This is a genomic window from Candidatus Pelagibacter sp. (assembly GCF_052049575.1).
GTDB lineage: Bacteria > Pseudomonadota > Alphaproteobacteria > Pelagibacterales > Pelagibacteraceae > Pelagibacter.
Genome location: NZ_JBNGZQ010000002.1, coordinates 284,788 through 341,320 on the forward strand (window position 1 = coordinate 284,788; position 56,533 = coordinate 341,320).

64 protein-coding genes and 3 tRNA genes (1 of these 67 cut by a window edge) are annotated in these 56,533 nt (G+C 30.6%); 23 read left to right on the plus strand and 44 right to left on the minus strand.

Annotated elements, in window-relative coordinates; genetic code table 11:
• The 7 genes from ACTT9C_RS05055 to ACTT9C_RS05085 form a co-directional block, all read right to left on the minus strand.
• Positions 1–1,038, minus strand: partial view of an NADH-quinone oxidoreductase subunit D gene (locus ACTT9C_RS05055; RefSeq protein ID WP_440923412.1) — the 5' portion only. 138 nt of this gene lie to the left of the window's left edge; only the first 1,038 of its 1,176 coding nucleotides appear in the window; its start codon is at positions 1,036–1,038; the stop codon falls past the left edge of the window.
• Positions 1,022–1,627 (minus strand): NADH-quinone oxidoreductase subunit C, encoded by a 606-nt coding sequence (locus ACTT9C_RS05060; protein WP_440923413.1) that lies wholly within the window; start codon positions 1,625–1,627, stop codon positions 1,022–1,024. The genes ACTT9C_RS05055 and ACTT9C_RS05060 overlap by 17 nt, the downstream gene beginning before the upstream one ends.
• 1 nt (position 1,628) lies before the next feature.
• A complete protein-coding gene (locus ACTT9C_RS05065) occupies positions 1,629–2,144 on the minus strand; it encodes a NuoB/complex I 20 kDa subunit family protein (protein ID WP_440923414.1) in 516 nt (171 codons plus the stop codon).
• Positions 2,145–2,155: 11 nt separating this feature from the next.
• Entirely contained in the window at positions 2,156–2,524 is a 369-nt protein-coding gene (locus tag ACTT9C_RS05070) for an NADH-quinone oxidoreductase subunit A (RefSeq protein ID WP_440918988.1), read from the minus strand.
• A gap of 105 nt (positions 2,525–2,629) precedes the next feature.
• Positions 2,630–2,706 (minus strand) — tRNA-Asp (locus ACTT9C_RS05075).
• A 14-nt stretch (positions 2,707–2,720) separates the two neighbouring features.
• Positions 2,721–2,796 (minus strand) — tRNA-Val (locus tag ACTT9C_RS05080).
• 106 nt (positions 2,797–2,902) lie between these two features.
• The gene (locus ACTT9C_RS05085) at positions 2,903–4,075 is read right to left on the minus strand and encodes a pyridoxal-phosphate-dependent aminotransferase family protein (RefSeq protein WP_440923415.1); all 1,173 of its coding nucleotides are present in this window, start codon (positions 4,073–4,075) and stop codon (positions 2,903–2,905) included.
• Between the two features lie 45 nt (positions 4,076–4,120).
• On the opposite strand from ACTT9C_RS05085, the gene ACTT9C_RS05090 reads away from it, so the two are divergent.
• The gene (locus ACTT9C_RS05090; RefSeq protein ID WP_440923416.1) at positions 4,121–5,275 is read left to right on the plus strand and encodes a mandelate racemase/muconate lactonizing enzyme family protein; all 1,155 of its coding nucleotides are present in this window, start codon (positions 4,121–4,123) and stop codon (positions 5,273–5,275) included.
• Between the two features lie 17 nt (positions 5,276–5,292).
• Entirely contained in the window at positions 5,293–8,196 is a 2,904-nt protein-coding gene (locus ACTT9C_RS05095) for an FAD-binding and (Fe-S)-binding domain-containing protein (RefSeq protein ID WP_440923417.1), read from the plus strand.
• On the opposite strand, the gene ACTT9C_RS05100 is transcribed toward ACTT9C_RS05095, so the two are convergent.
• The 10 genes from ACTT9C_RS05100 to ACTT9C_RS05145 all read right to left on the minus strand — a co-directional run bounded on the left by ACTT9C_RS05100 (position 8,193) and on the right by ACTT9C_RS05145 (position 19,061).
• Positions 8,193–9,383, minus strand: a complete 1,191-nt coding sequence (locus ACTT9C_RS05100; protein ID WP_440923418.1) for a CaiB/BaiF CoA transferase family protein — start codon at positions 9,381–9,383, stop codon at positions 8,193–8,195. The two genes, ACTT9C_RS05095 and ACTT9C_RS05100, sit on opposite strands and share 4 nt — an antisense overlap.
• A gap of 6 nt (positions 9,384–9,389) precedes the next feature.
• Positions 9,390–10,172, minus strand: a complete 783-nt coding sequence (locus ACTT9C_RS05105; RefSeq protein WP_440923419.1) for an enoyl-CoA hydratase/isomerase family protein — start codon at positions 10,170–10,172, stop codon at positions 9,390–9,392.
• Entirely contained in the window at positions 10,173–11,456 is a 1,284-nt protein-coding gene (locus ACTT9C_RS05110) for a TRAP transporter large permease (protein ID WP_440923420.1), read from the minus strand. It lies immediately after the preceding gene.
• A complete protein-coding gene (locus ACTT9C_RS05115) occupies positions 11,456–11,965 on the minus strand; it encodes a TRAP transporter small permease (RefSeq protein ID WP_440923421.1) in 510 nt (169 codons plus the stop codon). The genes ACTT9C_RS05110 and ACTT9C_RS05115 overlap by 1 nt, the downstream gene beginning before the upstream one ends.
• A gap of 51 nt (positions 11,966–12,016) precedes the next feature.
• Entirely contained in the window at positions 12,017–12,991 is a 975-nt protein-coding gene (locus tag ACTT9C_RS05120; protein ID WP_440923422.1) for a TRAP transporter substrate-binding protein, read from the minus strand.
• Positions 12,992–13,113: 122 nt separating this feature from the next.
• Entirely contained in the window at positions 13,114–15,492 is a 2,379-nt protein-coding gene (gene lon / locus ACTT9C_RS05125) for an endopeptidase La (protein ID WP_440923423.1), read from the minus strand.
• 60 nt (positions 15,493–15,552) lie between these two features.
• Positions 15,553–16,821 (minus strand): ATP-dependent Clp protease ATP-binding subunit ClpX, encoded by a 1,269-nt coding sequence (clpX, locus tag ACTT9C_RS05130; protein WP_440923424.1) that lies wholly within the window; start codon positions 16,819–16,821, stop codon positions 15,553–15,555.
• 87 nt (positions 16,822–16,908) lie between these two features.
• Positions 16,909–17,520 carry an ATP-dependent Clp endopeptidase proteolytic subunit ClpP gene (gene clpP, locus ACTT9C_RS05135; protein ID WP_440923425.1) on the minus strand — a complete coding sequence of 204 codons (612 nt, stop codon included), beginning with the start codon at positions 17,518–17,520 and terminating at the stop codon, positions 16,909–16,911.
• A 33-nt stretch (positions 17,521–17,553) separates the two neighbouring features.
• Positions 17,554–18,966, minus strand: a complete 1,413-nt coding sequence (gene tig / locus ACTT9C_RS05140) for a trigger factor (protein WP_440923426.1) — start codon at positions 18,964–18,966, stop codon at positions 17,554–17,556.
• Between the two features lie 10 nt (positions 18,967–18,976).
• Positions 18,977–19,061: transfer RNA gene (locus tag ACTT9C_RS05145), tRNA-Leu, on the minus strand.
• A gap of 89 nt (positions 19,062–19,150) precedes the next feature.
• Between ACTT9C_RS05145 and ACTT9C_RS05150 the strand changes: the two genes are divergently transcribed.
• From ACTT9C_RS05150 to ACTT9C_RS05160, 3 genes are all read left to right on the plus strand, one after another.
• Positions 19,151–19,402, plus strand: coding sequence for a DUF1289 domain-containing protein (locus tag ACTT9C_RS05150; RefSeq protein WP_440923427.1), 252 nt, complete (start codon positions 19,151–19,153; stop codon positions 19,400–19,402).
• On the plus strand, positions 19,395–19,568 hold the full coding sequence (locus ACTT9C_RS05155) for a hypothetical protein (protein ID WP_440923428.1): 174 nt from the start codon (positions 19,395–19,397) through the stop codon (positions 19,566–19,568). The genes ACTT9C_RS05150 and ACTT9C_RS05155 overlap by 8 nt, the downstream gene beginning before the upstream one ends.
• A 64-nt stretch (positions 19,569–19,632) precedes the next feature.
• Positions 19,633–19,977 carry a hypothetical protein gene (locus tag ACTT9C_RS05160; protein ID WP_440923429.1) on the plus strand — a complete coding sequence of 115 codons (345 nt, stop codon included), beginning with the start codon at positions 19,633–19,635 and terminating at the stop codon, positions 19,975–19,977.
• Here the strand turns inward: ACTT9C_RS05160 and ACTT9C_RS05165 are convergent.
• Together ACTT9C_RS05165 and ACTT9C_RS05170 are read right to left on the minus strand one after the other, a co-directional pair.
• A complete protein-coding gene (locus tag ACTT9C_RS05165) occupies positions 19,974–20,099 on the minus strand; it encodes a hypothetical protein (RefSeq protein WP_440923430.1) in 126 nt (41 codons plus the stop codon). The two genes, ACTT9C_RS05160 and ACTT9C_RS05165, sit on opposite strands and share 4 nt — an antisense overlap.
• Positions 20,100–20,106: 7 nt before the next feature.
• The gene (locus ACTT9C_RS05170; RefSeq protein WP_440923431.1) at positions 20,107–20,664 is read right to left on the minus strand and encodes a histidine phosphatase family protein; all 558 of its coding nucleotides are present in this window, start codon (positions 20,662–20,664) and stop codon (positions 20,107–20,109) included.
• Positions 20,665–20,667: 3 nt separating this feature from the next.
• Between ACTT9C_RS05170 and ACTT9C_RS05175 the strand changes: the two genes are divergently transcribed.
• Positions 20,668–21,348, plus strand: a complete 681-nt coding sequence (locus ACTT9C_RS05175; protein ID WP_440923432.1) for a uracil-DNA glycosylase — start codon at positions 20,668–20,670, stop codon at positions 21,346–21,348.
• Here the strand turns inward: ACTT9C_RS05175 and ACTT9C_RS05180 are convergent.
• Positions 21,338–21,760 (minus strand): YbgC/FadM family acyl-CoA thioesterase, encoded by a 423-nt coding sequence (locus ACTT9C_RS05180; protein WP_440923433.1) that lies wholly within the window; start codon positions 21,758–21,760, stop codon positions 21,338–21,340. The two genes, ACTT9C_RS05175 and ACTT9C_RS05180, sit on opposite strands and share 11 nt — an antisense overlap.
• Positions 21,761–21,817: 57 nt before the next feature.
• Between ACTT9C_RS05180 and ACTT9C_RS05185 the strand changes: the two genes are divergently transcribed.
• Positions 21,818–21,958, plus strand: a complete 141-nt coding sequence (locus ACTT9C_RS05185; RefSeq protein WP_440923434.1) for a hypothetical protein — start codon at positions 21,818–21,820, stop codon at positions 21,956–21,958.
• Here the strand turns inward: ACTT9C_RS05185 and ACTT9C_RS05190 are convergent, their stop codons facing one another.
• A complete protein-coding gene (locus ACTT9C_RS05190; protein WP_440923435.1) occupies positions 21,959–22,609 on the minus strand; it encodes a DUF3047 domain-containing protein in 651 nt (216 codons plus the stop codon). It abuts the gene before it with no gap.
• 83 nt (positions 22,610–22,692) lie between these two features.
• Here ACTT9C_RS05190 and ACTT9C_RS05195 point away from each other — a divergent pair, with 83 nt between their 5' ends.
• Positions 22,693–22,830, plus strand: a complete 138-nt coding sequence (locus ACTT9C_RS05195; protein ID WP_440923436.1) for a hypothetical protein — start codon at positions 22,693–22,695, stop codon at positions 22,828–22,830.
• On the opposite strand, the gene ACTT9C_RS05200 is transcribed toward ACTT9C_RS05195, so the two are convergent.
• From ACTT9C_RS05200 to ACTT9C_RS05220, 5 genes are all read right to left on the minus strand, one after another.
• A complete protein-coding gene (locus ACTT9C_RS05200; protein ID WP_440923437.1) occupies positions 22,827–23,579 on the minus strand; it encodes an SDR family NAD(P)-dependent oxidoreductase in 753 nt (250 codons plus the stop codon). The two genes, ACTT9C_RS05195 and ACTT9C_RS05200, sit on opposite strands and share 4 nt — an antisense overlap.
• Before the next feature lie 4 nt (positions 23,580–23,583).
• Positions 23,584–25,041, minus strand: coding sequence for a cytosine permease (locus ACTT9C_RS05205; RefSeq protein ID WP_440923438.1), 1,458 nt, complete (start codon positions 25,039–25,041; stop codon positions 23,584–23,586).
• A gap of 25 nt (positions 25,042–25,066) precedes the next feature.
• Positions 25,067–26,401 carry a TRAP transporter large permease gene (locus tag ACTT9C_RS05210; protein ID WP_440923439.1) on the minus strand — a complete coding sequence of 445 codons (1,335 nt, stop codon included), beginning with the start codon at positions 26,399–26,401 and terminating at the stop codon, positions 25,067–25,069.
• The gene (locus tag ACTT9C_RS05215; RefSeq protein WP_440923440.1) at positions 26,401–27,018 is read right to left on the minus strand and encodes a TRAP transporter small permease subunit; all 618 of its coding nucleotides are present in this window, start codon (positions 27,016–27,018) and stop codon (positions 26,401–26,403) included. The genes ACTT9C_RS05210 and ACTT9C_RS05215 overlap by 1 nt, the downstream gene beginning before the upstream one ends.
• A gap of 69 nt (positions 27,019–27,087) precedes the next feature.
• Positions 27,088–28,182 (minus strand): TRAP transporter substrate-binding protein, encoded by a 1,095-nt coding sequence (locus ACTT9C_RS05220; RefSeq protein WP_440923441.1) that lies wholly within the window; start codon positions 28,180–28,182, stop codon positions 27,088–27,090.
• A 133-nt stretch (positions 28,183–28,315) separates the two neighbouring features.
• On the opposite strand from ACTT9C_RS05220, the gene ACTT9C_RS05225 reads away from it, so the two are divergent.
• Genes ACTT9C_RS05225 through ACTT9C_RS05250 form a run of 6 tightly spaced genes read left to right on the plus strand, consistent with a single transcriptional unit; the run spans position 28,316 to position 33,034 of the window.
• Positions 28,316–29,911, plus strand: a complete 1,596-nt coding sequence (locus tag ACTT9C_RS05225; protein WP_440923442.1) for a GMC family oxidoreductase — start codon at positions 28,316–28,318, stop codon at positions 29,909–29,911.
• Positions 29,911–30,504, plus strand: coding sequence for a TerC family protein (locus tag ACTT9C_RS05230; RefSeq protein WP_440923443.1), 594 nt, complete (start codon positions 29,911–29,913; stop codon positions 30,502–30,504). The genes ACTT9C_RS05225 and ACTT9C_RS05230 overlap by 1 nt, the downstream gene beginning before the upstream one ends.
• Complete coding sequence (locus tag ACTT9C_RS05235; RefSeq protein ID WP_440923670.1) at positions 30,504–31,271, plus strand: SDR family NAD(P)-dependent oxidoreductase; 768 nt, start codon at positions 30,504–30,506, stop codon at positions 31,269–31,271. The genes ACTT9C_RS05230 and ACTT9C_RS05235 overlap by 1 nt, the downstream gene beginning before the upstream one ends.
• Positions 31,256–32,059, plus strand: coding sequence for a M23 family metallopeptidase (locus ACTT9C_RS05240; protein WP_440923444.1), 804 nt, complete (start codon positions 31,256–31,258; stop codon positions 32,057–32,059). Before ACTT9C_RS05235 ends, ACTT9C_RS05240 begins: the two co-directional genes overlap by 16 nt.
• Before the next feature lie 14 nt (positions 32,060–32,073).
• Positions 32,074–32,223 (plus strand): hypothetical protein, encoded by a 150-nt coding sequence (locus ACTT9C_RS05245; RefSeq protein ID WP_440923445.1) that lies wholly within the window; start codon positions 32,074–32,076, stop codon positions 32,221–32,223.
• A 40-nt stretch (positions 32,224–32,263) separates the two neighbouring features.
• On the plus strand, positions 32,264–33,034 hold the full coding sequence (locus ACTT9C_RS05250; RefSeq protein ID WP_440923446.1) for a fumarylacetoacetate hydrolase: 771 nt from the start codon (positions 32,264–32,266) through the stop codon (positions 33,032–33,034).
• A 132-nt stretch (positions 33,035–33,166) separates the two neighbouring features.
• Here ACTT9C_RS05250 and ACTT9C_RS05255 read toward each other — a convergent pair whose 3' ends face one another.
• Together ACTT9C_RS05255 and xsc are read right to left on the minus strand one after the other, a co-directional pair.
• Entirely contained in the window at positions 33,167–34,345 is a 1,179-nt protein-coding gene (locus ACTT9C_RS05255; RefSeq protein ID WP_440923447.1) for a hypothetical protein, read from the minus strand.
• Between the two features lie 3 nt (positions 34,346–34,348).
• Positions 34,349–36,127 (minus strand): sulfoacetaldehyde acetyltransferase, encoded by a 1,779-nt coding sequence (gene xsc / locus ACTT9C_RS05260; RefSeq protein WP_440923448.1) that lies wholly within the window; start codon positions 36,125–36,127, stop codon positions 34,349–34,351.
• A 118-nt stretch (positions 36,128–36,245) separates the two neighbouring features.
• Between xsc and ACTT9C_RS05265 the strand changes: the two genes are divergently transcribed.
• The 3 genes from ACTT9C_RS05265 to ACTT9C_RS05275 are packed head-to-tail and all read left to right on the plus strand — an operon-like array spanning position 36,246 to position 38,783.
• On the plus strand, positions 36,246–36,530 hold the full coding sequence (locus tag ACTT9C_RS05265) for a UxaA family hydrolase (protein ID WP_440923449.1): 285 nt from the start codon (positions 36,246–36,248) through the stop codon (positions 36,528–36,530).
• A 4-nt stretch (positions 36,531–36,534) separates the two neighbouring features.
• Positions 36,535–37,701 (plus strand): UxaA family hydrolase, encoded by a 1,167-nt coding sequence (locus ACTT9C_RS05270; protein WP_440923450.1) that lies wholly within the window; start codon positions 36,535–36,537, stop codon positions 37,699–37,701.
• Positions 37,702–37,736: 35 nt separating this feature from the next.
• Positions 37,737–38,783 carry a YeiH family protein gene (locus tag ACTT9C_RS05275; protein ID WP_440923451.1) on the plus strand — a complete coding sequence of 349 codons (1,047 nt, stop codon included), beginning with the start codon at positions 37,737–37,739 and terminating at the stop codon, positions 38,781–38,783.
• On the opposite strand, the gene ACTT9C_RS05280 is transcribed toward ACTT9C_RS05275, so the two are convergent.
• The 12 genes from ACTT9C_RS05280 to ACTT9C_RS05335 all read right to left on the minus strand — a co-directional run bounded on the left by ACTT9C_RS05280 (position 38,776) and on the right by ACTT9C_RS05335 (position 48,937).
• Positions 38,776–39,870 carry a TSUP family transporter gene (locus ACTT9C_RS05280; protein WP_440923452.1) on the minus strand — a complete coding sequence of 365 codons (1,095 nt, stop codon included), beginning with the start codon at positions 39,868–39,870 and terminating at the stop codon, positions 38,776–38,778. The genes ACTT9C_RS05275 and ACTT9C_RS05280 overlap by 8 nt on opposite strands.
• Positions 39,871–39,895: 25 nt before the next feature.
• Complete coding sequence (locus ACTT9C_RS05285) at positions 39,896–40,030, minus strand: hypothetical protein (RefSeq protein ID WP_440923453.1); 135 nt, start codon at positions 40,028–40,030, stop codon at positions 39,896–39,898.
• A gap of 44 nt (positions 40,031–40,074) precedes the next feature.
• Complete coding sequence (locus ACTT9C_RS05290) at positions 40,075–40,425, minus strand: hypothetical protein (protein ID WP_440923454.1); 351 nt, start codon at positions 40,423–40,425, stop codon at positions 40,075–40,077.
• A gap of 18 nt (positions 40,426–40,443) precedes the next feature.
• A complete protein-coding gene (gene aprA / locus ACTT9C_RS05295; protein ID WP_440923455.1) occupies positions 40,444–42,303 on the minus strand; it encodes an adenylyl-sulfate reductase subunit alpha in 1,860 nt (619 codons plus the stop codon).
• Entirely contained in the window at positions 42,303–42,773 is a 471-nt protein-coding gene (aprB, locus tag ACTT9C_RS05300) for an adenylyl-sulfate reductase subunit beta (RefSeq protein WP_075522233.1), read from the minus strand. Before aprB ends, aprA begins: the two co-directional genes overlap by 1 nt.
• 31 nt (positions 42,774–42,804) lie before the next feature.
• Positions 42,805–43,599 carry an adenylyl-sulfate reductase gene (locus ACTT9C_RS05305; protein WP_440923456.1) on the minus strand — a complete coding sequence of 265 codons (795 nt, stop codon included), beginning with the start codon at positions 43,597–43,599 and terminating at the stop codon, positions 42,805–42,807.
• Positions 43,600–43,699: 100 nt separating this feature from the next.
• Entirely contained in the window at positions 43,700–44,098 is a 399-nt protein-coding gene (locus tag ACTT9C_RS05310) for an HIT family protein (RefSeq protein WP_440923457.1), read from the minus strand.
• Between the two features lie 3 nt (positions 44,099–44,101).
• Positions 44,102–44,875, minus strand: coding sequence for an aminotransferase class IV (locus ACTT9C_RS05315; RefSeq protein ID WP_440923458.1), 774 nt, complete (start codon positions 44,873–44,875; stop codon positions 44,102–44,104).
• The gene (locus ACTT9C_RS05320) at positions 44,838–45,395 is read right to left on the minus strand and encodes an aminodeoxychorismate/anthranilate synthase component II (protein WP_440923459.1); all 558 of its coding nucleotides are present in this window, start codon (positions 45,393–45,395) and stop codon (positions 44,838–44,840) included. Before ACTT9C_RS05320 ends, ACTT9C_RS05315 begins: the two co-directional genes overlap by 38 nt.
• Positions 45,392–46,543 (minus strand): chorismate-binding protein, encoded by a 1,152-nt coding sequence (locus ACTT9C_RS05325; RefSeq protein WP_440923460.1) that lies wholly within the window; start codon positions 46,541–46,543, stop codon positions 45,392–45,394. The genes ACTT9C_RS05320 and ACTT9C_RS05325 overlap by 4 nt, the downstream gene beginning before the upstream one ends.
• 1 nt (position 46,544) lies before the next feature.
• On the minus strand, positions 46,545–47,765 hold the full coding sequence (locus ACTT9C_RS05330; RefSeq protein WP_440923461.1) for an MFS transporter: 1,221 nt from the start codon (positions 47,763–47,765) through the stop codon (positions 46,545–46,547).
• The gene (locus ACTT9C_RS05335) at positions 47,762–48,937 is read right to left on the minus strand and encodes a trans-sulfuration enzyme family protein (protein ID WP_440923462.1); all 1,176 of its coding nucleotides are present in this window, start codon (positions 48,935–48,937) and stop codon (positions 47,762–47,764) included. Before ACTT9C_RS05335 ends, ACTT9C_RS05330 begins: the two co-directional genes overlap by 4 nt.
• 165 nt (positions 48,938–49,102) lie before the next feature.
• Here ACTT9C_RS05335 and ACTT9C_RS05340 point away from each other — a divergent pair, with 165 nt between their 5' ends.
• Positions 49,103–49,819: a hypothetical protein gene (locus ACTT9C_RS05340; RefSeq protein ID WP_440923463.1), complete on the plus strand. Its 717-nt coding sequence runs from the start codon at positions 49,103–49,105 to the stop codon at positions 49,817–49,819.
• On the opposite strand, the gene mnmA is transcribed toward ACTT9C_RS05340, so the two are convergent.
• Positions 49,809–50,927 (minus strand): tRNA 2-thiouridine(34) synthase MnmA, encoded by a 1,119-nt coding sequence (gene mnmA, locus ACTT9C_RS05345; RefSeq protein ID WP_440923464.1) that lies wholly within the window; start codon positions 50,925–50,927, stop codon positions 49,809–49,811. The genes ACTT9C_RS05340 and mnmA overlap by 11 nt on opposite strands.
• Before the next feature lie 41 nt (positions 50,928–50,968).
• Between mnmA and ACTT9C_RS05350 the strand changes: the two genes are divergently transcribed.
• Together ACTT9C_RS05350 and ACTT9C_RS05355 are read left to right on the plus strand one after the other, a co-directional pair.
• Complete coding sequence (locus ACTT9C_RS05350; RefSeq protein WP_440923465.1) at positions 50,969–51,145, plus strand: DUF3553 domain-containing protein; 177 nt, start codon at positions 50,969–50,971, stop codon at positions 51,143–51,145.
• Positions 51,132–51,905, plus strand: a complete 774-nt coding sequence (locus tag ACTT9C_RS05355) for a 3'(2'),5'-bisphosphate nucleotidase CysQ family protein (protein WP_440923466.1) — start codon at positions 51,132–51,134, stop codon at positions 51,903–51,905. Before ACTT9C_RS05350 ends, ACTT9C_RS05355 begins: the two co-directional genes overlap by 14 nt.
• 134 nt (positions 51,906–52,039) lie before the next feature.
• Here the strand turns inward: ACTT9C_RS05355 and ACTT9C_RS05360 are convergent, their stop codons facing one another.
• Positions 52,040–52,603, minus strand: a complete 564-nt coding sequence (locus ACTT9C_RS05360; protein WP_440923467.1) for a regulatory protein RecX — start codon at positions 52,601–52,603, stop codon at positions 52,040–52,042.
• A 28-nt stretch (positions 52,604–52,631) separates the two neighbouring features.
• Here ACTT9C_RS05360 and ACTT9C_RS05365 point away from each other — a divergent pair, with 28 nt between their 5' ends.
• Together ACTT9C_RS05365 and ACTT9C_RS05370 are read left to right on the plus strand one after the other, a co-directional pair.
• On the plus strand, positions 52,632–53,105 hold the full coding sequence (locus tag ACTT9C_RS05365; protein WP_440923468.1) for an ABA4-like family protein: 474 nt from the start codon (positions 52,632–52,634) through the stop codon (positions 53,103–53,105).
• A complete protein-coding gene (locus ACTT9C_RS05370; RefSeq protein WP_440923469.1) occupies positions 53,098–53,676 on the plus strand; it encodes a 2-hydroxychromene-2-carboxylate isomerase in 579 nt (192 codons plus the stop codon). Before ACTT9C_RS05365 ends, ACTT9C_RS05370 begins: the two co-directional genes overlap by 8 nt.
• Here the strand turns inward: ACTT9C_RS05370 and ACTT9C_RS05375 are convergent.
• Positions 53,673–54,056 (minus strand): rhodanese-like domain-containing protein, encoded by a 384-nt coding sequence (locus ACTT9C_RS05375; protein WP_440923470.1) that lies wholly within the window; start codon positions 54,054–54,056, stop codon positions 53,673–53,675. The two genes, ACTT9C_RS05370 and ACTT9C_RS05375, sit on opposite strands and share 4 nt — an antisense overlap.
• A 35-nt stretch (positions 54,057–54,091) precedes the next feature.
• Here ACTT9C_RS05375 and ACTT9C_RS05380 point away from each other — a divergent pair, with 35 nt between their 5' ends.
• A complete protein-coding gene (locus ACTT9C_RS05380; RefSeq protein ID WP_440923471.1) occupies positions 54,092–55,060 on the plus strand; it encodes a glycosyltransferase family 2 protein in 969 nt (322 codons plus the stop codon).
• Positions 55,061–55,173: 113 nt separating this feature from the next.
• On the opposite strand, the gene ACTT9C_RS05385 is transcribed toward ACTT9C_RS05380, so the two are convergent.
• Positions 55,174–56,475, minus strand: coding sequence for an ammonium transporter (locus ACTT9C_RS05385; RefSeq protein WP_440923472.1), 1,302 nt, complete (start codon positions 56,473–56,475; stop codon positions 55,174–55,176).
• Positions 56,476–56,533 lie beyond the last annotated feature (58 nt).

Here is a 56,533-nt window from a genome sequence, read left to right on the forward strand (position 1 = left end):
TTTGCTTGATCCATCTGATATTAAATAAACTCCAAATTCTCCTTTAGGAGCTTCAACTGCTGTATAAATTTCATCTTTAGGTACACGATATCCTTCAGTAAATAATTTAAAGTGATGTATCAAAGCTTCCATTGATTGTTTAATATCTTTTTTTGATGGAGGTGTTATTTTCCCGTCAAAAGTTTTGATTGGCCCTTTTTGCATTTTTGATAAACATTGTTTGATTATTTTGACACTTTCTTTCATTTCTTCAATTCTGCATAAATATCTGTCGTAACAATCTCCATTTTTTCCTACAGGAATTTTAAATTCTAGTTGATTATAACAATCGTAAGGTTGTGATTTCCTTAAATCCCATGGAACACCAGAACCCCTAATCATAACACCACTAAAAGAATAATCGAGGGCGTCTTCTTTTGTAACAACACCAATATCAACATTTCTTTGCTTGAATATTCTATTGTCAGTCAATAAGTTTTCTAAATCATTAATTATTTTTGGAAAAGTTTCGCAGAATTTTCCAATATCTGTTTCTAAACCTGCTGGTAAATCTTGATGCACACCACCTGCTCTAAAATAATTTGCATGTAATCTTGATCCAGATGCTCTTTCATAAAAAGTCATTAAAGTTTCTCTTTCTTCAAAACCCCATAAAGATGGTGTTAAAGCTCCAACATCTAATGCTTGTGTTGTAACATTCAAAATATGACTTAAAATTCTTCCAATTTCACAAAACATCACTCTTATAAATTGGGCTCTAATTGGAACATCAATGTCTAAAATTTTTTCAACAGCCAAAGCAAAAGCATGTTCCTGATTCATCGGAGCTACATAATCTAGTCGATCAAAATATGGAACTGCTTGCATATATGTTTTGTTTTCTATTAATTTTTCAGTACCACGGTGTAGTAAGCCAATATGTGGATCTGCTTTTTCAACAACTTCACCATCTAATTCTAATATAAGTCTAAGAACTCCATGAGCTGCTGGATGTTGAGGTCCAAAATTTAAGTTTAGATTTTTAATTTTTTTTGTCATTACTATTAGTTAATTCTTTAATATATTTTGTGCCCTCCCACGGACTTTCATAATCAAAGTTTCTATAATTCTGTTCCAGTTTTACAGGTTCATTTACTACTTTTTTTTGATCCTCACTATATCTAACTTCGGTGTGACCAGTTAAAGGAAAATCTTTTCTTAATGGATGACCCTCAAAACCATAATCTGTTAAAATTCTTCTTAAGTCAGGATGATCTTTGAAACTCACTCCATACATGTCAAAAACTTCTCTTTCCATCCAGTTAGCAGATGGAAAAATTGGTGTTAATGATGCAATAACTTCATTTTCACTTATATTGTAACTTAAGATCATTCTCTGATTAAACTCATGACTTAAAAATAGATATACAATTTTAAATCTTTTGGACCTTTCAGGATAATCAACAACTGTAATGTCTATAAGTTGTCTAAATTTTGTATCTTTATTAGTTTTAACAAACAAAACTACATCAATTAAATCTTCACTATCTATCTCAAGATAAATTTGATTATGTTTGATTTCAGAAGTATTTATTTTGGTGCCGAGCTCTGAATTAATCTTTTTTTCTAAATCAATTAAGTTATTCATATTATCTACTAATGGATCCTTTATTTCTTATTTTTTTTTGTAATTGCATGATTCCATATAATAAAGCCTCTGCAGAAGGAGGACATCCAGGAACATAAATATCAACTGGAACAATACGATCACAACCTCTCACAACTGAATAAGAATAGTGATAATATCCACCACCATTAGCACAACTTCCCATTGATATAACATATCTTGGTTCAGGCATTTGATCGTAAACTTTTCTAAGAGCTGGTGCCATTTTGTTTGTTAAAGTGCCAGCAACTATCATTACATCAGATTGTCTCGGTGACCCACGGGGTGCAGCACCAAATCTTTCTAAATCATATCTCGGCATTGCAGTTTGCATCATTTCAACTGCACAACAAGCAAGGCCAAAAGTCATCCAGTGTAATGATCCTGACCTTGACCAGTTAATTAAATTATCTAATGATGTAGTAATAAAACCATTCTTACTAAAATCTTCAGCAAGTTGTTTAAATTCTTTCGGAACTTGATCTATCTTATTATTCATTTAAAAAAATTTTATTCCCAGTCTAAAGCGCCTTTTTTCCATTCATAAATAAATCCAATAGTAAGTATGAATAAAAAAATCATCATTGAGGTAAAACCTAAAATTCCAATATTTCCTAAAGAAATTGCCCACGGAAATAAAAATGCTATTTCAAGATCAAAAATTATAAAAAGTATAGCAACCAAATAAAAACGAACATCAAATTCCATTCTAGAGTCCTGAAATGGTTCAAATCCACATTCATAAGCTGATAACTTTTCTGGATCTGGATTTTTTGGAGATAGAATAAAATTAATTACTATAAATGCACAGCTCAATCCTAATGCAATAATTAGGAACAATATTATAGGTAAATAATCCTTTAAAAATTCCGCAGTCATGGAAAATATATATCATTTTTTATAGCTAGATGAAGTGGTGTTAGGTCACATTATTCAAAATATACAGCGTATTTGATAGTGATTATCAGTAGTAAACTTACAAAGTGGCGGGAGTGAAGGGACTCGAACCCTCGACCTATCGCGTGACAGGCGATCGCTCTAACCAACTGAGCTACACCCCCACTTTTGATTCTTTTGGTGGGCAGTAAAGGACTCGAACCTTTGACCCCCTCGGTGTAAACGAGATGCTCTACCAACTGAGCTAACCGCCCTAAACCAAAACAGAGTGATTTATATCTTTTGGGAAAATAACGTCAAGTTCTATTACTATTGAAAAACTGGCTTAAAAATTATTTTATTAATAAATTTTTTTTAAAGTTAACAAAGATAGTCAAGTGCTTTAAGTATTCCACCTTTTTTATAGGGAATTTTGGATTTCATTAATCCCATTTCAACACCAGCTAAAGTTCCAGCTAACATCAATTCGTTAAAATCTCCTAAATGTCCGATTCTAAAAATTTTACCTGCAACTTTTGCTAAACCTGTTCCTAAAGACATGTTGTAATGATCTAAAATTATTTTTCTTAATGAATCCGCATCATGTCCATCTGGGACCATCACGGCTGTTAAAGAATCAGAATATTCCTCTGGATTTTTACAAAGTATTTCTAAACCCCAAGCTTTTACGGCGACTCTAGTAGCTTCTGCAAATCTTTTATGTCTAGTAAATACATTTTCTAAACCTTCTTCAGTCAACATGTTAATTGCTTCATCTAATCCATACAATAAATTTGTTGCTGGTGTATATGGAAAATAACCTTTTTTATTATTTTCTAGCATTGGTTTCCAATCCCAATATGATTTTGGTAAATCAGAAACTTCATAAGCTTTTAACGCTTTTGAACTTATTGCATTAAAGGAAAGTCCCGGAGGTAATAATAATCCTTTTTGAGATCCACCAACTGTAACATCAACTTTCCATTCTTCGTGTCTATAATCTATAGATCCCAATGAGGAAATTGTGTCAACAAATAATAAAGCAGGATGTTCTGCATTGTCCATTGCTTTTCTTATTTTTCCAATTCTACTTGTAACTCCTGTAGATGTTTCGTTATGAACTGCACAGACTGCTTTAATTTTTTTCTCTTTATCTTCTTTCAATTTTTGTTCAACAATGTTTGGGTCAACACCTGTTCTCCAGTCACCTTTAACAAAGTCAATCTCTAATTTAAATTTTTCTGCAATATCATACCAAAGTGTAGAAAAGTGTCCTGTTTCAAACATTAAAATTTTATCACCTGCACTTAAAGTATTTACAATTGCAGCTTCCCAAGCACCTGTGCCTGAAGCAGGAAATATTATTACAGGCTCTGAAGTTTTAAAAATTAGTTTTATTCTATCTAAAACTCTTAGGCCAAGCTCTGCAAAATCTGGACCTCTATGGTCTATAGTTGGATAATCCATCGCTCTTAATACTCTATCAGGAACATTAGTTGGACCTGGAATTTGTAAGAAATGTCTACCTGGTCTTATATTGTTTGAAATTGCCATTCTGCTGTATATGCTAAAGAAATTATATAATCAAACTTATAATGTATGACAAATAGTAATAATTTAATCGAAACTTTAGAAGTTTATGTTTTAAACAACCCTGATGAAGTTAGTCCTCACTGGGTAAGCCATTTTATAGTTCCAACAGCAAATGAACTACTAATTAAGATTAAAACTAAAGATGGTAATTCTGGTTTTGGTCTTGCAACAAGTTACACAGATATCAAACCAATTATCAAACCTTTCTCGAATGGATTACAGGATTTAATAGTTGGGGAAGATCCTTTTAGTCCAGAAAAATTATATGAAAAAATTTTTAAGTTAACTGATACACGTCAAAGCAATGAAAAAGGTTGGGGCAGAGAAGCTTTGATTAGAATTTCTGCTGCTTTAGATATTGCATGCTGGGATTTAATAGGTAAAGCCTCAAAAATTCCACTATATAAGTTGTTTGGAGGTTACAGAAATAAAATTCCTGTCTATGTAACATGTGCTTATTATAGAGATGGTAAAAATGAAAAAGAACTTAGAGAGGAATTACAAAAATTAATCAAAATTGGCCATCAAAGCTTTAAAGTTAAAGTAGGTGGATTAACTATTAAAGAAGATGCAAAAAGATTAGAAATAATTAGACAAGAAATTGGTGACAATAAAGATCTAATGATTGATGTTAATAGAGCATGGGACTTAAAAACAGCTATTGAAGGAGTTAAAGAATTTGAGAGATTTAATCCAACTTGGATAGAAGAGCCTGTGAGATGGGAAGATGATAGAAGAAATTTAAAACTTTTATCACAACAAACAAAAATTCCTTTATCAGGTGGAGAAAGTGAAATTACGATTTATGGATGTAGATCCATGGTGGAAGAAAATGCAATTCAAATTCTACAATTTGATTGCACAATGTTTGGTGGTTTTACAAATGGTAAAAAACTGTCTGCATTATGTGAATTAAATCATTTGGATATAGCACCACATCATGATTGTTATATTCATGCTCCTTTAGTTGCGTCGTCGCCATCAGGAAGAATAGTCGAGTCATTTGATGATGAAAGAGATCCTCTACAAGCTGAATTATTTGAAAATCACCATAAAATGAGTAATGGATGGATACATCTAAATGAAAATCCAGGTTTAGGATTAGAAATTTCAGAAACCGCGTTAAAAAAGTTCGGTAAACTAGTTTACAAAAATAAATAAACCTTTAATTAAGTTTTATGCGGTTTAGTTCAAATCAAATACAAAAAATAGGAAAAGAAATTAGTAATAAAGTTGATGGAAAAACTTTATTTGATGAATTTTCTCGAGGTCGATACAGCACTGATGCATCAGTTTATCAAATTAAGCCTCTAGGTGTAGTTCTTCCAAAGGATACAAATGATGTTTTAAACTTAATGGAATACTCTCAAAAGAATTCTATTCCTCTACTAGCCAGAGGTGGTGGAAGTTCCCAGTGTGGTCAAACTGTAGGTGAAAGTGTAGTTCTTGATTACTCAAAACACCAAAATAAAATATTAGAGCTCAACGTAGAGGAAAAATATGTATGGGTTCAGCCTGGTGTTGTATTAGATCATTTAAATTCATTTTTAAAGCCACATGGTTTATGGTTTCCTGTAGATGTATCTACAAGCAGTAGAGCAACTATCGGGGGGATGTCGGCAAATAATTCATGTGGGTCAAGATCTTTGTATTATGGAAATATGGTTCATAACGTACTAGCTATTGAAGCAATTTTAGATGATGGTTCATTACATACTTTCGATCAAATAAATAAAAACTATTTAGCAACAACTAATAACCAAGATCGTTTTTATAAAATAATTGATAAATTTTTACATTTAAGACAAAAAGTTAGTAAAGATATCGATGAAAATTGGCCAACCACTCAAAGAAGAGTTGGTGGTTACAATATCGATTTGATTGATCCAAATGGATTTAATTCATCAAATTTATTAGTTGGCTCTGAGGGAACATTGTCACTTTTTAATAGAATAAAATTAAAATTATCTGAAATTCCTAAGAATAAAATTTTAGGTGTTTGTTACTTTGATAACTTTCATCAAGCCATGGAATTAACAAAAGAAATTGTAAAATTAAAACCAACTTGCGTTGAGTTAATGGATCAGAATTTGTTAAATCTAGCTAAAGAGATACCAATGTATGCGGGTGGTATAAAGAAATATATAAAAGGTAATCCAGAGGCTGTTTTAATGGTTGAATTTATAGATACAGAGCAAAATGTTTATGAAAAAAAGATAAAAGACCTTGAATATTTAGTTCTTAATCAAAATAAAAAAAATCAATTCTCCTTTTTTACAAACTTATCAGAGCAAAAAGAAGTTTTTGAAATTAGAAAAGCTGGATTAAATATTTTAATGTCAATGAAGGGAGATAAAAAACCAGTGGCATTTATTGAGGATTGCGCAGTTTCTTTAGATCACTTAGCAGAATACACATCAAGATTAAATGAAATATTTAAAAAATATGATACAAATGGAATGTTTTATGCTCATGCATCGGTTGGAACCCTTCACGTAAGACCAGTTTTAAATATGAAATCTGACCAAGATATTAAAAACATGAGATCTATATCTGAGGAAGCTTTTGAAATGGTTAAGAATTATAAAGGTTCTCATTCTGGTGAACACGGAGATGGAATAGTTAGGTCAGAATTCCACGAAATGATGTTTGGAAAAAATATCACAAATGCGTTCGAAGAAATTAAAGATACATTCGATAATAAAAATTTATTAAATCCAGGTAAAATTGTAAGACCTTTTAAATCAAATGATAGATCGTTGATGAGATATAAATCAGATTATCAAACAGAGAATATAAGTACTCATTATGATTGGTCTAATTGGGGTCAATTTCCGGATGCTATTGAAATGTGTAATAACAACGGCGCATGCAGAAAATTAGATTCAGGAGTAATGTGTCCTTCATACAGGGTAACAAAAGAAGAAAAAGATTTAGTTAGAGGAAGAGCAAATACATTAAGACTCGCACTTTCTAATCAATTACCAGAGGGGTCTTTTGCATCTAAAGAAATGTATGAAACAATGGAACTTTGTGTGAGCTGTAAAGCTTGTCAAAGAGAATGTCCAATGTCTGTGGATATGGCTAAGATGAAAAGTGAATTTCTCTCTCATTATTACAGAAAATTTAGTATGAGAATTAAAGATAAAATTATCTCTGATATGCCAAAGCTAATTTGGTTATATAAAATCATGAATCCAATAATTAATAAGATTAAAAATTTTCCAGTTATTTCAAACATTATTAAAAAATTTGGTTTTGCAACTGAAAGAAGCCTGCCTGAAGTTCAAAATCAAAAGGCTTTAAAAGAGATATATAACAATCAAGAAATTTCAGAAAATAAAGTAATTTTATTTGCAGATACATTTAATATCAATTTTGAGAATGAAAATTTGGTCTATACAATTAAAGTATTAAATAAATTTGGTTATCAAGCAGTAATCCCAAGTTTTGGTAGTGATAAACTTGATAGACCACTCTGTTGTGGAAGAACTTATATATCATATGGTCAACTAGATAAGGCCGCTGAGGAATTGAATAGATTTAATGATTATATTATAAAAAATAACTACTTTGAATTACCAATAGTAGGTATTGAACCTTCCTGTTTGCTTACTTTTAATGACGAATATCAATCCCTTAAAGGCATAAAAAATAGAGATAAAATAAAAAACAGATTTTATTTATTAGAGGAATTTATTTTAGAACAAATTAAAAAAGATAAGAATGTTAAATCAAATAGTTTTAGTCAAAATGTTTTAATTCATGGACATTGTCATCAAAAATCTCAAGATAGAATGAAAGGACTTAAAGATCTTTTATCTGAGCTAAATATAAATAATAAAATGATAGATTCTAGTTGTTGTGGGATGGCAGGTTCTTTTGGCTATGATAGTAAAACTTATGAAACTTCAAAAAAAATGGCCCATCTATCTTTAATACCTGCAATCAATAGTAGTGACGAAAATGATTTTATAGTAGCAAATGGTACAAGCTGTAGACACCAAATATCTGATTTATCAGAAAAAAAAGGGAAGCACGTCTCTGAATTACTATTTAAGATTTTCGAGACTGTAAATTAAAGAATTATTTTTTTGTTATAAAAATCATCTATCTCTTCATCTTTATAACCAAAATTTTGCATTATTTCTCTTGTATGCTCACCTAAATCTGGTGCACCTTTAGATTTTTCGGTTTTGCTTTTCGAAAATTTGATTGGCATTCCAACAGCTTTGCTTGGACCAGCTTTTTTATTATTTACCTCAATAATCATCTCTCTTTCAATAGTTTGAGGGTCTTTAAACATGTCGGTTATCGAATTTATAGGACCACATGGTAAACCATTTTCATCAAATATTTTTAACCATTCTTGAGAAGGTTTTTTGATAAATTCATTATTAAGTATTTCTACAAGTTCATTTAAATTTTCTTTTCTACTTGAATTAGTTGAAAATTTTTCATCCTCATTAAGATCTTGACGATTGATTGCCTTTAATAACATAAGCCATGTATTCTGATTTGATGCACCAATAGTAATCCATTTGTCTTTTGTTTTAAAAGCTTGATAAGGTGCAGTTAAAGGATGAGCTGATCCAAGAGGGCCAGGAGATACACCGGTTGCACCAGCGATTGCAGATTGCCAGTAGGTATGAACTATTCCTGCCTCATACAAAGATGTATCAACTTTTTGACCCTCACCAGTTTTATCTCTATGAATTAAAGCAGCTAAAATACCGCTTGCAGCAAGTAATCCTGCGGTGATATCTGTAAGAGGTGCTCCTACTTTCATTGGTGGTTTATTTTTATCTTCACCAGTTATACTCATTAAACCACTCATGCCTTGTGCTACTAAATCAAATCCTCCTTTATTTGCATAGGGACCTGTTCTACCATATCCTGAAATTTCACATAAAATAATTTTAGGGTTAATTTTTGACATCGTATCATAACCAATACCCAGTTTTTCTAATGTTCCTTTTCTAAAATTTTCTAAAACTACATCAGAATTTTTTATCATTGTCTTAAAAATTTCAACTCCCTTTTTGTCTTTCAAATTTAAAGCAATACCTTTTTTATTTCTATTCATCATTAAGTAAGCTGCTGATATTCCATTGACGTCAGGGGGAAGGAAATTTCTAGTATCATCACCTCCTGGAGTTTTTTCTATTTTAATAACTTCAGCCCCAAGATCTGCCAATAACAACCCGCACGTAGGACCAGCCATTATTTGAGCCATCTCTAAAACTCGAATACCTTTTAATGATGCCATTTATTATTATTTATTTTTAAATTTTGGCTTAGTTTTATTTAGGAAAGATTGATATCCAATTTTAAAATCCTCAGTATCATAACATTTGTAACCAAGATTATTTATTTTTTCTGTTACTTTACCTTTCTTTAAAATATTTCTTGCAAACTCTTTATGCCATCTAGCAACTTTAGGAGCACCTTCACATATAAGTTCAGCTGATTTATATGCTTCTTTCTTAACGTCTTCATCGTTGACTACTCTGTTAACCAATCTTTTTTCTAAAGCCTCCTGAGAGTCAAATACTCTTCCCTCAAACAAAATTTCCATCGCAGTTGAATATGTAGTTGCTTTTAAAAGAACCTCTAGTTCTTTTGCAGCCATTGTTAAACCAAGTCTTTTTATTGGTATACCAAACCTCGAACTTTTCCCACAAATTCTTATGTCACAACAAGCAGCTATTTCCAAACCACCACCCACACAAATTCCCTCAATCATAGCTATTGTAGGTACTGGACAATTAAATATTGCTCCTAAGGTTCCATGTAAAAACTTTCCATAAGATTTTGCTAATTTTGATGATGATCTTTCTTTTTTGAATTCCCCAATATCATTTCCAGGTGAAAAAGATTTTCCCCCTTCACCTCTTATGATGATACATCTAAGGTTTTTTTCTTTTGAAATTTTTTTAAAAATTTTACCAAGCTCAACCCACATTGGTTTAGTCATAGCGTTTAACTTCTCAGGTCTATTTAAGACTACTTCTGATAAATGATTGTTAATTTTATTTAGTTTAATTAAATTACTCATCTAACTCCTATAAAAGTATTCTACTAATGTCATAGGTATAGCAGGTACATATGTCACAAGTAGTAATAAAATTAAAAGCACACATATAAATGAAATATTAGATCTTGTAACATCCCAAATATCAGCTTTTGCAACAGAACAAGCTGTTACCAAAACACTTGCTACTGGTGGTGTTTGTTGACCAATAGCTAAATTTAAAGTTACAATTATTCCAAAATGAACAGGATCAATCCCTACAGCATTAACTAATGGCATCACTATTGGTACAGTTAAAATTATTGCTGCAACCGAGTGTAAAAAGAAACCTATAATTAATAAAAATATATTTAAAATTCCTAAAACTGCGTATTTATTATTAGTAAAGTCAATAATTGATTCTGCTACTTTTTGAGGAATTTGTTCAATTGTTAAAAACTCTCCTAATAAAACAGATGCTGCAACTAACAACATTACAGATGCAGTCTGTATCGCTCCCTCGCAAGCTGACTCATACAGCCTTTTAAAGTCTATTTCTTTATAGATAAAACCTATTACCAAAGATGCTACAACTGCTAAACCAGCTCCCTCAGTAGCAGTTACTACTCCTCCAAAAATTCCACCTAGAATTATTATTGGTAATAAGAATGCTAAAGCTGCATCTTTTGCAGTTTTTTTAACATTTGGAATATTGAATGTTTCTTCTACAGGAAAATTTTTCTTTCTAGCTGTAACATAAGCTGCCAACATAAGAAAAAATCCACCAATTACTCCAGGAATAATTCCAGCAACAAATAATTGAACAACTGAACTTTGAGACATAACTGCATAAACAATCATTGGTATTGACGGTGGAATAATGATTGCTAAAGATGCTGAAGATGAAGTCACTGCAGCAGCAAATGCTCCTGGGTATCCTTTTTTCTTCATTGCAGGTATTAAGATTGATCCCAATGCAGCAACATCAGCAACTGCCGATCCAGAAATTTCAGCAAAAAACATTGAGGTTGCAATATTAATCATACTCAACCCACCTTTAATAAATCCAACTAGAGCAGAGGCAAAGGCTATTAGTCTTCTTGAAATACCAGCACTATTCATAATTGATCCGGCTAAAATAAATAATGGAATTGCAATCAATGGAAACTTCATTGATCCGTCAAACATTACGATTGCAGTATCAATTAGAAAGCTTGTGCCAGTTTTCATAACCATTGCAATAATAGTTGTTACTGCAAGGCCAATCGCAATAGGCACATTTATAGACAACAAAAGTAACAAGACCATAAACATTGTTAGAATTACCATTAAATATCTCCTGTTTGCTCGTCGCCCGTATTTTGTAAAACTAAATTTTTATAATCTTCTGGAATTCTTAAAGTCTCAGATAAAATAAAAAGACATGATGCAATTGGAATTACTGATTGAACAAATGGTTGAGGAACCCATTCTAATGTCACCAGCGTTTCACCTGTTATTAAAGTTAAAACTAAATAACCGTAATATGCTAATAATATTAAAAAACTATAAACAACTAGCTTAGAAACTACAAAAAAAATTTTTCTTAATGGCAGTGGAAAAGCTTTAAATATACTTGGAACACTAATGTGAGAACCTTTAAGCGCAGCATAAGCTGAACCATAATATGTAATCCATGCAAGTTGAACTGCAGCAACCTCATCATACCAAACTAGAGCACTGCCAGCAAAACGGAAAGTAACTCCAAGTAAAACTGTTACTGCTAACGCCACCATCATTATAAACAGTATTAGTTTTAGAATTTTTTCGTACGAATTTATAAAATTTTGTAATTTCATAATATATTCAGGCCCTCTGGATGAGGGCCTGATAAAAGTTTTTTCTTTATATTATTTTGCTAAAGCTGATACTTTTTTAACTAAAGCACCACCTGTAGGAACTTCTGATCCAAACTGATCATAGATTCCTTTACTAGCAGCAATAAAGGCACCTTTGTCCGCTTCATTTACTTGGACACCTGCATCTTTAATTACTTTTAATAAAGATTTTTCAAGTTTAGCAGCTTCTTTGTACACAAATTTTTGTGTATCTTGAGCAGCTTTCTCTAAAATATCTTGAACATCTGCAGGTAGTTTGCTCCAGTGATCCTTATGAACAGTTACATAAGCAGGAGTATAAACGTGACCTGTGATTGATAAATATTTTTGAACTTCTTGAAATTTAGCACTAGCTATTTGAGCATATGGGTTTTCTTGTCCATCCATTGTACCTGTTTTCAAAGCAGTAAATACTTCAGAAAAAGACATTGGAGTTGGGTTTGCACCATATGATTGGAACATTTTAACTCTCCATTTTGATTTAGGAGTTCTTAATTTAATTCCTTTTAAATCACCTGGAGTATTAATTGGTCTAGTATTATTTGTTATATGTCTAAAACCATTTTCCCATACAGCAATAACTTTGTAACCTGTTTTATCTTCAAGATTTTTAAACATCCCTGGTAAAACGTTTTTTTCTACTTTAGCCATGTGCTTTCTATCTTTAATAATAAAAGGCATATCAAAGACACCAAACTCATCATGAATAGAAGCCATTACTGATGAAGGTAACCACATATTAACTGTGCCTAATTTTAGTTTTTGCATTCCTTGTTTGTCTTTACCAAGTTGTGAAGAACCAAATACAGTTACTTTACCTTTGTTACCCAATCTCTTATTAGCAAGCTTAGCAAAATGATCAACTGAAGCTGAAAATAGAGAACCTGGTTTACCCACGTGTCCAAATTTTACTTCAACTGAGTTTGCTGCAAAACTTAAGAATAAAGATGAGAACAATACAACGATTATTTTACTTAATTTATTCATATTTATTTCCCTTAGTTATTATTTATTTAAAATAGGTTACCTAAAATATGAATATAGATCTAGTGAATAAATTAGCTTGATAGAAAAAAATCTAAGAGTTCAAAATGAGAAAAAGTTTCAAATTATTGAATGCTAGCTTGAGATTTATCATCTTTTTTAGATATATCAACCTCAACCCATTCTGTCTTCTTAAGCTCTTTAGTTAGGGCAATTTTTAAAACCTCATCAGCAAACTCAACTGGAGTAATTTTTATCTCATCGATTATCTTTTTTGGCATGTCTACAAGGTCTTTTTCATTTTCTTTTGGAATTAAAACCTCTTTTATACCGGCTCTATGAGCTGCTAATAGCTTTTCTTTAAGCCCACCAATAGGCAATACTTGGCCAGTCAATGTTACTTCACCTGTCATAGCCACATCTCTTTTTACTGGAATGTTTGTAATTGATGAAACTATTGATGTAACCATTCCTATTCCAGCAGATGGGCCATCTTTTGGTGTTGCTCCCTCAGGAACATGAATGTGAAAATCTTTTTTCTCAAATAATGGAGGAATAATTCCATATTCTAAGCATTTTGATCTTACAAATGATTTTGCAGCTTTAACCGACTCTTGCATGACGTCACCAAGCTTTCCAGTAATTTGCATACGGCCTTTACCTGGCATTGTTACAGTTTCTATTTTCAAAATCTCTCCACCATATTCAGTCCAAGCTAATCCTGTTACTATACCAACTCTATTTTCAGACTCTAATTCACCTGATTTAAATTTAGGAACTCCTAAAAAGTCTGGTAGATTTTTTGAGTTAATATTGACTTCTTTTTCTTCTCCAGAGACAACCTTTTTAACTACTTTTCGTGCAATTTTAGAAATTTCTCTCTCAAGATTTCTTACACCAGACTCCTTTGTGTAACTTCTAATTACTTCTTTTATAATATCATCACCTAAATTCATTTCTTTTTCCTTAACACCATTATCTTTTATTTGTTTTGGAAGAAGATATTTGTTTGCAATATTTATTTTTTCATCTTCTGTGTAGCCTGCTAATCTAATAACTTCCATTCTGTCTAACAATGGAGGTAAAATATTTAATGTATTAGCTGTAGTCACAAACATCACATCAGATAAATCATAATCAACTTCTAAATAGTGATCATTAAAAGTCGTATTTTGCTCTGGGTCTAAAGCCTCCAATAAAGCTGAAGAGGGATCTCCTCTATAATCATTTCCAACTTTATCTATTTCATCTAAAAGTATTAGTGGATTTTTGGTTCCAGCTTTTTTCATCATTTGAATAATTTTACCTGGTAAAGAACCAATATAAGTTCTTCTGTGACCTCTGATTTCAGCCTCATCTCTCATTCCACCTACTGACATTCTCACAAATTCTCTGTTTGTTGCTTTAGCAATTGACTTTCCTAAAGATGTTTTTCCAACACCAGGCGGACCTACCAAGCATAAAATAGGTCCTTTAATCTTATCCATTCTTTTTTGGACTGCTAGAAATTCAATAATTCTCTCTTTAACTTTTTCTAAACCAAAATGGTCTTTATCTAAAACTTCAAGTGCTTTTTTTAAATCTATAACAACATCACTTTTTTTATGCCAAGGAAGATCTATCATCCAATCTAAGTAATTTCTTACTACTGTAGCTTCAGCTGACATCGGACTCATATTTTTTAATTTTTTTAATTCTTGAAGACATTTTTTCTCAACATCTTTTGGCATTTTAGATTTAAGAATTGCTTTATTTAAACTTGTATTTTCATCTTTGCCGTCCTCAATTTCACCTAACTCTTTTTGGATAGCCTTTAATTGTTCATTTAAATAGTACTCTCTTTGAGTTTTTTCCATTTGGGTTTTAACCCTTCCTCTAATTCTTTTTTCCACTCCAATAATGCTTGTTTCGTTTTCCATTATTTTTATGATTGCATTTAATCTTTTCTTTACATCAATAGTCTCAAAAATTTGTTGTTTCTCTGAAATTGTTGCAGTGATGTGTGAAGCAATGTTATCTGCAATCTGAGATGGATCTTTTAATTGTTTAATTGTATTAATGGTTTCACTAGAAACTTTTTTATTTATAGAGGTTAATTTTTCCATTCGTCTTATTGCTGTAACAGCTAATGGATACAAATCTTCATCACCATCGATCACATCATTGTGAGGTGTAAAGTCACAAGTTATAAACTTTTCATTATCTTTAAAATCAACAATTTTTACTCTACGAACACCCTCAACTAAAACTTTTACTGTTCCATCTGGGAGTTTTAAAAGTTGTAAAATGCTACCTTCACATCCATACATAAATATATCTGTTTTCTTAGGATCATCGATTTCAGAATTTTTTTGGGTTACTAAAATTATTTTTTTCTCTTTTTTCATCACCTCATTTAAAGCAGAGATTGATTTATCTCTTCCAACAAAAAGTGGTATTACCATGCTAGGAAAAACCACAATATCTCTAAGTGGTAATAACGGTGAAGAAGTTTTTACGTCCATAAAATCAATATGGATATTAAAATTATTTTTGCAATACCTTTTTACGAGTTATTAGGGTTATTAAGCCGCTGTTGTCTTAGTTGTTTTGGATTTACTATCTTTTTTTGTATGAACAATAATGGGCTGCGACAGACCCTTGGCCGCTGATGAGTCGACTATTACCTCTTCAATATTTTCTTGACTCGGTAAATCATACATAGTTTTAAGAAGTATATTTTCTAAAATAGATCTTAAACCTCTAGCTCCCGTTTTTTTGCTAATTGCTTTAATTGCAATTTCTTTAAGTGCAGAGTCTTTAAATATTAATTTTACACCATCTAGTTTAAATAACTCCTGATATTGTTTTGTTAAAGAATTTTTTGGTTCTTGCAGTATCTTAATTAAAGATTTTTCATCTAAATCTTCTAGAGTTGCGATCATAGGTAATCTACCAATAAACTCAGGTATTAACCCATATTTAAGCAAATCCTCAGGTTCTAAGTTCTTCATCCACTCACCAGTCTTTTTATCTTGTATGTTCTTAACATCTGCTCCAAAACCGATAGATGTTCCTTTATCTCTCTGAGAAATAATTTTATCAAGTCCCGCAAATGCTCCGCCACAAATAAATAAAATATTTGTAGTATCGACTTGTAAAAATTCTTGTTGAGGGTGTTTTCTACCACCTTGGGGAGGTACACTCGCAATTGTCCCTTCCATTATCTTTAATAAAGCTTGTTGAACACCTTCACCAGAAACATCTCTAGTAATAGATGGATTTTCTGATTTTCTACTAATTTTATCGACCTCATCAATGTACACAATTCCCCTTTGGGCTTTTTCAACATTATAATCTGCTGCTTGTAATAATTTTAAAATAATATTTTCTACGTCCTCTCCTACGTAACCTGCTTCAGTTAAAGTTGTTGCATCAGCCATTGTAAATGGAACATCTAAAATTCTAGCCAGTGTTTGTGCTAATAAAGTTTTTCCACATCCAGTTGGACCAACTAAAAGTATATTAGATTTTGCAAGCTCTACATTTTTACTTGTTTTATTCTCATAATTAAGTCTTTTGTAGTGATTGTGAACCGCTACTGATAAAACTTTTTTTGCGTGAGATTGTCCAATTACATAATCATCTAGGACTGTACAAATCTCTTTTGGTGATGGTAAACCATCTTGGTGTTTTACAAATGTATCTTTACTTTCTTCTTTAATAATATCCATGCAAAGTTCAACACACTCATCACAAATAAATACAGTTGGACCTGCAATTAATTTTCTTACCTCGTGTTGGCTTTTGCCGCAGAAAGAGCAATATAGAATATTTTTATTATTTGTATTCATAAAATTTTAAACGAATCAATATTCCTACTTTATTATAAATGACTCCTATTAATCAAGTTTTGGATTTGGTGAACTATATGTGGTGTTTTAAGATCTTTTCTCTACTACAGAGTCTATAAGTCCAAAAGATTTAGCTGCGTCTGCAGTCATAAAATTATCTCTTTCTAAAGCAGTTTTAATTTCATCAACAGATTTTCCAGTATGTTTAGAATATATTTCGTTCAATCTTTTTTTTAAAGAAAGTACTTCATTAGCATGAATTTCGATATCAGTAGCCTGTCCTTGAAAGCCGGCAGATGGTTGATGAACCATAATTCTAGAATTTGGAAGTGAAAATCTTTTTCCTTTTGTTCCTGCAGATAATAAAAAAGATCCCATCGAAGCTGCTTGTCCAATGCATAAAGTTGAAATATCTGGTTTTACATATTGCATTGTATCGTAAATACCTAAACCTGCAGTAACAAGTCCACCAGGACTGTTAATATATAAAAAAATTTCTTTTTTAGGATCTTCTGCTTCTAGAAATAATAATTGAGCTGTAATTAATGAAGCTACATTGTCATTAATTTGACCTGTCAAAAAAATAATTCTTTCTTTTAATAGTCTTGAATAAATATCATAAGCTCTTTCACCTTTGTTAGATTGCTCAACAACCATGGGTATTAAGCTACTCATATGTTCTGACAATTTATTATTCATAAAGTTGATTCGTACTACTTATACAACTTGAGATTACTTTTTGCTAACTTTTTTTGTTTTTTTAGCAGGAGACTTTGTTTTTGGCGTGGTTTTTTTTACCTCTTTTTTTTTAGTCTCAACTTTTTTCTTTGAGGCTTGTTTTGTTCCCTCATCTTGATTTTGAGATTGTTTTAATATTTTTTCGGCTTCCTCTTTCGAAACCTCTTTTTTATTAGACTTTGCTTTCTGTTTAACAAGATTTAAAATTTTTTCTTCATAAACTGTTCCTCTTAAACTGGCCAATGCTGATTGATTTTTTTGATAAAAATCCATTACCATTTTTTCTTGACCAGGCATCATTCGTATTTGTTTTTGAACTTCAGCCTGTAATTCTTGTTCTGATACTTTTATCTGATTTTGCTCACCAAATTCGTTTAATATTAAACCAACTTTAATTCTTTTTTTTGCTATCTCTTCAAAATTATCTTTACTCTTTTTTTTATCTTCATCTGTCATTCCTTGAGATAGAGCTTTCACTTCTTCATCAACTAAATTTTGTGGGATTTCATCTACTTTAAATTTCTCTAACTCTTTAAGAATTTGATTTTTTGACAATCTGTCTAGTGAATTCTTATATTCATCATTTATTTGCTTTGAAATTAAAGTTTTTAAATCTTTCAAATCTTTCGCTCCTAGATTTTTTGCAAATTGGTCATCTATTTTTACTTCCTCTGAAATTTTTACCGATAATATTTTACAATTAAATTTTGCTTTTTTATTTACTAACTCTTTTTCAGGAAAATTTTCAGGAAGAATAGCTTCAACAATTTTTTGATCATCTTTTTTTACACCTACCAATTGTTTATCAAAACCTTTTAAAAATAACTCTTTACCTAAGGTTAGTTGTGTATTTTTTCCTTCCCCTCCTTTAAATGATTTTTCATCAACGGTAGCTGTATAGTCAAAAGAAACTAAATCACCCTCTTTTGCTTTTGTTTCAGGTAGAGCATCTTTAAAGCTTGGTGTATTTTTAGCTATTTCTTTAATTCTTTTTTCAGTTTCGCTCTCATCGATTTTAACTGTGTATTCATTAAATTTAATATTTTCTATAGATTTTAATTCAACTTTAGGAAACTCTGTTACAGAAATTATATATTCTAGATCTTTATCTTCACCATAAGTTTTGAGATCCAATTTTGGTTGTCCTGCTGGTTTTATTTTATTTTCTTCTAAAGCTTTTGTAGTTGTGTCTTTTAAAACTTTGTCTAAAACTTCGCTAAATACTGCTTTACCAAACTGTCTTTTTAAAACTTCTACTGGAACTTTTCCTGGCCTAAACCCTTTTAAGTTTACAGTACCTTTAATTTCTTCATATTTTTCATCCATATAAGAATTCATTGTTTTTTTATCAATGAAAACTTTTATATCTTTATTAAGACCTTTTTTATTTTCTACTGTGACTTTCATAATAAATTAATGGTAGGGCGAAAAGGACTCGAACCTTCACAGATTGCTCTATCGGTTCCTAAGACCGACGCGTCTACCAATTCCGCCATCGCCCCACAAATTAAAGGAGTTTTATATATGATTGAAACTATTTGTCCAACTACAATTATTGTAAATTATATAATTTTTACACTATAATATTATTATGATTGTTTCCCCATGCATAAGTATTTGCAAAACTGATCCAAAAACTGGTTATTGCTATGGTTGTGGAAGAACAATGCAGGAGAGAAAAATATGGAAGTTAGAGGAAACAACTGATGAGTGGAAAAAAGAAAATCTTGAAATTATTCAAAAAAGATTGACAGGGTGGCAATTAGAAAGTTTTAAAGAGTCCTATACTTATAAAATTGAAAATGGTATCTCTCTTTTTAAAAAGAAATTATTAGATGAGTAAAACTACAATCGTAATTATTGTATATGTTCTGGGTCTTATTTTTGGGGCTCTTTTTCTTGATTTATGGAGTGCCGACACCAGTATTATCAAAGGACTGGTAGGTCTAGGTTGGACAGCTTTACTTTTGATTGGTTTATTTTTTGCTGAAAAAAATGAGAGAAATTAGGTTTTTCATTTCTCTTTTATTAATAATTCTACCCTTCCAACATCTTAAATCAGAAATAATCATTATGAGTAAATGCGATGATAAACAAGATGAATTTTTAAAAAATGAATACATCTTAAATCTTGATGAACTAATCATGACACGAAATTATGTTTATAAGGAAAAAACATATCAAAAGTACCGATTAACTGACCTAAGTGTAAAAAAATCAAATACTTATGTTAGAAACATCTATGAAGAAAATGGAAAGATATTAACTCATAAACATGGTTATCCTCAATTTTACACTCAAATTTTATTTGAAATAGGAAAAACTGAAATTTTTATGAAAACAGTTCTAAATGATGAAGAAGGAATGTCGAAAATTTCAAATTGCAAAAAAATTGAAAAATTTAAAAAAGAAAGTTAGTCTTTTTTCTTTTTATTTAAAAAATTTTTTTTATTCTTAGAAAATCTACTATTTGTAATGTTGCTTCTGTGTTTAGCGTAAGCTTGTTTTTGTGCTTGTTTCATTGCTCTTTTTGAAGACATAATATTTTTAAAAATTAATTTCTATACTTCCTATTATATTTAAGTTTTTATCTGAAACAACTATTTCACCTGATGAAGGACCATAATTTAAAACTTCAGATATAAATACATAGTGAGTTACGAAGATCAAATTTTTCTTACTCTCCAAATTTTTAATATAGTAATTAAAAGCTTTAACTTGCTTGTCTTTATTTTTTGAAAATTTTGAACTGTAAAAGGAGTTTAAAAAGCTATTTGTTGAATAATTTTTAAATGCAATTTTAGCTGTTTCTTTACATCTGCACCATTCACTAGAAAGGACTTTATCTATTTCGATTTTATTCTTAGTAAAAAATTCACCAATACGTTGAGCTTGTTTTCTTCCATCATCACTCAAATTTCTTTGAGTAGAACAATCGTTTAAATTGAAATCAGCAGGATCACCATTTCCAGGTGCGTATGCATGTCTAATAAATATTAATTTTCCGCCATCCTCTAATTGATTTATTAAATTTTTGTATAAATCTGCTTTAATAGGTGTGGTTAAAGATATAAAAATTATAATAAAGAATCTTAAAAATTTCATTATATGGATATTAGATTAAACGAATTAAACAAAACAATAATAAATTGTAAAAAATGTCCAAGGTTGGTTAAATTTGTAAAAAAAGTAAGTACAAATAAAAGAAAACAAAATATTAATGAAATTTACTGGGGCAAACCTGTTCCAGGCTTTGGAGATTTAAATTCAAAAATTGCAATAATTGGTCTAGCTCCAGCAGCACATGGTGGAACTAGAACAGGTAGAGCTTTTACAGGAGATAAATCTGGTGATTTTTTATTTAGATGTTTGCATGAGGTAGGAATTTCAAATTCACCATTTTCAAAAAATTTAAATGATAATTTACAATTAAAATCTACTTACATCACAAATATTCTTAAATGTGTTCCGCCCGAGGATAAACCACTTAGTGATGAAATTTCGAATTGTTCTTACTTTTTTGATGAGGAAATATTAAGTTTAAAGAAACTAAAGGTAATTGTAACACTTGGCAAAGTTGCTTTTGATAATTGTATAAAACTATATAAGCAAAAATTTGAAATCAAAAAAAAATTTATTTTCAAACATGGTAAAACACAAATATTACCAAACGGTTTAATAATTCTATCAAGTTATCATCCAAGTCCAAGAAATGTTAATACGAAGTTAATTTCTAATAGAATGATGGTTAATTTATTTAAAAGGGCAAAAAAATTAGCTAAGTTTTAATAGTATCGCAAAAATAAGGTTTAAATTTTGAATAAATTTCATCGGGTATTTTAACTGGTTTGCCTAAGTCATTTACAAAAACTAAATGAATTTGTGCTTCAACTATAGTGTCATCACCTTTAGTAATTATTTGATTCATAAAAAAAGATGTTTTAGTGATAGATTTAACAAAAGATCTTATAGTTAGTTCATCTTCAAGACTTGCAGGTTTTTTGTATTCAATGTTGCAAGCTTTTACTATGATTAATGAACCAAAATCCTTTTTCACTTTTTGATTACTGTACCCAATTAAGTGTAAAGCTTCTGTTCTAGCTCTCTCTAAAAACTTTAAATAATTTGCGTAATATACCACTCCTCCAGCATCAGTATCCTCATAATAAACTTTTAAAGTGTGAAAAAAATTTTTATGCATAATAAAATTATATCAAAAAAGTAAACTATTTAATAGAAACTAAGGTATAAGTATTTAATGAATATATTTGTAATTTGGTTGGTAATGGTTATTGCGTGGAACTTTGGATATCCACAAGCTAGTCCTTTGGAAGATGTAATTGTAGCTATTATTCTATCTTTATTTAATATTTATTTAAAAAAATATCTCAAATTCTAATTATTGAGATGAAAAATATATATTTTGAAAATAAGCTATAGATTTCATTTTAGAATTGTCAGTATCAGACATAATAGCAAGTCCATCAAGCTCATTGACATCTAGATCGTGTAATCTTTTAAAATCCTCTTTAACATTGGCTTTTACTGTTACCCATTCATTTAGGTTAAGTTTTGTACTAGCTAAAACATTATCTATCGATTTTTTTGTGTACGGGCTTGGAAAATTAGCTCCAACTTCATTATTACTTGAGAAAACATAATTAATGGCTCTATTTGATAAGGGTGTAGCTCCAGTTTTTTTAATGACAAAAACTCTCGCAGCATAATCGTGCCCTTTTTTAGTATTTTCTTTAATACCTGACAGATCTTTCTCTATTTTCCATGTTATATTTATAAATGGGGTCTTATCTAAGTCTATCTTGATCTCTTTTCCAAGGCCAGAGGCAGCATTATCAGCAATCGATTTCAAATAATTTCCGTTATCATTTGTTCCAACGGTATAAAGTGTTTTATTATCAGCCCCTCTTACCTTTTTAACTTTAAGTTCTGCGAGCTCTCTTTCAGTAAAATTAAAGACTCGTAATTCACCTGCTAAGGACAAGTTAATAGATAAAATTGTGATGATTAAAATATTTAATAAAATTTTCATAAAAAATTAAAAAAAATTCTTAATACATTATTTAGACAAAATTTAAACATTCAAAATTCAACATTCGGTTCTATATAGATAATATGAAGACAATATCCGCTTTTATACTCTTAATTTACTGGTCTATAATGATTTTTGCACCAGTTATGTCCAAAGACATCAAGTTTAGTAGAGCTAAAATTAATAATATCAAAATAGTTGAACAAAAACCAAGAAGTTAATAAGTCGAGCGACCGCCGCTTATATCAAATACCGCTGCTGTTGAAAAAGTATTTTCCTCAGAAGATAACCAGCAAATTAATGAGGTAAATTCCTCCACCTCTAAAAATCTTCCTCTAGGTACCATTGATAGCATTCTTTGGACATGTTCTTTAGTCATCTGATCTAAAATTCTGGTCTTTGCTCCCGCTGGAGTAACTGCATTTACAGCTATATTCTTATCTGCTAACTCTTTACCTAATGATTTAGTTAAACCTATCGCTCCTGCTTTTCCCACACTGTATGCACTAGCATTAGCATTTCCATCTTTTCCAGCCACAGAGGCTACATTTACAATTCTACCATAATTATTTTTGATCATGTTTGGCACTATTGACCTGCAACAATTAAACGTTCCCATTACATTGATTTCTACAACTTTTTTCCACATCTTAATGTCATATTCCCACAGAGTAGATGTGGGACCAGTTATGCCTGCATTGTTTATTAAAATATCAATATTAGAATTTTTTGTAATCTGCTTAACATTTTTTTCAACTTCATCATAATTAGATACATCGACAGTATTGGAGCTCAAATTTGGATTATCTATTTCTTTAATGGCTGATTCTATAGCTTTTGAATCATTATCCCATATGATTACCTTTGCACCTGATTTTAAAAAACGTTTAGTAATATCAAAACCAAAACCTTGAGCACCTCCTGTTACAATTGCTGTTCTACTTTTAAAATCAAAATTAATTTTTTCCATTTTTTTATTTTCGTGTTAATAAATAATAAGTAAAGGCCGCCACAAAAGCCCCTATAATCCAAGAAAATGATTGAAGAAACATTAAATTAGTATTCCAAATAGTTGAAGCTGAAAAAATAAAACCCAAAATTACAGAGTAAACTGCTTTTATATGCCATCCACTACTGTAATAATAAATTCCATTGCTCTCCAAAGAATAAATATCTTTATTATTTAATTTACCCTTTTGAATATAATAAAAGTCAAAAATCATTATTCCAAAAAGAGGTCCAAAAAAAGCTCCAAAAGTATCGATAAAAGATAAAGCACCAACTTGACTTAAAAAAGTTAACCAAAATATTCCTATAATAAAGCCTATGAAAGTGATTATAAAGCCAGCACTTTTAATAGTTAAAGAAAAAGGTAAAAAATTAATTAAAGTATATTGAGATGGAATAAAGTTTGCTATTAAATTTGTTGAAGCAGAGGCAATAATTATAAAAATTAAAGCTAAAACAATCAGAAACAAATTATCTATCTTTCCAAGAATATCTGTAGGATTAGTCAATATTCTAGAAAGATTTTCTGGATCTTGTTTTAAAAAGGCATCCATGCCTGAAACTATAAATAAAGCAGCAAAGGAAAAAATTATCAAATTTAACATTAAAGTTAGATTTCCTTTTTTTAGCTGACTCTCACTTTTTACATACCTTGAAAAATCCCCAAAACTTAAAATTATAATCGAAAAGTATGCAAATACCGTGCTTGTAACTGTTATTAGTGGCACAAAATTATTTTTATTCAGAAAATTTTCTGTATTTAATAAATTTAAAAACGCATTTGAGGTAAATTTAACATCACTAAGTAGTACAGATAACAAAAACAATAAAATTCCAAGATAGACTGTAATTGCTGAAAAAATAATAATCTTTTTATTCATGTTCATTCCAACACTAAACAAAAATCCTTGAAAAATTATTGCTATGATAATTGCAATCCAGTCAATTAAGTTCATTCCCAAAAAGAATAAAAGTAATATTTGTTGATCAAGTATTGCAGGTTCTATAGAAAAAATTGCTATTCTGATCAAATAACTAAATGCTTTCGATAAAAAATATGTTTGAATACCAAATAGAAAAATACCAACTAAAAATCTTAGTAAGCCAAAGTATTTTGCTCCAATAATGCCCAATGAGGGTCTTAACAAAACAACAAAAGGCAGTCCATATTTTTGAGATGGTTTTCCTATCAAGTTTGAAAAAAGATAGACTAGAAGTGTCCCAAATATTGTTCCAAAAAATACAACAAAAGTATTAAGGTTGTAGATTACATATAAAGAGGTGATTAATGAAAAACCTATAACACTCTGAATATTTACGCCCCAAAAACAAAATAACACTTTCCAATCCCAATTTTTATCATTAGGATTAACTGAAACTAAATCCCAATTAGTAAGATTTTTTTTTAAATTTTGAGGACTCACTTAGACAATATAAAACTTAAAGTTTCTACTGTCCATATAAGAGAGTTGGTAACCAAAGAGCAATTTTAGGAAATATAATGATTAAAACTAATCCTATTACTTGAAGGACCATGAACTGCATCATTCCATAATAAATATCCTTTAAATCCCATTCAGGAACGACTCCTTTTAAAAAATAAGCCGAGAGAGCTACTGGAGGTGAGAGCCAGGCGGTTTGTAAATTAACGGCAACTAAAATTGCAAACCAAGTTAAATTAAATCCTAATGCTTCCACCAAAGGTAAGATAATTGGGACTATTATCATTACAATAGGAACCCATTCTAATGGCCAGCCTAATAAAAAGATCATAACCATTATCATTGCTAGAATTAAATACTTGTTCATTTCTAGTCCTAATAAAAATTCAGTTAGCAAAGTAGGTGTTCCTAGTCTTGCAAAAACTGCACCAAAGAAATTTGAAGCTGCAACTAAAACCATAATTAAAGCTGTTATTTCTAAAGTTTTTACCAAAGCTTCTTGTAATTTAGACAGTGATAATTTTTTATAAGCTAAAGAGAGAAGTAATGCTCCCATAGCACCACATCCTGCTGCTTCAGTTGGAGTTGCAAATCCAAATAATATACTCCCCAAAGCTGCAAAAACTAAAGCCGCAGGTGGAACCAGGCCAAGGAAAAACTCAACCCAAACTTCTTTCATACTTGCAGCTCTCATATCATCAGGTAATACTGGTCCTAACTTAGGATTAATCATACATCTTATTGTTGTGTAAGCTGCATATAAACTTGCAAGAAGTATTCCTGGCAATATTGCGGCAGCAAATAAATCTATTACTGGGATTTCCATTATAGGGCCCATGACAACAAGCATAATGCTTGGAGGAATTAAAATACCCAGGGTTCCACCTGCAGTGATCGTACCTGCTGCTAGCTTAACGTCATAACCTGATCTATTCATTGATTTAGCAGCCATGATGCCAAGAATAGTTACTGATGCACCTACAATACCTGTTGCTGCAGCAAAAATGACTGAGACAAATAAAACTGCGTAATATAGCGAACCCTTAACTTTTGCTAACATTAATTGAAAAGCTGAAAATAATCTTTCCATTAATCCAGCTTGTTCCATCATTATCCCCATAAACACAAATAGTGGTACGGCGGCAAGGGTTTGCTCAGTCATTACCATGGAAAATTGAAGTGTCATCAAATAAAAAACTAATTTTCCGAAACCAAGATATCCAAAAACAAATCCTAAAAATATCAAAGTGAATGAAATTGGAAACCCTATAAAAATTGCAAAAAGCATTACACCAACAAGAATAAAACCTAAAATTGCTGGATCTATCAACTCAGCTATCATTATTTTTTATCCTCTCCTGGCCACTCACCTTTTTTAGCTGCCCAGTAACTTTTAAGTAATTCTGAGAAACCTTGAATAAGTAAAAAAATAATTCCAACTAATAAACAAGTTTTTATAGGCCACATGAAAGGCATCCATGTGGTATCCATACCTCTTTCACCTCTTCTAATAGATTCCTCTACAAACCCAATAGTCATATAAAGAAAAACCAAAAGACCGGGAAAATAAAATAACAAATATAACCAAAAATCTATTAAACCTTGAGTTTTTGTTTTGAAATTTCTATATAAAAAATCTGCTCTGATGTGTACACCTCGAGAAAGCGCGTAACCTGCTCCTAACATGAACAACGCCCCGTAAAGGAAACGGCTTATGTCGTAAGCCCAAATTGTTGGTGCTAAAAATAATTTTCTTGCAAGAACTTCATAAGTCATTGCAAATATTAGTGGCATCAATATCCAACAAACAATATTACCAATCCACTTACTAAATTTATCAATATTAATAATAGATTTAGCCATCCATGATGGCATATCGGTTGGCATTTTTCCTGATCCACCTCGCCTTTCGGCAATCATTTCATCTGAGATATCTAGTTTACCAGGTTCCTCTGCCATAAAATTCTAGTTAAAAAAATTAGAGCGGACTGTAAAAGTCCGCTCTAAAAAATCAAGATTAATTACTGATTACTTTAATGTTGCAGCGTGAGCCATTCCTAGCTTCGCATTAGACATTTGAGCACCGCTCCAGAAAGGAACAGCAACATCAGCAAAGTTTTTCATTGAAGTATAAACTTCATTGAAGAATTTGTTCTTCTCTGCGTTTTTATTCAATGTAGCTTTTGCAGCTGCCATGTACTCTGTAAAGTAGTCTGATGGAGTATCTTCTAATTTTACCCCATGTTTAGTAGTAAGTTCTTGTAATGCTTTTCCATTTTCATAGATTCTGTAACTTAAAGATTTAGCTAATGAAGCATTAGCTGCAACTTCAAGAGACTTTTTCTCATGAGCACTCATAGCATTATAAGTTTTTCCAGTAATGTAAAAGTCAGCATTTACTACTACTTGGTGTAAACCTTGTAGATAATAGTGCTTTAATACTTTTTGGAAACCGAATGTTAAGTCTGGTTTAGGACAACACCACTCAGCAGCATCTATAGTTCCTGCCTCAAGAGCTGGTAGAATATCTCCACCACCCATTGCAACAGATGCTATACCAATGTCTTTGTATGTTTGTCCTGGAATCCCTGGAGGAGTTCTGAACTTATATTTTCTAAAGTCAGCCATATCTTTAATTGGTTTTGGAAACCAGCCTAAAGCTTCTGGACCAACTGGTTGAAGCATAAATCCTTTGATGTCTCTTCCCATTTCTTTCCAAAGTTGGTCGTATAATTCTTTACCACCACCATATTGAAACCATGATAGAAACGCTAAGTTGTCGATACCAACTCCACCACCAGCTACTGGCGAACCGAATAACATAGCAGCAGGGTGATCACCTGACCAATAGTGTGTCCATGCGAAACCACAATCAATCAATCCTTTATCAACAGCATCTAGAGTTTCTTTAACTCCCACAACTGCACCTGCTGGTAAAATTTCAAATTTTAACGAACCAGATGTAAGTTCTGTTACTGTATCAGTAAAGTCCTTTAACATTTTAACTTCATCAGCTTTAGTGTTAAGAACTGTCTGACATTTTAGTGTTTTTGCAGCATTAGCACTAGATGCAAATCCAAGTACCAAAACAGTTGCAAACAACATTGAAATGATTTTTTTCATTATATTTCCTCTTGTTAGTTAAATTTAACGACAACATACAATCAGAAAAACAAAGGTCGTACAAGTGACAATTGATTAATATGAGTGTAAAGATGAACAAATGAGATTTATAAAAAAAACTTTTCAACTATAGATGGAAAACTTTGATTTTATAATTTTAGGAGCCGGATCTGCTGGTTGTGTTTTGGCTAATAGACTATCTGAAAATCCAAAAAATAAAGTTCTCTTAATTGAGGCTGGCGGTAAAGATAATTATCCTTGGATACACATACCAGTTGGTTATTTCAAAACTATGCATAATCCTTCAGTTGATTGGTGTTACAAAACTGAACCTGATGAAACAATGAATAATCGATCAATTCGTTATCCTAGGGGGAAAACTTTAGGAGGAAGCTCAGCTATTAATGGTTTGCTGTATATAAGAGGTCAAAGTAGAGATTATGATGTTTGGCGTCAACTGGGTAATACTGGTTGGGGTTGGGATGATGTTCTTCCTTACTTTATCAAAGCTGAAGATCAAGAACGTGGTAAAGATGATTACCATGGTGTTGGGGGGCCTTTGTCTGTTTCAGATCAAAGAATTCAATTACCGCTGTTAAATGAATTTCAAAATGCAGCTGAAGAATTTGGTATTCCAAAAACGAAAGATTTTAATACTGGTGATAATTATGGGTGTGGATACTTTCAAGTAACTGAGAAAGATGGATTTAGGTGTAGTACTGCAGTTGGATATTTAAACCCAATTAAAAATAGAAAAAATTTAAAGATTATTACTCATGCTCATGTAAAAAAAATAAATTTCGAAAATAAAACTGCTAAAAATATTGAGTACTGGCAAGAAAATGCTTTAAAAATGGTTGCAGCTAACAAAGAAATAATACTCTCATCTGGGTCAATTGGATCACCTCAGATCTTGCAAACTTCCGGGATTGGTAATTCAGAAAAATTAAAAGACCTTGGAGTAACTATGGTGCATGAATTAAAGGGAGTTGGGGAAAATTTACAAGATCATTTAATGTTCAGACCAATTTACAAAGTTAATGGACTTAAATCATTAAATAAAAAAGTGAATAGTTTATTTGGTAAATTAATGATTGGTCTAGAATATGTTTTTAATAGGAGTGGACCAATGACGATGGGTGCTAGTCAAATGTGTATGTTTGCTAAGAGTGATCCCTCTTTAGAATTGCCAGATCTTCAATGGCACGTGCAACCAATGAGTATGGACACTTTAGGTGCTACAAAAAACCACGACTTTCATGCATTCACACCCACTGTATCAAACATAAGACCAACAAGTAGAGGTCACGTAAATATTATTAATAAAGACTCAAGAATTTATGCAAAAGTAAAACTCAACTATCTTTCAACTGACTATGATCGTATGGTTGCTGCAAAAGGTTTGAAACTTACAAGGAAAATAGTAATGGAGTCCGAAACTTTTAAAAAATATAAACCAGAGGAATATAGACCTGGTATTGACATTAATGACGATGAGGAACTTGTAAAAGCTGGATCAAATTATGCGCAAACTATTTTTCATCCAGTTGGGACATGTAAAATGGGACAAGATGATATGGCAGTAGTTGATGAAACTCTTAAAGTAAAGGGTTTAAAAAATTTAAGAGTAATTGATGCATCAATAATGCCTAATATAACTTCAGGTAATACTAATGCACCTACAATAATGATTGCCGAAAAAGGTGCTGATATGATACTTAGAAGTTAATGCTTTCTGATTTTATTACTCCAGAACAAATTACAATTTTAACACAAATCATCTTAATTGATCTTGTTTTAGCAGGAGACAATGCAATCATAATTGGTATGGTCGCATCAAAATTTCCTTTAGAACAAAGACGAAAAATTATTTTTTGGGGAATAGGTGGGGCAGTTATCTTAAGAATAATCTTAACTTTATTTACTGCTTATTTATTACAAATTACAGGTTTAAGATTTATTGGAGGTGTTCTTCTTCTTTATATTGTCTACAAACTTTATGTAGACGTCATAAAAGGTTCTGATCACGAAAGTGATATTAAAGTTGATAATTCAAGTTTCTTAAAAGCTATTTGGACAATCTTATTAGCTGATTTTACCATGAGTTTGGATAATGTTTTAGGAGTTGCAGGAGCAGCAGGAGACCATTATTACTTATTAATTTTTGGTCTTGTTTTATCAATTGTACTTATGGCAACAGCAGCAACATTGATATCTAATTGGATAAAAAAATATAAATGGATTGCTTGGGCTGGATTATTAGCAATTTTAATTGTTGCTATTGAATTGATTTATACTGATATTAAAATATTATTTTTATGATTTATCTGAAAAACTATAATTTAAAGAATAAAACTGCAGTAGTGACTGGAGCTGGGAAAGGACTTGGTAGAGCATGTGCTATAGCGCTTGCTGAAGCTGGTGCGAATTTGATCATCATAAGTAGAACAAAAAAAGATTTAGATGAAGTTTCAAAAAAGATAAAAAAAATAAAGTCTAAATGTAAATCTTATGTATGTGACATCACAAATTACAATCAAATAAAAGAGATAATTAATAAACAGTCAAAAATAGACATACTGATCAACAATGCAGGTAATAATATTCCAGAACATTTTACTAAAGTTAAAACAAAAAATATGGAGTATTTGGTTAAGATAAACACAATGGCAACTTTTAATCTTGCTCAATTATGTGCTTTAAAAATGATTAAGTCCAAAAATAGAAAAAAAATTGGCGGTGCAATTGTAAATATGTCCTCTCAAATGGGTCATGTTGGTGGTCCTATTAGAAGTGTTTACAATATGACAAAATTTGGCTTAGAAGGCTTAACCAAAGGAATGTCGATTGATCTAGCTAAATATAACATAAGAGTAAATACTGTTTGCCCAACTTTTGTTGTTACTCCAATGACAAGTAAATTTTTGAAAAGTAAAAAGTTTAAAAAAGAGGTTTTGGGAAATATTCCCTTGGGAAAATTTGCTGAACTTTCGGATGTAGCAAGCGCGGCTGTATTTCTTGCATCTGATGCAGCATCAATGATTACTGGAACTTCTTTATTAGTTGATGGCGGATGGACTGCAAAATAATACCAAGATTATTTTTTTTAATAATCTTTTTTATATCAACTCACTCAAATGCTATCGAGTTTAAAGGAAAATTTTTACAGGGTCATTATATCATAGGAATAACTGATCCCTCTTCTAAAATAATTATAGATAAAAAAGAAGTGAAAGTTTCTAAAGATGGTTATTTTGCTTTTGGTATTGATAGAGATAGAAAATTTGATTTAACTATTACTAAAATATTAAACGGAAAAAGTGAAAAAATAATAAAAAAAGTTCTTAAAAGAAAATACAATATTCAGAGAATAGATGGCTTAGAAGAAAGTAAAGTTACACCACCTGAGTCAGTTTACAAAAGAATCAAAGAAGAAAACAACAAAATTGGAAAAGCTAGAGCTATCAATTCTGATTTACCTTTTTTTAAAAACCAATTCATTATGCCTGTAAAAGGAATTATTAGTGGTGTTTACGGAAGCCAGAGAATTTTAAATGGTAAACCAAAGTGGCCTCACTATGGAATTGATATAGCAGCAAAAAAAGGAACAATGATTAAATCATCAGCATCTGGGGTTGTAACAATGGCCGAGGATGATCTTTATTATACTGGCGGGACAATTATAATGGATCATGGACACGGGATTTCAACAATTTACTCTCATCTAGAAAATGTGATGGTATCTGTTGGTGACCAAATTAATCAAGGAGATATCATTGGTACGGTTGGATCAACTGGTAGATCTACAGGCCCTCACCTAGATTTTAGGGTAAATTGGTTTCAAACAAGACTTGATCCAATGTCTTTATTGAATTAGCAAAATTTATCTAAATGATGACTAGGCTTAAAAATTTTTTGTCAAAAAGTAAATGGGGTAAATATGTTCTAGTTGGAGGATTTACTTTTTTTTTGATAAAAGGTTTGGTTTGGTTGATAGTCTTCTTTATTACTGGTTTTAGTTTGATAAACTTTGGATCATAAAATATAGTTTATTAATTAAATAAAAAAATAATTCAAAAATATGAGCACATTAATAGAAAGAACTTCAAATAAATTAGTAAAAGCTTTTCTTAAAAATAAAATTATCGCACCATTACCTAGAAGATTTACAAAAAAACTGACTGAGGCAAACAAATTTAGAATGCTTTGTGAGAGTAAAGTTAAAAAACCTATAATTGGTTACAAAGCTGGAGGAACTGGAATTCCGGTAATGAAAAAGTTAAAGGAAAAAGAGCCATTTTATGCATCGGTTTATAAAAATAATTTTTTGAAAAGTGGTAAAAGTGTCAAGATTAGTAAAACTACTTTTGGCATTGAGTTAGAAGTTTGTTATCTAATTAAAAGATCTTTTTTTAATTCAAAGGGTACAATTACGATGAAGAATATTTCTAAATTTATTTCTCATATGGCTCCTTGTATAGAAATCGTTGGTTATAGACAAAGAAAAAAAGGAATAAGTTCTTTTGGAGATTTATGTAGTGATTTTGGAGCTAATGTAAAATTTTTGATAGGTCAAAAGAAAAAATATAGAAAAATTAATATCGGAAATTTAAAAACAAATATTTCAAACCAAAAAACAAAGCAAAATATTAATGGTAATACTAGTGCAGTTTTTATTAATCCATTAAACTCATTAAGGTTTGTCTTAAACAAATTAAAAAAAGATAAAGTTAATTTGAATAAAAATTTTTATGTATTTACTGGTTCAACTGTAGGAGTTGTTCCAATAGGTAAAGGTCTTTATAAAGGTAAAATCGATAAGCTCGGTTCTGTTAAGACAATAATAAGATAAAAAATGAAAACATTAATATTATTATCTTTAGTAATTGTTATTGCTTGGGTTTTGTTCAGACCATTTACTAAAAGAGAGCTTAATAGATTTAATGATAAAGACTGGCCAGATTTTAATTAATAATATAATTTTTTATTTGTTAAGAGTTTTGTCGTAAATAATTTTGGAAATTTCATCATAGCCTTTTATATTATAATGACCATAAGATCCAAAAGGAAAAAGGCTTTTATAATCAATTTCTTTTTTTTCTATTTCTGTAAAAACATCTATAATTTTTATATCTAAACTTTTCACCATTGAGATTAATTCATCTCTTTGGTTTAAGTCTCCATCAAAACCAAATTTTGAAAATCGTTGGTAAGACGGAAGATAAATAAAGTATAACTCTGTATTATTTTTTTCTGCAAGTATTTTTGAGTGCTCTAAAATTTTCTTAAATTTTAAAAAAACTTCTTTATTGAATTTTTCTTTTTTATTATTATTATTTAACAATACTTTTAGTTTATCCTTAGTTTTATCTAGTCTTATAAATCTCAATATTTGATTTTTTTTCTTTTTTTCTTCTCTGCTTTGAAAATACTTCAAGTGTTCTTTGACAGTTTTTTCTACAATAATATCTATTTCTTTTTGTTTCGATCTCAATGATTGGCTAAATTCTTTGTTGTCTAAATAACTATTGAGAATTTTTGAATTCATCGTATCATTTAAATCTTGAAGGTCATTATCCTCAAAATAAAACCAAAGAATATTATTTACGTTTTCATCTAAATACTCCTTTAGAGCAGCAAATTGTAACATGGGTCCATTGCTTGAATACCCAAGATTTAATACTGACTTTTTTGATAATTTTCTTAAAACTGATCCAAAATCATAAGGACGATTTACACATTCTCCTATTGTAAAAGAGTCACCAACTAGAAAAAATTCAATTTCCTCATTGTCCCACTCATTGTCCGGATTATTAAAACCATATCTATCACTTTCAAAAATTGAGAAATAGCCATTTTCATTACAATGAAGTGTTTTAGACTTTGATAAACCTCCAAGTGGAATAACTTTTTGTTTAGAACTTATCGCAAAGTGTTTTGGAACCAGGGTGCTGGTCAGTTTAGGATTTTTTTTTTTCAACTCATTAAATACTACAATCTTGCTTCTACTTTCATATTTTTTTCCATTTTCTTCTTCAAAAATTTTTGCTTTGTTCTGTTCAATATTCTTTGCTGAGTAAACAAGAAAATATTCAAATAAATATAATGAAGATAAAGTACTTAGTAATATAATTAAGATATATCTACAGGCTGTCCTTATCAAATTTTAAATACTTTTTTGGGGTTTCATGTCCGCTTTGTTAATGCCCGCAACTCTTACAGGTTTTTTCATAGCATCTCTTCTAAATGGTTCACCAAGTTCTTGGTTTAAAATTACTTCTATAAATGTAGTTATACCTTTCTTTTGATCTTCACAAGATTGCTTGATTGCAGCAGTTGTTTCCTCCATTGATTTAACTGTTACTCCTTTTAAACCACAAGCATCAGCTACCTTCGCATAACTTAACTCAGGATCCAATTCAGTTCCGACGAAATTATTATCAAACCAAAGAGTTGTATTTCTTTTTTCAGCACCCCATTGATAATTTCTAAAAATAACCATTGTAATTGCTGGCCACTCCTCACGAGCACACGAACTCATCTCATTCATGCTAATTCCAAAAGCTCCATCTCCCGCAAAACCAATTACAGGTGTATCTGGACATCCAATTTTTGCTCCAAGTATTGATGGAAAACCATAACCACATGGACCAAACAAACCAGGTGCTAAATATTTTCTTGGTTTTTCAAAAGTTGGATAGGCATTTCCTATTGCACAATTATTTCCAATATCACTTGAGATAATTACATCTTCAGGCATTCCAGCTTGAATTGCTCTCCAAGCTTGTCTTGGTGACATTCTATCTTTATCTCTCTCTCTTGCTTCTTTGTTCCAGACTGTTCCTTCATCATCATCTTCATGATCAAGACTAGATAATTTTTGTAACCATGCAGATTTTGTTTGATGAATTAAGTCTTTTCTTTTTTGTCTATCTATATCACCTGCATTAGATGATAATTTATCAAATATTTGTTGAGCAACTAATTTTGCATCTCCGCTTATTCCAACAGTAACTTTTTTAGTTAAACCAATTCTATCAGGATTGATATCAACTTGGATTATGCTAGCTTTCTTAGGCCAATAATCTATACCATACCCTGGAAGTGTCGAAAATGGATTTAGTCTTGTTCCTAAAGCTAAAACAACGTCTGCTTTTGAAATTAATTCCATAGCAGCTTTTGACCCATTATATCCTAAAGGTCCTACAGCCAATGGATGACTTCCTGGAAAACTATCATTGTGCTGATAGCCAGAACAAACTGGAGAGTCTAATTTTTCTGCAAGTTTTTTTGTCTCTTCAATTGCACCACCAATTACAACTCCTGCACCAGATAAAATAACTGGAAACTTTGCATTTGATAAAAGTTTTGCAGCTTTATCTATAGCCTCTGCTCCTCCACCTTGTCTCTCTAATCTTACTATTGGTGGTAATTCAATATCGATAACTTGAGTCCAATAATCTCTCGGAACATTAATTTGTGCCGGCGCTGAACCTCTTATTGCTTTTTCAATTACTCTATTTAAAACTTCAGCCATTCTTGATGGGTCTCTAACCTCTTCTTGGTAACAAACCATATCTTTAAATAAATTCATTTGCTCTACTTCTTGAAAACCTCCTTGACCCATAGTCTTATTTGCCGCCTGAGGTGTTACTAATAATAATGGTGTATGGTTCCAGTAAGCAGTTTTAATCGGGGTTACTAATCCAGTGATACCTGGCCCGTTTTGTGCAATGACCATAGACATTTTACCTGTAGATCTTGTATAACCATCAGCGATTAGTCCACCATTTGTTTCATGAGCTACGTCCCAAAAAGTAATACCTGCATCAGGAAAAATATCAGAGATAGGCATGAATGCTGAACCTATTATTCCAAAAGCATGTTCGATGCCGTGCATTTGTAAAACTTTTACAAAAGCTTCCTCTGTTGTCATTTTAGTCATTAATAGAACCTTTCTAATCTAGCAAATGTAATAATTTTTTTTATAAAACTATTTCTTAATTGTCGCGATTAATATATAAGATTTTTGAAAATTCAAACAAACAAATCGACACGATATAATGGCTACTGACATCATAATTCACGATAAAAAGGATAATGTAGGGGTTGTAGTAATCGAAAAAATAACACCAAAACAAGACTGTAAATGCTGGATTATGGAGGATGATAGCTCAACAGATATTCAATCAATGGATGAAATACCATTGGGTCATAAAATTGCTATGACGGACTTAAAAGAAGGAGACACAATTTTAAAATATGGTCACGACATAGGAAAAGTTGTTAAATCCATAAAAAAAGGTGAGCATGTACATGTTCATAACGTAAAAACAAAAAAGTGGTAAATTGATGGAAATTCCAAAAAGTTTTTTAGGTTACAAAAGAGAAAATGGAAGAGCGGGAACTAGAAATCACGTAATTATTTTACCAGTAGATGATATTTCAAATGCTTGCGCAGAAGCAGTTGCAAACAATATAAAAGGAACTATCGCATTACCTCATTCATATGGACGATTACAATTTGGAGCGGATTTAGAATTACACTTTAGAACAATGATAGGTACAGGAAGCAATCCAAATGTTGCTGCTGTGATTGTAATTGGTATTGAACCAAAATGGACTAAAAGAATTGTAGATGGAATAGCAAAAACTGGAAAACCTGTGGAAGGTTTTCATATTGAGCGAACAGGTGATATTGGAACAGTTATGAAAGCTTCCAAAAAAGCACAAGAATTTGTCATGTGGGCTTCAGAAAAACAAAGAGAGGAATGTCCAATAAGTGATTTATGGATTTCAGTAAAATGTGGAGAATCAGATACTACTTCAGGTCTTGCGTCAAATCCCACAGTTGGAAACTTAATGGATAAACTTGAGCCACTTGGTGTTCATTTATGTTTTGGTGAAACTTCAGAACTAACTGGTGCTGAAAAAGTTTGTGCAACTAGAGGTGCAACAAAAGAGGCTTCAGATAAATTTATGAAAACTTGGAGCGCATATAATGATTTTATTCTAAAAGAAGCAACGGATGATTTATCGGAAAGTCAACCAACTGCTGGAAACATTGCTGGAGGCTTAACGACTATTGAAGAAAAAGCGTTCGGAAATTTTCAAAAAATTGGTGATTGTAAATTTATAGATGTTTTAGAGCCAGCAGAGGAACCAAAGAAAGGTAAAGGATTATACTTTATGGATACTTCTTCAGCTGCAGCAGAGTGTGTAACACTACAAGCAGCAGCAGGTTTTAATATTCATCTGTTTCCAACTGGGCAAGGTAATATTGTTGGAAATCCAATAGAACCAGTCGTTAAATTAACTGCTAATCCATTGACCGTTAAAAGTATGGGTGAACACATTGATTGCGATGTATCAAAAATTCTTTCAAGAGAAATGAATTTATCAGAGGCGGGAGATAAACTTATTGAGACAACTCTTAGAGTTGCTAATGGAAGATTAACTTGTGCAGAAGCTTTGGGTCATAAGGAATTTGTTATGACTAAACTTTATAGAAGCGCATAATCACTTTATAAAAGATGGTCTTAAAAAATTACTTGGTGTTAATACCAGGTATTATACTTGCATTTATTCTTTATTCTCTTTCTCAAGGTTTTAATAATATTATTGGTATTGAACTTTTAGGATATAGCAAAAGCCCAATCTCTACAGCGATGATAGCTATTCTACTAGGAATTTTTTTTGGAAATTTTTTTAAAATTCGAGAAAGTTTTCAAAAAGGATTAGATTTTAGTAGAGACTATATTTTAAAACTTGGAATTATCTGCTTAGGAATACAATTAAAACCTTTTGAATTTTTAGAATTTGGAAAAGTAGCAATTCCATTAATAGTAATTTGTATAGTTAGTGTTTTAATAGTAATAAAGCTCATAATTAAAAAGCTCCAAATACCAACAAGGATGGCCTACTTAATATCAATTGGTAGCACTGTTTGTGGCACTACAGCGATCATGGCAACCGCACCAGTAATCAAAGCTAATAAAAGTGAAATTTCTTATGCAATTGCTAACATTACTTTATTCGGAATACTATCATTATTGTTATACCCCTACTTTGCAAATTTTTATTTTGAAGGAAACTCATTATTTGCAGGTCTCTTTTTAGGAACTGCCATACATGAAACCTCACAGGTAGCTGCAGCAGGATTAATATACGAACAACAGTTTAATAGTCCTGAGACTTTAAATATTGCAACAGTTACAAAGCTTATAAGAAATACTTTTTTAATTGTTATGATTCCTATTTTTGCTTTTCTTTATAATAGAAGTCAAAGAAAAGAAAATGGTTACTCTATTTTAAGTATATTTCCATATTTTGTTTTGGGTTTTGTTGGGATGATAATTTTAAGAAATGTAGGTGATGAAGTTCTTTCAAATAATAATAATTGGATCGATTTCATAAATACAATTAAAACCTCTTCTAAAATTTTTTTGACTATGGCTATGGCAGCTATAGGCTTATCTACAAATTTAAAAGATATTAGAAATATGGGTTATAAACCTTTTATTGTTGGATTTACATCAATGTTGACTGTAGGAATTGTGAGTATTTTAACAATTGAGATCTATGTAAAATTTTTTATTTAGATTGTTTAACTGTCTTTTTAAAATATTTTTCTCTAAATTTTGAAATCGATCTTCTAATAAATGCAGCTCCTATTCCTAAAATAACAGCAAACAGGATTGAAAATAATCCATAGAAGAATGGCATATCCTCTGAAAACTCCTTAATAAACTTTGAGAAGAAATTTAAATCTGGTGAAGTTACTGATGTGACTCCGTTCTTAATCTCCTCAGCAAAAAAAGTATCGTAAGCTATTACAATCCCGACTATTAATAATAAAATTGCTAACAAAGCTTTTAATCCAGAGCTGTCAATCTGCTCCCCAAGCTTCTGACCTACTTGAACTCCAACTATTGATCCCACAACTAACATTAAAACTAACATTAAATCAATTGACCCATAATTAATTGAATGAAGAAATGTAACTATCACACTTACAAAAATGGTCACAAACAATGAGGTTCCTGGCACTAATTTTGTCGGCATCTTAATAATGTAAATCATTGCGGGCACTAAAATGAATGCACCGCCGATACCCATGATAGCTGCAATAAAACCGACTATTAATCCAATTACGATAGGTGTAAATATACTTTCATATAATTTGGATTTAGGAAATCTCATCCTAAAAGGAAGTCCATGGATCCAATAATGGACATGTAGTTTTTTCTTCTCTACTATATTTTTTTTGGCTTTATCAATTTCACCTAAACTTTCTACTAACATCAGAGTCCCAATTATTGCAAGAATGTACATGTAGGCTAAAGAAATTACTGTATCTATTTTTCCAATATCCTTAAAATAAGTGAAAGTAAAAATACCCAATACAGTTCCAATTGTTCCACCAATGACGATCATTAATCCCATTTTGTAATCTAAAGTATTTTTTAACCAATGAGTGGTAGATCCAGACACAGAAGTTGCTAAGATATTGTTAGCCTCATTTGCTACCGCATAAGCAGGGGGTACACCCATAAAGATTAGAAAAGGTGTCATTAAAAAACCACCTCCTACTCCAAACAAACCTGAGAGAACACCAACAATGGCACTAATCAAAAGTATTTCAACTGGATTAATAAAGACTTGGGCTATAGGTAAAAAAACATCCATCAAATATAAAAACTTAAAATATTACTTATTTAAAAGTAATAAAAGTCCCAACTAAGATAACACCCCAACATGCAGCTATAGCTGAAAAAATTCCAGTTTTAATAAAAGTTGATTTTTTATTAGCTATGATATTTAGAATTTTTAAATTTGAAAGATGCATCTAAATCTCTGAATACACCCAGTAAAAAAATTGTCAAACTATAATTAATAAATTGTTGCTCCAAAAATTTTAATCTCGTCATCCTCAACTCCAAGTACCAATCTTCCTAGGAACTCACCAGGTATTTCCTTGTTGGTCTGTTTGATTAATACTGTTATGTGCTCACCACGTCTTAAAGTTCCGAAGGGTTTGTAAGTTTCCTCTAAATTTGTGATAATTTTATTGTTTGCCCATTGTTTACCTAGCTCAACTTCATTTGCTCCAAATAGCATCTGTGTTGAAAAATCTTTGGTAAAACCCCCATAATCCTTCATATTTGAGGCTCGCACTAGATTTTCCCAAAAGGGTTTTCCAATTTTAAAAATCTCTTCATCTGACTTTGATAAAAGATCCATAAATTTGCTTAAAATAAATTATGAGGCCTTCTTTTTCTCTTTTTCATCCACAATGTGATAAACCGGAACTTTTTCTAGAGTAAATTTACCGGTTTTAGGATCTCTTCTTGAAACTGTCAAACAATGCCAATTTTCATCGTCCAATTTCATATGATCACCTCTATAATAATAACCCGGCCAACGAGTTTCCTCCCTAAATAAAGTATGCTCAGTCACACACTGTGATGTCAAAGCTCTATGTTTAAGCTCCCAAGCCCTCATCAATTGATGATAATCCTCTGCACCAACGTGCTCTAAATCCTCTTGTAACCAAGTTAAAAGTTCTAAAGCCTTTTTTAGTAAATTTCCGTTGGTCATGTAGTTTGAGGTAATACCCCCAACGTATTCATCCATAATCTTTTGAAGTCTTTGTAATCCTTGTATTGGAGAAATATAACTTGGTGAAACTGTTCCTCCGGTTATCTCGTTTTGAGCAACTGTATAGGTTTCTAATGGTTTGTAGACAGCTTTTTTAAAATTATCACATTGTTTATCTGTTACATTAATTCCTTCAGCTTTTTTATCTTCAATATATTTTACTGCTGCTTTTGCTGCTAACCTACCCTCTGTGAAAGATCCTGATGAAAATTTATGTGCACTACCACCCACTGTATCTCCTGCACCAAAAAGTCCGTCGATTGTTAACATTCTGTTATAACCCCAAAAGTATTCTGGTGGAGACAAATCTTCAGGTCCACTAACCCATGCTCCTGAACATGTTGCATGCGATCCCATAACGTAAGGCTCAGATGTTGTTAATTCAGGATTTGTATACTTTGGATCAATATTTTGTGATGCCCAAACAACAGCTTGTCCAACTGTCATACCTAAAAAGTTTTCCCACCCAACTGTTTCTAAATGTGGATCTTGAAAAGCCTCTTTAGTAACCATGTGAATCGGTCCACCACCAGCAGCAACTTCTTGTATAAATGCGTGGTTTCTTAAACAAGTAGGAGTTGGATGGTGATCAATATATTCACCAACTAATTCTTTAGTTTGATCATACCATTTTTTTTCATAATTTTCGCCGTTAGCATTTTGTGTATATGTTTTTAAATGTAAAAAATATGCTCCAACAGGTCCATAACCATCTTTAAATCTACATAATACAATTCTATTTTCCATTTGAGTCATCTTTGCCCCTGCAGCAATAGGTAGTGCATAAGCAGATCCATTACTCCATGGTGCATACCAAGTTCTTCCCATACCTTCTCCAACCGCTCTTGGTTTAAAAATATGCGACGCACCACCTGCAGCAACAATAACTGCTTTAGCTCTAAATACATGAAAATCTCCTGTTCTCATATTAAATCCAACAGCTCCACCAATTCTATTTTCTTGAGCTTCATCCATTAATAAATGGGTAACCATTATTCTATTATAAATTTTATCTGCAGATTTTTTTGCTGCCTCAGCAACGATTGGTTTATAGCTTTCACCATGTATCATGATTTGCCATTTACCTTCCCTTAAGTATCTTCCAGTTTTTTCATTTTTCATCATTGGAAGACCCCACTCATCAAACATGTGAACAGTTGAGTCTACATGACGAGCCATGTCATAACCTAAATCTTCTCTAACCATACCCATTAAATCATTTCTAGCATATCTAACATGGTCCTCAGGTTGATTTTCATCCCATTGCATACCCATGTAACAATTGATTGCATATAAACCTTGTGCGACTGCGCCACTTCGATCAATATTTGCTTTTTCAACACAAACAATTTTTAAATCTCTTCCCCAATGTCTAGCCTCGAACGTTGCTCCAGTGCCGGCCATTCCACCACCAACAACTAATACATCACATTCCTCATAATGTGTTTTGTGCTTAGCCATTAATAATAAACACCTTTTTTAAAAGACTCTTTCGGAACTGATGGTAATTCTTTATTAGTATTTAAACCCTCTGGCTCGCTATATAATCTTTGTGAATTAATTTCTCCTTGGTTAGGAGTATCACCTTCAGCAAGTTTAGGAATAAATTTACCCCAAGGTTTTGTTGTTATTGGGGATACGAAATTTTTTTCTGTTCCATTTCTAAATTTGATTTTCCAAGAGATGGTTCCTTTTTCTTCTTCTCTCCTAACTCTCACACTATGACCCATAGGAGCAAAATCAGCATACCCTCTTACGTCAATTGCATGATTAGGACACGCTTTAACGCATGAGTAACATTCCCAACAAAAATTTGGTTCTATGTTTTTTGCTCTTCGAATATTTTCATCTATATGCATGATGTCCGAAGGACAAATATCTACACAATGTCCACAACCATCACATCTTGTCATGTATACAAAAGTTGACATAATTTATTTTTTTCCTTTTTTTAATAACATATTAATAGTGTTTTGGCTCTTCTCTTTTTATTCCTAAGCCAAATTGCTCAGGGGCATCTGCTGGTGGAGGAAGATTGTCTCTTGAACCATCAGCTTCAGCTAGATTTTTTTGTATTGCTGCTCCAGGTTTGTAGAACATATGGGCAAATTTAGACCAATAAACACCACCAAACAAAATCAAATTAGATGCAACAAATAAAGTTAAAAACAAATATGATAATCCTATTTGTCCGTTAAATTGAGTGTAAGACCATGCTAACCCAAAAGTTGAACATGCAAGTAAAGCTAAAACAAATAAATCAGCTTTAATGATTCTGTACCAAGGATGAGCTTCTGCTGATACGTCTACTCTTAAAAAAAACCAAAACCAATACCCGCCCAAGCAAGTTAATATTGCTCCTGCATGCCAAATCATTGACCAAGTCTGAGAACTCGGTTTATCTGAACCTGTGTAACAAAAAACTAAAACAGCTGAAGACACCCAAAATAAAATTGTTCCATACATTCCTAGAACATGGGCTAGTCTTCTTTTGCCAAAACCTAATTCAGACGTAGTACCAATATCAACAACTGTTGTTTTGGCAATCACAGAAACTTTTTCCCCAACACCTAGTTCTTTTGTCGCTGAAAGTTTTGCTTTTTTTGCATTATTAAAAAAATAAGTCAAATTTTTATGATGTATCATTTGAATTATAGTTCCAACTGCAATCAACAAAACCATTGCAATAATAAAAGATTGCATAGCAAACGGTGAAATGGTTTCTGATAAAATTGAAAATGGATTGTTGCTTAACATTTCCGCCTTTTGTTAAATTTTGAATTAATTTTACATTTTTATATATAGTTGAATTTATAGTTCAACCTCAAACTAGGGTCAATTTGTCTTTTATAACAGGCTAATTATTTCTTTTATAATGTTGTTTGTTTGGAATGACCGATCGTACTCCGCCCTGAGGATTATCTACATCTCCTTTTCTTCGGGGAATCAGATGAAAATGACAATGTAAAATAGATTGACCAGATACAGTTCCTATATTTGTGCCTAAATTAAATCCTTTAACTAATGGATCTTTATTGATTATTTCTTTTTTTACAATTTTTAAAAGATCGTTACAGGCAACCAATTCATCATTAGATAAATCAAAATAATCTTTTATGTGTCTTTTAGGTATAATCAAACAATGATGTTCTGAAACTGGATATGTATCATAACTTGCATATGCCAATTCATTTTCATGAGCACATCCACTTTTTTTAACATTGCAAAATAAACAAGGATTGTTTGGGTCTTTCATTTCCTAAAATCTATAAGAATTACATTTATTTATAACTGCATCATATTGTTTTGATAGAAACTTGAATTTTTTAAGGTTTTTTCTTTTCCATTTAAGCTCATTTATAGTCTTAACTGAAGTAACACCTTTGCCAGATCCTATTAATAATATTTCATCATAATTTTTTATTTCTTTAAGCAAAATATCTTTTTTAATTATCTTTCTTATTTTTGTTTTAAAAAATTTATAAGTATTTCCCTCATAATAATCCTTTTTGGGTGTAAAAAATTTTTGATCTTTAACAAATAATAAATTTGAGGTTCCGGTTTCTAATAATCTTTTGTTAGATACCAGTGCAATATCTGATTGGGAGTTATCCATTTTAGATAAATAAGATAAAATCTTTTTGTATTTTAGATTTTTAAATTCTGGTCTTTCTCTTTTTAATTTTACTAACCTTAAATTAAAATTTAATTTTGGTTTAACTCTTTTTCTTAAAGATATTGAAATAATTTTCTTATTAATAGCAATTCTCAATAGATGATTATATTTCCTCTTTTTGGATAAATTTTTATTAATTATTTCTAAGATATCTGACTTTAAAGATTTTTTTTTTATTTGATATTTTTTTAATGATAAAATTAAATTTTTTAAATGATTTTCAAAAAATAAAATTTTTGCTGGTTTGCCAAAAATCCACATCGTTGTAAAAATTCCATGATCTCCCCAAAGATCATGGAACTCTATCTGTTTTAAGTCCTTAAGCTGATAAGATTTTTTTAATAAGTAGGTTACCATTGATAGTTAAAAAAGATTCAGGGTGAAATTGAAATCCATAAATTTTTTCCTTTTTATTTTCAAATGCCATTGCGACTTTTGAATTTAAACATCTCATAGTTATCTCAAAATTATTAGATTTAAAAGGTTCTTTTAATTTTAAAGAATGATACCTGCCAACTTTAAATATTTTTCCTTTGTTGAATAAAGATTTATTGGTGATTACTTTTATATTTGATTGAAAACCATGATAAATTTTTTTTTGTTCAACAATTTTTGCACCTTCACAAAAAAGGATATGCTGAAATCCTAAACAGATACCTATTATTTTTTTTTTACCTTTATATTTTTTATAAATTTTTGAGGTTATTGGATAATTTTTTGGATTGCCAGGTCCAGGTGAAAAAATTATTGTTGATGCTTTTTTAATTTTATTTTCGCTAACTTTATCATAGTTATCGCATTCAACTTTATCAAACAAAGCAAATTGATGAACAACATTATGAGTAAAGGAATCGTTATGGTCAATTACATAAATCATTTAAATAAATCTATTAACGCTTTAGCTTTAAGAAAATTCTCATTAAATTCATGATTGGCATTACTGTCGACAACGACTCCTGAGGCAACTGAAATTTCAGATATGTTCTTAAAATTTAAAATTGATCTTATAATAATATTAAATCTCATATCACCATTAAATTTTATGTAACCAAAACTTCCTGTATAAATATTTCTATTTTCTTTTTCCTGATTATTCAAAAGATTAAGCGTATTTATCTTTGGACAACCAATAACTGAACCACCTGGCATCATCGCTTTAATTATTTCAAAATTATTTATATTCTTTTTTAATTTTCCCTTAATTAAGCTAACATAATGAAAAAGGTCTTTATATTCCTCAACGATTTTTTGTTTAGACAATTTTACTGAACCTACCTTGCAAATTCTTGATAAATCATTTCTTTCCATATCAACAATCATATTATGCTCTTTGGTTTCTTTTAAATTTTTTCTAAAATAATTTAATGCTTTTATTTTATTTAATTGCTTAGTTTTTTTTACGGTCCCAGCTATCGGTTTTGTGGATATGTTACTTCCTTTTTTTATAATTAAGGTTTCTGGGGAACAGCTAATAATTGAGTAATTATTATCTTTAATCATAAAGGCCTCTGGAGCTAGATTGGTATCAGATAACCTTGAAAAAAAATCTAACGGATTGATTTTCGACTTTGTTTTATATTTTGTGCAAATTTTAATTTGATATGTCTCACCACTCTTTATCTTTTTCTTAAATTTATTGAATATTTTTGTATAATTTTTTCTATTAATATTGATTTTAAAGTTCCCACATTCAAAATTTTTTACATCATAATTTAACTTATTGCTGAGTTTGATCTTTTTTTCTGGTTTATAAAAAATACCTTTTGGAAAGTTAAAATTTTTTTGTTTTGGGACTTTTACATCAATCAGATTATTTAATAACTCATATCCAAAAAAACCAATGAAAAGATCTGTGTTGGTTGATTGTTTTTTATTTTTTTTTGTTAAAAAACTTTTAATATTCTTATTATTTAAAATTATTTTTTTTGAAAAATCGGTGTAAAGATCAAACCCGTTTTGAGATTTATAAATAATGTAGGGTTTCCCTGATAAATGTATTTTTGTTAATTGATTTGTTCTATTCAATTTATTCTGTTTTTAATCTTAAAACTGGTTCTTCTTTTATTGGTAGATGAATTATTGCTGCAAAAACAGATAAAGCAATTGCTAAATACCACGCATAGTCATATGACCCATAAGTATCGTGAAACAAACCTCCAAGATATGCACCAAAAAACGAACCTATTTGATGACTTAAAAAAACTATTCCATATAACAAGCCCAAATACTTTGTTCCAAAAAGATGGGCAACTATTCCGCTGGTAGCTGGTACTGTCGATAACCATAGGAATCCAAAACTTGCACCAAATATAAATGCTGCAATATTACTTGCTGGAGTAAATATAAAGAATACTATTGAAACTCCCCGCAAAAAGTAGATTGCACTTAAGATTATTTTTTTACTCATTTTAGCTGAAAGATAGCCACTTAACAAAGAGCCAAAAATATTAAATAACCCAATTAAAGATAAGATAGCTGCAGCAGTCCAATCCTCAAGGCCTCTATCTATTACATACTTAGGAACATGAGTTCCAACTAAAGTAATATGAAATCCACAAACAAAAAAACCAGATACAAGTAAAATATAACTTTTTGTTTTGAATGCTTCATTGAGTGCTTCTGAAAATGATTGGTCTGATGTTTTTTCCACATTTTCAGTTGCAGATGGAGATCTTACGAAGTAAGCAGCTACTAAACCAGCAATTAAAAGCATTCCGAAAACGAATAAAGTATAATTCCATCCAAATTCATTTAGAGAGTAACTTGTGAAAATTGGTGACAAAAAGTAACCAAACGATCCAACTGCAGTCACAAAACTCATTGCAATAGTTCTTGTAGATAAAGGAAAGTGTTTTCCAACAATAGACATTGGAATACTAATGGCTGTCCCCCCTAATCCTATTCCAATTAACAACCCCATGTGTATTTGAAAAAATATTCCTGTATTAGGTCCTGTATATAAAAAAAATATTCCAGCGGTGTAAAAAATAAATGCTGAAATAATTGCTATATGACCACCATACTTATCTGCAATAGCACCAAAAATAGGTCCAGTTAATCCCCACATTAACATCTGCATTCCTATCGCAAAACCAAATGCTGTATTACTTATTTTGAGACTTTCATTGAAATCCATGAAAAACAAACCAAAGGTTTGTCGTACACCAAGAGAAATTAAAACAACAAAACAAGCTGCAAATAATGTGATTAATGCTGTTCTGGATTGAAAAAATTTTTCTGTGCTCATTTCAAATGTCTTAATGCTTGTTTAATATCAGCAATTAAATCATTTGGATCCTCAAGTCCTATATGAAATCTGACTAAATGTTCATCCTTTGCTAAATTCATGAATTTTCTATTTCCAGTTTCTCTAAATTCTTGATGTAAAACTAAACTCTCAAAACCTCCCCAACTGTAACCATAGCCGAATAATTTAAGTGAATTTACAAATTTTCTGACAGAATTGATATTATTTGATTTTATTTTAAGCCCCATTAATCCTGAGGCACCAGAGTAATACTTTTTCCACATTCTAAAATTTAAGGAATTTTTCTTAAATGGATAGAGAAGTTTAATCTTTTTATTTTTTGACAAGAAAGCTGCAATCTTTTTTGCATTTTCTCTATGTCTATCTAATCTAACATCCAAAGTTCTTAAACCTCTAGTAATTAAATATGCATCATCAGGTCCCAATCTTAAACCTGTTATTTTTTCAGCTGCTTTCACTTTTTGGAAAACTTTTTTATTAACTGCTAGGCTTCCACCCATAACGTCAGAATGACCAGAGTAATATTTAGTAGCAGATACAATAGACATATCAAAACCAAGTTTTATTGGTTTAAGATAGTAAGGTGTACCCCAGGTATTATCTATTGCTGTTAAAATTTTGTATTTTTTGGCAATTGAAACAATTTTTCCAAGATCCTGAAAATCAAAAGTGTTGCTACCTGGATTTTCAACAAAAATCAATTTTGTTTTTTTTGTTATACTTTTCTCTAAAGTTTTTAAATCATGTGGATTATAAAAAATTGTTTTAATATTAAATTCTTTTAAAAAATCTTGAGTTAAAACTCTCGTGGGACTGTAAACTGGGTCTGCAGCAATTATTTCATCACCAGGTCTAACAACACTAAATATAGCTAAAAATACTGATCCAAAACCTGTGGGAGTGGTAAATACATGATAACTATCTTCGAGCTTAGTTAAAATCTTTTGTAAAATATAAGTTGTTGAAGTTCCTTGTCTTCCATAATCGTAATGACCGCCAACTGGATTTTTTTGAGCCTTTTTTTGAGTCTTTCTTATATGCTTCATTGATTTAAATATTATCGTTGAAGCTCTAACGACTGGTGGATTTACTGACTGATTATGAAAATCTTTTGCAGTATGTTTCAAAAATGTCTTAAATGATTTTACCATAAAAAAATTGATAACTTTAAAGGACAATGCTATATCCCTCACATAATTTCAATTAAATTATAACAGAAGGGAATAATGGGATATCCAAAAAAACATAGAGGCCGAAGAAAAATGGGCTCAAAAAAAAGAAGAGCTAGAAAAAAAAATAAAAAGAAATAGTCTTTAATGAATTCAATTGAAAAGGCAAGATTCATAAGTATATGGATTTTTATTGTTCCATTTGTTGCAGTAAACGCTTGTTTAATATTAGTTACACAGTTCCATGGTGTCTTTGAAAGTGAAGCAGATAGGTTATATAATACAATTCCTTATATTGATGGTGGAGCATCTATAAGCAGAACGGCAAGGCCATATCCTTCATGGTTGATATTTAAACCTGCAATGTTTTTGACGTCTTTTTTGTTAATAAAGTATTGGTTGTTTAATAGAGATATTATTAGACATTTTGAAAATGATCATAAAAATATAAAAAAAATAGTATTTTTTGGAATTGCTTCAGCAATAGCTTTAACCATTCATTCAATTTTTTTGGGAATTAAATTCGACAATGATTTATACAAACTTTTTAGAAGAGTAGTGATGTTATCATTCATTGTATTTGAAATTGTTGCACAAGCTTATCTTGTAGCGACATTTTTTTCTTTTAAGGAAAAATTAAAAATTTACATACACCCAATAATTTTAAATTTGAAAATTTCATTAGTATCTTTATTAATATTGGTTGCAATTATAAGTATACCCATTATCAGTCTTCCTGGTGATGATTTCTTTGGGTTTAATCTTAAGTTTCTAAAGCATGCACTAGAATGGGATTATTTTCTAGGTGTAATTACTTTTTATTTATTAACTTTTTTAATGTGGAAAAAAAAAGTTAATTCTTAATCCAACCACCACCTAAAACCTTAAAACCAAACTTATCTTTATTATAAAAAACACATGCCTGTCCTGGAGATATTCCATCCTCAAATTCCTCTAAGTTAACTAAGGCTGTCCTATTATTATTAAAACTCACTTTTCCCCTAAGAAGCTTGCCTGTTGATCTGACTTTTACAAAAATATCATTTTTAAATTCATCTTTATTAGCAAGTAAATTTAGATCATGAAGATTAATATCTTTTTTTCCAAGTTTTTCTTTTGGACCAACAATAATTTCATTTTTTTCTGCATTTATCTTTAATACATATAATGCATCTTTATCTGAAACTTTAATTCCCTTTCTTTGACCTATCGTAAAATTTATTATTCCATCATGAACTCCAATCACTTTTCCATCTAGATTTTTTATATTACCTTTTTTAAAAGAGTCTGGCCTAAATTTTTGAATTACCGAGGCATAGTCTCCATTAGGTACGAAACAAATATCTTGACTATCTGGCTTATCCGCTACGTTAAGATTTAGTTTTTTTGCTATAGATCTTGTTTCATCTTTAAGCATGCCCCCTAATGGAAATCTTAAGTAATTTAATTGCTCTCTAGAAGTATTAAATAAAAAATAACTTTGGTCTCTATTTTCATCTATAGCTCGATACATATTAGTTTGATTGTCAACAGTAACGCTTTTTACATAATGACCAGTAATCAATGCATCTGCCTTAAGATCTTTCGCAACTTCAAATAAATCTTTAAATTTTACAGTTTGATTACATTGCACACAAGGAATAGGAGTTTCGCCTTTTAAATAACTTTCAACAAAATTATCAATTACTCCTTGTTTGAACTTGTTTTGATAATAGAGAATTTTGTGTTCAATATCTAATTTTTGAGCGACTCTTTTTGCATCCATTATATCCTGACCTGAGCAGCATTGTTTTGATGCAGCGACCTCTTTACCATCATCGTAAAGTTTTAAAGTTATACCAATAACTTTATAACCATCTTTTTTCATCATTCCAGCAACTGTAGATGAGTCCACTCCACCTGACATTGCAACAACAACCGTTGTTTCTGACGGATTTTTTTTTAAACCAATAGAGTTTAAATTATTATTCATTTGATGGTATTTATACTTATTTCTAATATAAGTTAAATTAAATGATTTTTGATTTTGAACCAGGCGACAAAGTTTTCAATCCAGCAAATAAAGATTGGGGAATAGGACAAGTTCAGTCAATAATCAAAGGTAAAATTACTGTTAATTTTCAAAATGTTGGTAAAAAAGTAATAAACTCTGAAAATATAGAATTAAAAAAAATAAATGACTCAAAGTGATATAAAAAAAATTGTTGAGAATCTAATTCAAACTTTTTTAGATGCAGGGAAAATTTCTATAGATCTTAGGAAAAAAGGTCTTACCAAAGAAATAAAATCCGATAATACACCTGTAAGTAATGGAGACTTAGAAGTTAACAAAATTTTGAGTAAAAAAATTTTAAGCCTAACGCCAAATATCCCAATAATATCTGAGGAAACATCAGAAAATAAATCAAAAAATAACCTTGAAAATTTTTGGTTAATCGATCCAATCGATGGAACTTATGATTATATTAATGATCTGGATGAATTTACAATAAATGCAGGATTAATAATTCAAAAAAGACCTGTTGCTGGATTAATTTATGCCCCAGCAAAAAATAGAATGTTTTATTCTTACGGAGATGATTTTTCTTTTGAATTAATTAATGGAGAACCATTTAAATTAGATAATTCAAAAAATTTTGATAAAAATGAGATTAAATTTGTATCCTACTCCAATAAAATCAAACCAGAAATAAATGAAATATACAAAAAACTTAATGTTAAAAAACATGTAAGAATGAAAAGTTCTTTAAAATTTTGTGTTATTGCAGCTGGGGAGTATGATGGTTATGTTGCAGAACCAAGGGCATCAGAATGGGATATAGCTGCAGGCCATGCAATTTTAAAACACTCTGGCGGAAGTGTAACTGATTTCAATGGACAAGAAATTTTTTACGGAAAAAAAGATTTTAAAAATCCAAGTTTAATTTTAAAAAGCAAAAATATTCAATAATGGATGAACAACTAAGAATTATTTTGATTATAATTATTTCAGTTTCAATTTTTGGTTTACTCGTTTTTGTCTTTGTAAAAAATTATATAAAAAATAAAATTGATTTTTTAGTAAAAGAAAATAAAAAAAATAAGTTAAAGTAGTTTTACTATTTTTATAAAATCATCTTTTGCAATTTCCATTACTTTTTTTGAGGTTTCAAAATCAAAGCCATTTCTTGCTAATAGGGATATATCTTTTTTATAAAATAGAGATCTATTATCTTCTATTCTTGCAGGACCAATTCTTTTTTTTTTACATAATTTAATTGCAGAAAAAAAATCTTGATCTGAATTATTATCGTGAATTTTATTTACAGTTTCTTTAATATATTCACTATTAATACCTTTGCCTATTAAGTAATTTCTAATTTTATTAATTGAATTACCTCTTTGAATCATACTTTTAGCTTTGCTCTCTGAATAAAATTTATCGTTAATAAACTTATTTTTTTCTAAGTCTGAAAGAACAATATCAATCAAATTAGTAACATCTTGTTTTTTTACATTTGGCACTGAAGTTTTTAAGTATTTTTTTAGTAGATAAGTTTTAAGCTGTTGTTTTGATGGAGCATATTTTTCCACATAAGAAAATGCAAAATTTCTCATCTCCTCGACAGTTACTTTTAGAGTTTTTTTTTTATTTCTTATAGGAATCATAGACAGATTTAATATAATATATTTTAAAATGATCGAACAAATTTATACTTATTTTACAATAGATATACTCTACTATTGGGTGAATTTAGGTGTTCTTCCATTTTGGTTGATTTTAATTTTTTTTCCAACATCCAGCCTCTGTAGGTATTTCGTAACTTCAATATTTCCATTCATTATATTGAGTGGTGCATATATTTTTTTATTGTACAAATCTTATCTAAGTTCATACGATTTTGACGGTAACTTTAGCCTTTATTTTGGGATCGATGACACAAAAGATTTATTTTCTAACAAAAATTTTCTTATGATGTTCTGGATACATTTTATATCCATTAATTTATTCACTGGAGGTTGGATTGTAAAAGATTCACAAAAATTTATGATAAGTAAATTCTTATTATCGATACCACTTATCATTTTATATTTAATTGGACCTCTCGGATTGTTAGTTTATTGGTTAATTAGAATTTTTTACGCCAAAAATATAAGTTTATATGACTAAAAAAATCGATTTTTACTTTGATTTCATTAGTCCTTATTCATTTTTAGCTCATAAAAAAATTATCAGTTCTAATGATAGAAATAAATTTAATTATAAAGCAATTCTTCTTGGTGGACTTCATAATTTAGGAGGAATTACTGCCCCTGCATTTAATGAGAGAAAAATGAAAAATATGAAAAATGATTGCAATTTAATTGCTAAGAAAAGTAAAATTGACTTTGTGTGGAACGATAAATTTCCAATTAATTCATTATATCTAATGAGAGGCTATCTTTTTGTTGATAGTGATAAAAAAGATAAATATTTTGATCTATGTTTTGATGCTTATTGGAAAAATAATGAGGATATTTCAAAAGAAGAAAATATAAAAAATATACTATCAAAATGTGAGATAAAGCCTAATGATTTTAAAAAAGGCATTGAAGATCAAAAAATTAAAAATGAATTAAAAGATTTAACAAACATTGCTTTCCAAAAGGATGTCTTTGGTGCTCCAACTTTTGTTATAAATAATAATTTATTTTGGGGACAGGATAGACTTGAATATGCTTTAGATGAATTGAATAATTAAGTAATTTTAAATTTACTTTGTTTCAATGCCCCAAAACCCCCATCAATATGCGAGACCTTATTAAATCCCATATCTTTCAAAGATTTTGCCGCAAGAGCTGATCTCATTCCACCAGCACAAAATAAAACCATTTCTTTGTTTAAATCTAGTTTACCTTGTTTAAAATAAGTGCTCTCTGGATCAAGCCAAAACTCTAACATACCTCTTGGAATATGATTTGAATTTTCTATTCTTCCCTCTCTTTCTAATTCTCTTACATCTCTAATATCAATTAGGTTACACTCGTTTTTATTAAATTTATCAAAAGCTTCTTCGGTTGATATAGTTTTAATCTCTTTTAAGGCTTCTGTAACAAGAGTTTGGGATGATTTAATTGTCATTATATTGTAGATATTTATATCATAAATAAAAACATATGAGAAAGTTTTTCATTAAAATTTGTAAATTTTTTGGCTTTGAAATTATAGATCAAAATGAATTTACTTCTCCTACATTAAATAAAGAATTGAATGAGGATCTTTCAATTTTAAATAAAAAATCAATAGTATTACCATTAGGAGAAGTTAAAATTACCAGAAAAGTAAAATCAATCTTAATAATTGTTAGAGTTAATACAGAAATCGAAGTTTGGGATCAAAATAAAAGAAGATTATTCGAACAACCAAAAATCGAATATTCAATTCGATCAATAAAATCATTGATAAACTCTATCAATTATTGTGAAAGCAAATATCCAGATTTAAGGATAAAAACAATAATTTTAGATGACTCTTCAAAAATTGAAAATTTAGATAAAATCAAAGAAATAATAAAAAATGTAAATGGAGAAATTATTTCTCTGGACACAAAAAAATTTGAAGCCAAGATTAAAAAACAAAAAACACAACAAACTTTTTCTAATTTAGCAAGTTTATTTCAGTGTTTTGAGATTGGAAAAGAGATTGGGGAAGATCTAATTTTTTTTGTTGAAGATGATTATCTTCATTTTGAAACCATGTTGGAAGAGATGATTGCTACATATGAAAGAGTGTCGTCTCAAGTAGGTAAAGATATTTTTATGTGCCCTGCAGATTATCCATATCTGTATATGAATAATGAAAAAACGAATATCCTTATAGGAAATAAAAGGTACTGGAGAACAATTACTAAGACTTTATGTACCTTTTTGACAAGCAAAAAATTATTAAATCTATATTGGGAAAATTTTACAAAAAATTGTGAAGATCGTCATGATCCTTTTGAGAAATATATAAATGAGATCTATAAAAAAGAGTTTTGTATATCTCCTTTAAAAAGTTTATCCGTCCATTTGACAAATGTTAATTCAAGTTATGGTTTGCCACCTTTTATTGATTACAAAAATTTATGGGATCAAAATAAATAAGCCCCTTGAGGGAGGGGCTTATTACTTAACTAACTAAGAGAGAGTTTGAGGATCCTTCAATGAGTATTCGCTGAGAATATACAGAGAGCGAAGGATCCCCATGTTGTTAACAACTAGTCACGAATTGCGTATGCAATTACACCAGTTTCAGTGACATCAGTACCTTTGGTTTCACCTTCTTTACTTAACCTTAGGCCAATAGTTGCTTTGATGAGGCTAAATACAATATATGCAACCACAAAAACAAAAATGTTTACTGATAATACACCAATTAACTGAGTGCTAAAATTTGCACCAGAATTCGTTGCAGGCACAATTAATGTACCCCAAATTCCAGCAAATAAGTGAGCAGGAATAGCACCAACTACATCATCAATTTTCAAAGAGAATAATAGTTTAGTACCATAAACTACGATTAGTCCACCTACAGCACCAATTAAAATTGCAGCAAATGGTGATGGTAATAATGGTTCTGCAGTTACAGCAACCAAACCACCGATACATCCATTTAACATTTGAACTACGTCAGTTTTACCAAAATGTAATCTTGTTATAACTGCTGCACCCATAACACCACCTGCACCAGCAAGGAATGTGTTAATAAATATTTTTGATACAGCGATTGCATCTGTAGCCGTTCCCAATGCTAATTGTGAACCACCATTAAATCCAAACCAACCTAACCATAAAATAAATACTCCAATTGTTACTAATGGTATTGATGATGCTGCAAAAGGTTTTAGCGGCGCTGGAGCTCCAGATTTGGTAAATCTTCCTAATCTTGGACCAATTATCATTGCACCAGCCAAAGCAGCTGCACCACCAGTTGAGTGCACTAAGGTCGAACCAGCAAAATCAGAAAAACCTGCTTCTGCCAACCAGCCTCCACCCCACTGCCAACCCATTACGATTGGATATATAATTCCTGATAGAATTGCAGCGAATGTAAAAAATGGCCATAACTTAATTCTTTCAGCCATTGTTCCTGATACAATTGAAACGGTAGTTGCACAGAATACCATCTGGAAATACCAATCTGAACCATCTGAATAACCTGTATCTATTTTACTACCATCTGCCCATGGAATAAATTTACCAATGTATCCACCTGGATCAATACCATAAGCTAAGTTATAACCTACAAGCCAGAACATTATACCTGCAATTGAGAATAAACCTATATTTTTTGCACAGATTACGGATACACTTTTTGATGTAACCATACCTGACTCTAACATTGCGAATCCTGCAGCCATAAACATTACTAGGAATCCACAAATCAAGAATAATAGGGTGTTAAATATAAACCCTACTTCAGCAGAAACAGTTGTGTCTGCCATAACAGCACTACTCATGTTTAATAAAAAAATTAAACTAATAAGTGGTGCACTTATTATTTTTATTAATTTAGTCATACGACCTCCCTGTTAAAGAGAGCTCTTTTATTTTATTAAATACTAATAACTAACGCTG

Coding starts and splice junctions, on each gene's coding strand:
- ACTT9C_RS05185 (WP_440923434.1), top strand. CDS start 21,818: ATGAATATATTTGTAATTTGGTTGGTAATGGTTATTGCGTGGAACTTT.
- ACTT9C_RS05250 (WP_440923446.1), top strand. CDS start 32,264: ATGAGCACATTAATAGAAAGAACTTCAAATAAATTAGTAAAAGCTTTT.
- ACTT9C_RS05220 (WP_440923441.1), bottom strand. CDS start 28,182: ATGAAAAAAATCATTTCAATGTTGTTTGCAACTGTTTTGGTACTTGGA.
- ACTT9C_RS05360 (WP_440923467.1), bottom strand. CDS start 52,603: ATGATTCCTATAAGAAATAAAAAAAAAACTCTAAAAGTAACTGTCGAG.
- ACTT9C_RS05320 (WP_440923459.1), bottom strand. CDS start 45,395: ATGATTTATGTAATTGACCATAACGATTCCTTTACTCATAATGTTGTT.
- ACTT9C_RS05060 (WP_440923413.1), bottom strand. CDS start 1,627: ATGAATAACTTAATTGATTTAGAAAAAAAGATTAATTCAGAGCTCGGC.
- ACTT9C_RS05265 (WP_440923449.1), top strand. CDS start 36,246: ATGGCTACTGACATCATAATTCACGATAAAAAGGATAATGTAGGGGTT.
- xsc (WP_440923448.1), bottom strand. CDS start 36,127: ATGACTAAAATGACAACAGAGGAAGCTTTTGTAAAAGTTTTACAAATG.
- ACTT9C_RS05085 (WP_440923415.1), bottom strand. CDS start 4,075: ATGGCAATTTCAAACAATATAAGACCAGGTAGACATTTCTTACAAATT.
- ACTT9C_RS05230 (WP_440923443.1), top strand. CDS start 29,911: ATGCTTTCTGATTTTATTACTCCAGAACAAATTACAATTTTAACACAA.
- lon (WP_440923423.1), bottom strand. CDS start 15,492: ATGGACGTAAAAACTTCTTCACCGTTATTACCACTTAGAGATATTGTG.
- ACTT9C_RS05305 (WP_440923456.1), bottom strand. CDS start 43,599: ATGTTAAGCAACAATCCATTTTCAATTTTATCAGAAACCATTTCACCG.
- ACTT9C_RS05375 (WP_440923470.1), bottom strand. CDS start 54,056: ATGACAATTAAATCATCCCAAACTCTTGTTACAGAAGCCTTAAAAGAG.
- ACTT9C_RS05115 (WP_440923421.1), bottom strand. CDS start 11,965: ATGAAATTACAAAATTTTATAAATTCGTACGAAAAAATTCTAAAACTA.
- ACTT9C_RS05095 (WP_440923417.1), top strand. CDS start 5,293: ATGCGGTTTAGTTCAAATCAAATACAAAAAATAGGAAAAGAAATTAGT.
- aprB (WP_075522233.1), bottom strand. CDS start 42,773: ATGTCAACTTTTGTATACATGACAAGATGTGATGGTTGTGGACATTGT.
- ACTT9C_RS05190 (WP_440923435.1), bottom strand. CDS start 22,609: ATGAAAATTTTATTAAATATTTTAATCATCACAATTTTATCTATTAAC.
- ACTT9C_RS05200 (WP_440923437.1), bottom strand. CDS start 23,579: ATGGAAAAAATTAATTTTGATTTTAAAAGTAGAACAGCAATTGTAACA.
- clpX (WP_440923424.1), bottom strand. CDS start 16,821: ATGAATACAAATAATAAAAATATTCTATATTGCTCTTTCTGCGGCAAA.
- ACTT9C_RS05225 (WP_440923442.1), top strand. CDS start 28,316: ATGGAAAACTTTGATTTTATAATTTTAGGAGCCGGATCTGCTGGTTGT.
- ACTT9C_RS05285 (WP_440923453.1), bottom strand. CDS start 40,030: ATGCATCTTTCAAATTTAAAAATTCTAAATATCATAGCTAATAAAAAA.
- ACTT9C_RS05175 (WP_440923432.1), top strand. CDS start 20,668: ATGGATATTAGATTAAACGAATTAAACAAAACAATAATAAATTGTAAA.
- ACTT9C_RS05380 (WP_440923471.1), top strand. CDS start 54,092: ATGAGAAAGTTTTTCATTAAAATTTGTAAATTTTTTGGCTTTGAAATT.
- ACTT9C_RS05195 (WP_440923436.1), top strand. CDS start 22,693: ATGAAGACAATATCCGCTTTTATACTCTTAATTTACTGGTCTATAATG.
- ACTT9C_RS05120 (WP_440923422.1), bottom strand. CDS start 12,991: ATGAATAAATTAAGTAAAATAATCGTTGTATTGTTCTCATCTTTATTC.
- ACTT9C_RS05310 (WP_440923457.1), bottom strand. CDS start 44,098: ATGAAAGACCCAAACAATCCTTGTTTATTTTGCAATGTTAAAAAAAGT.
- ACTT9C_RS05315 (WP_440923458.1), bottom strand. CDS start 44,875: ATGGTAACCTACTTATTAAAAAAATCTTATCAGCTTAAGGACTTAAAA.
- ACTT9C_RS05280 (WP_440923452.1), bottom strand. CDS start 39,870: ATGGATGTTTTTTTACCTATAGCCCAAGTCTTTATTAATCCAGTTGAA.
- ACTT9C_RS05160 (WP_440923429.1), top strand. CDS start 19,633: ATGAGTAAATGCGATGATAAACAAGATGAATTTTTAAAAAATGAATAC.
- ACTT9C_RS05215 (WP_440923440.1), bottom strand. CDS start 27,018: ATGGCAGAGGAACCTGGTAAACTAGATATCTCAGATGAAATGATTGCC.
- ACTT9C_RS05110 (WP_440923420.1), bottom strand. CDS start 11,456: ATGGTAATTCTAACAATGTTTATGGTCTTGTTACTTTTGTTGTCTATA.
- ACTT9C_RS05245 (WP_440923445.1), top strand. CDS start 32,074: ATGATGACTAGGCTTAAAAATTTTTTGTCAAAAAGTAAATGGGGTAAA.
- ACTT9C_RS05240 (WP_440923444.1), top strand. CDS start 31,256: ATGGACTGCAAAATAATACCAAGATTATTTTTTTTAATAATCTTTTTT.
- ACTT9C_RS05165 (WP_440923430.1), bottom strand. CDS start 20,099: ATGTCTTCAAAAAGAGCAATGAAACAAGCACAAAAACAAGCTTACGCT.
- ACTT9C_RS05105 (WP_440923419.1), bottom strand. CDS start 10,172: ATGAGTAATTTAATTAAACTAAATAAAATTAACAATCATTTATCAGAA.
- ACTT9C_RS05065 (WP_440923414.1), bottom strand. CDS start 2,144: ATGAATAATAAGATAGATCAAGTTCCGAAAGAATTTAAACAACTTGCT.
- clpP (WP_440923425.1), bottom strand. CDS start 17,520: ATGAATAATAAATTGTCAGAACATATGAGTAGCTTAATACCCATGGTT.
- ACTT9C_RS05330 (WP_440923461.1), bottom strand. CDS start 47,765: ATGAGCACAGAAAAATTTTTTCAATCCAGAACAGCATTAATCACATTA.
- ACTT9C_RS05155 (WP_440923428.1), top strand. CDS start 19,395: ATGAGTAAAACTACAATCGTAATTATTGTATATGTTCTGGGTCTTATT.
- ACTT9C_RS05150 (WP_440923427.1), top strand. CDS start 19,151: ATGATTGTTTCCCCATGCATAAGTATTTGCAAAACTGATCCAAAAACT.
- aprA (WP_440923455.1), bottom strand. CDS start 42,303: ATGGCTAAGCACAAAACACATTATGAGGAATGTGATGTATTAGTTGTT.
- mnmA (WP_440923464.1), bottom strand. CDS start 50,927: ATGAATAATAATTTAAACTCTATTGGTTTAAAAAAAAATCCGTCAGAA.
- ACTT9C_RS05335 (WP_440923462.1), bottom strand. CDS start 48,937: ATGGTAAAATCATTTAAGACATTTTTGAAACATACTGCAAAAGATTTT.
- ACTT9C_RS05350 (WP_440923465.1), top strand. CDS start 50,969: ATGATTTTTGATTTTGAACCAGGCGACAAAGTTTTCAATCCAGCAAAT.
- ACTT9C_RS05365 (WP_440923468.1), top strand. CDS start 52,632: ATGATCGAACAAATTTATACTTATTTTACAATAGATATACTCTACTAT.
- ACTT9C_RS05180 (WP_440923433.1), bottom strand. CDS start 21,760: ATGCATAAAAATTTTTTTCACACTTTAAAAGTTTATTATGAGGATACT.
- ACTT9C_RS05290 (WP_440923454.1), bottom strand. CDS start 40,425: ATGGATCTTTTATCAAAGTCAGATGAAGAGATTTTTAAAATTGGAAAA.
- ACTT9C_RS05070 (WP_440918988.1), bottom strand. CDS start 2,524: ATGACTGCGGAATTTTTAAAGGATTATTTACCTATAATATTGTTCCTA.
- ACTT9C_RS05355 (WP_440923466.1), top strand. CDS start 51,132: ATGACTCAAAGTGATATAAAAAAAATTGTTGAGAATCTAATTCAAACT.
- ACTT9C_RS05100 (WP_440923418.1), bottom strand. CDS start 9,383: ATGGCATCATTAAAAGGTATTCGAGTTTTAGAGATGGCTCAAATAATG.
- ACTT9C_RS05370 (WP_440923469.1), top strand. CDS start 53,098: ATGACTAAAAAAATCGATTTTTACTTTGATTTCATTAGTCCTTATTCA.
- tig (WP_440923426.1), bottom strand. CDS start 18,966: ATGAAAGTCACAGTAGAAAATAAAAAAGGTCTTAATAAAGATATAAAA.
- ACTT9C_RS05170 (WP_440923431.1), bottom strand. CDS start 20,664: ATGAAATTTTTAAGATTCTTTATTATAATTTTTATATCTTTAACCACA.
- ACTT9C_RS05090 (WP_440923416.1), top strand. CDS start 4,121: ATGACAAATAGTAATAATTTAATCGAAACTTTAGAAGTTTATGTTTTA.
- ACTT9C_RS05210 (WP_440923439.1), bottom strand. CDS start 26,401: ATGATAGCTGAGTTGATAGATCCAGCAATTTTAGGTTTTATTCTTGTT.
- ACTT9C_RS05270 (WP_440923450.1), top strand. CDS start 36,535: ATGGAAATTCCAAAAAGTTTTTTAGGTTACAAAAGAGAAAATGGAAGA.
- ACTT9C_RS05385 (WP_440923472.1), bottom strand. CDS start 56,475: ATGACTAAATTAATAAAAATAATAAGTGCACCACTTATTAGTTTAATT.
- ACTT9C_RS05340 (WP_440923463.1), top strand. CDS start 49,103: ATGAATTCAATTGAAAAGGCAAGATTCATAAGTATATGGATTTTTATT.